Here is a 56,649-nt window from a genome sequence, read left to right as displayed (position 1 = left end):
CCATGTACCTGAGAGTTTCGCCCGCGTGCCACCCGACGTTCACGTCGGCAACCGGGGCTCCCCTTCGGTGGGCGCGCAAAGGCGCCGCTCTCCAGATGTTCCAGCGCGCACGGTCCTTTTGCCTGAGAGTTTCCGGGGCGGTTGCTCCGTCGGCGTCGTCGCGAGGACGAACTCTTCCGTGACGCTTTGTCGAACGCTTGCACAATACCGGTACGAAATGCGCATGGCAAGCCCCCGTCAGCACGTTGACAGATCGCCGCCCTCGCCCTCAGACTCCCGTCGTCCGTTATTCGCTGCTCAAAAGATGCCGTCTTCCCAGTTGTCCGTCTATTTTTTCGCCCAGGCCGCGGTGATCGTGCTCGCGAGCCAGCTCGTCGGCAGGCTCGCGCAGCGCGTCGGTCAGCCGCAAGTAGTCGGCGAGATGATCGCGGGCGTGCTGCTCGGCCCTTCGCTCTTCGGGATGCTGCTGCCGCACTGGCAGCAGGCGCTCTTTCCCAAGGCGACGATGGGCATGCTCTACGTCGCCGCGCAGCTCGGCGTCGGGCTCTACATGTTTCTCGTCGGCACGGAGTTTCGCGCGGACCATTTCCGCGCCCGCGCTAAAAGCGCGATGAGCGTGTCGATCGCGGGCATCGTCGCGCCGTTCGCGCTCGCGTTCGCGCTGACGCCGTGGCTGCACACGATCCCCGGTCTCTTCGCGGAGAAGGTGCGGCTTTACGAGGCGTCGCTCTTTCTCGGCGCGGCGATCGCGATCACCGCGTTTCCGATGCTCGCGCGCATCATCCACGAACGCGGGCTGACCGGCACGTCGCTCGGCACGCTCGCGCTCACCGCAGGCGCATTCGACGACGCCGCCGCGTGGTGCATCCTCGCGATCGTGCTCGCGAGCTTCGGCGGCTCGTGGATGGGCGCGTATGCGGCGATCGGCGGCGGCGCGGCTTTCGCGCTCTTCATGATCTTCGCCGGCGGCAAGTTGCTGCGCCGGCTCGCGGCCGGATTGAATCCGCACGCGCCGTTGCCCACGAGCGTGCTCGCCACCGTGCTGGCGCTGTTCTCGCTCTGCGCATTCGCGATGGACGCCATCGGCATTCATGCAGTCTTTGGCGGCTTTCTGCTCGGCGTCGCGCTGCCGCGCGGCCCGCTGACGGAAAAGCTGCGCGACATGCTGCAGCCCTTCGTCGTCGTGTTTCTGCTGCCGATGTTCTTCACCTACTCGGGCCTCAACACGCGGCTCGACATGCTGATGGACCCGGCCATCATGCTCGCGGCCGTGGCGATTCTGCTGGCGTCGTTCGGCGGCAAGGGCATCGCATGCTGGGCGGCCGCGCGCGCGAACGGCGAGCCTTCCGGCGACGCGATGGCCATCGGCGCGCTGATGAACGCGCGCGGGCTGATGGAGCTCATCATCATCAACATCGGCCTTGCGGCGGGCGTGATCCTGCCCGGACTGTTTTCGATCCTCGTGCTGATGGCCGTGCTCAGCACGCTGATGGCCACGCCGCTCTTCAACTGGATCGTGCGCCGCGATGCGGCGCTGCGCTCGGCCATCGCGCGTTAGCTGATGAAAGCGCGGGCTTAGAATAGCGGGATCCACACGTATCTCGTCTAGCCCATCATGCGCTCCTGGCGACTCGACCGCGTCTCCTCGAACGGGCAGCTGGATCTCAGCCGCGCGACGGAGCTTGTATCGTCGATCGGCAGCGAGGATTCCAACGCGCTCGCCGCCGAAGTGCTGAAGCTGCTCGGCGACGTCGCCGCGATTTCGCAATGCACGATCTTCGCGTATGAATTCGGCAACCGGCCGCGCACGGTGTCGGTGGCGGATCATCGCGGCGGACGTTTCCTGCGCGATGTCGCCGACACTTACGCGCGCCATTTCTACGCGCTCGACGGCAATCAGAAGATCGTTTCCTCGGCGCGCAACGAGAAGCCCGGCTCCATGCTCGTGCTGCATCGGCAGACGAGCGAGGATATCGCCAACGAGGCGTATCGCGCGGCGTGCTATCACCAGCCGAACGTATCGGACCGCGTGTCGCTGCTCGTGCAGCCGGGCGCGGATCTGTGGCTCTCCGTGAACCTGTATCGCGACACGCGCTTCGGCAATTACCACCCGCGCGAGATCGCGTTGATCGAAGCGATGGCGCCGCTCATCGCGCACGCGGCGAAGCATCATTACGCGATCTGCGGGCAGCGCGACATGCCGATCTCGCATCTCATGCTCGCGCGCGTGCGCGGCCTGTGCCCCGAACTCTCCAAGCGCGAACTCGACGTGCTGACCGGCGTGCTCGAAGGCCGCACCGCGCAGGAAATCGGCGATGCGATGGGCATCAAGGCGACGAGCGTCGTCACGTATCAGAAGCGCGCGTACCGCAGGCTCGGCATTTCGAGCCAGCGGCAACTGTTCGCGCTGTGCATCGGGCCGGGCAAGGTCTGACAACTCTTCGAACGTATCCGTGTTTTCCCCGATCCGCTGACGGCCTCGCGCTGTACCCAAATTGAGGACAGGCGGCCCGATCCCGCGCTTCATACTCCGACGCATCAGATGTCCGACAGAGCGACACGACCGGAGACGACAGCATGGAATCCACCCGCGCAAGCGGCGCATTGAACGCGACGCCCATACCCCGCACGCACGAACAACCGGTGATCGCGAAAGTCTCGCGGCATCTGCTGTGGTTCCTCTTCGTGCTGTTCTTCTTCTCGTTTCTGGACCGCATCAACATCGGCTTCGCGGGCCTGACGATGATGAAGGACCTCGGCCTCACGAGCACGCAATTCGGGCTCGCGACGACGCTCTTCTATGTCGCCTACATCGCGTTCGGCATTCCGAGCAACATCGTGCTCGCGCGCATCGGCGCACGCCGCTGGATCGGCACGATCATGATCGCGTGGGGCCTCGCTTCGACGGCCACGATGTTCGCGACGAGCCCCACGTCGCTCTATGTATTGCGCGTGCTGGTCGGCGTCACGGAGGCGGGTTTTCTGCCCGGCATCCTGCTCTACCTCACGTACTGGTTTCCCGGCGCATACCGTGCGCGCGCCAATGCGCTTTTCATGATCGCGATGCCCGTGACCGCGGCGGTCGGCTCGGCGCTTTCCGGCTTCATTCTCGGGCTCGACGGCACGCTCGGCCTGAAGGGCTGGCAATGGCTCTTTCTGCTGGAAGGCTTGCCGTCGGCGCTGCTCGGCCTCGTCGTGTATCGCTATCTCGACGACAGTCCCGCCACCGCGCGCTGGCTCGATGCCGACGAAAAACGCGCGCTCGCCGCCACGCTCGCATCGGAACATTCCGGCGACGCGAACACGCCGACGCAGCATGCACGAGGCGCGGGCATCGTCGCGGAACTGCTTTCGCCGACCGTGGTGAAGTTCGCGATCGCGTACTTCTGCCTCGTGAACACCCTCGCGATGGTCGCCGTATGGACGCCGCTCATCGTCAAGAGCTTCAGCGCCGATGCGAGCAACCGCACGATCGGCCTGCTCGCGGCGATTCCGCAGATCTGCACGATCGTCGCGATGATCGTCTGGGGCCGCCGCTCGGATCGCAAGCAGGAGCGCAAATGGCACCTGATGCTGCCGATGCTCTTCTCCGCCGCGGGCTGGCTCTGCACCGCATGTTCGACGAACCCAGCGTTGCGCATGCTCGGCGTGTGCCTCGCGTCGGCGGGCTCGTATACGGCGATGTCGATCTTCTGGACCACGCCCGATCACGCATTGAGCTTCAAAGCGCGCGCCATCGGCATCGCGGTGATCAATGCGACCGGCAACATCAGTTCGGCGCTCAATCCGCTGATCGTCGGCTGGCTGAAGGACGCGACGCACAGCTTCACGTCGGGGCTGATCTATTCGGCGATATTGCTCGCGCTCGGCGCGCTCGTCGTGACGATGTTGCCGATCACGCAAAACAAAGCACAAGCCGTCTAAGGAATCACGCAAGGAGCACTGGATGAACAAGCCATTCAAGCCGTATCCGTTCACGGCGAAAAAGTATGCGGCGCGCGTTCCGGCGCTGGAAAAAGGCGTCGATGTGAAACGTCATGACGTGACGATCGTCGGCGGCGGCCCGGTCGGGCTCGCGGTCGCGCTCGGCCTCGCGAATCATGGCGTGCGCTCGGTGCTGATCGAAGCGGACGATTCCGTGTGTCACGGCAGCCGCGCGATCTGCATCTCGCGGCGCAGCCTGGAGATCATCGAACGCCTGGGCGCGCTCGACGGTTTTCTGAAAACCGGCCTGCCGTGGACGGGTGGCCGAAGCTTCTATCGCGACACGGAAGTGCTGCATTTCACGATGCCGCAGGACGAAAACCAGAAGCTGCCGCCGATGGTCAACCTCGCGCAATATCACATCGAACAGTTTCTGCTCGATGCCGCCGAGAAGCGCGCCGAGCTCATCGATATTCGCTGGCAGACACGCGTGAAATCGATCGACGCGCGCGACGATGGCGCGACGCTGCAACTCACGACACCCGATGGCGATTACGCGCTGGAAACCGAGTGGGTCGTCGCGAGCGACGGCGGCCGCAGCACGATACGCGAAGCGCTCGGTCTTCAACTCAAGGGCACGAGTTATGAAGGCCGTTATGTGATCGTCGATATCGAACTCGAAAGCGAGCGGCCGACGGAGCGGCTCGCGTACTTCGATCCATCGTCGAATCCGGGCTCGACCGTGCTCGTGCACAAACAGCCCGACAACGTATGGCGCATCGACTATCAACTACGCGACGGCGAAGATGCCGACGAAGCCGTGAAGCCCGATAACGTCATCCCGCGCCTGCAAAGCCTGCTCGACATGATGGGCGAAACGGGCGCATGGTCGCCGATCTGGATCACGATCTACAAGGCCAATGCGCTGACGCTGGAACGCTATCGCCATCGGCGCGTGATGTTCGCGGGCGACGCTGCGCATCTCGTGCCGATCTTCGGCGTGCGCGGCGCGAACTCCGGTATCGACGATGCCGACAACATCGCGTGGAAGCTCGCGCTCGTCGTGAAGGGACTCGCGTCCGATACGCTGCTCGACAGCTATTCGGACGAGCGCGTCGCCGCCACGCACGAGAATCTGAGCTACGGCACGAAGAGCACGGAGTTCATGGCGCCGCCTTCGTTCGCATTCGATCTGATGCGCACGGCGGTGCTGAGTCTCGCGGCTAGGCATCCCGAAGTGCGCTCGCTGATCAATCCGCGGCAGACCTCGGCGATCACATATGCGACCTCGCCACTGAACATCGCCGATCGCGATGTGTTCGCATCGGGGCCCGTTCCCGGCGCGGTGCTGGCGGAGTATCCGGTGACGATCGTGGAGGCCGGGCATGGACGCGAAGCGCATCTGACCGATCTCGCCGGCCCGAGCTTTACCGCGCTGTGCTTTACAGATGATGGCGCTTTGCCCGCCGCATTCGCGACGCTCGCGCACGCGTTGCGCGCGAGCGGATTGCCGTTCAGGGCGGTGCCGTTGAGCGCGCATCTTCATCCGCGAGCGCAGGGCGTGCACGCATGGGATCACACGGGCCGCATCTTCGAGCGTTACGACGCGCGGCCCGGCACTGTGTATTTGCTGCGGCCCGATGGCCACGTGCTCGGCCGCTGGCGCGATGCGCAACCAGACGACATCGAAGCGGCGATCGCACGCGCGCTGTCCGCATCAACCGATTGAACGAGGGAGAAGATCATGAACGATGCAGAACTCGACGCCGTCTACACGCGCCTGTGCAAAACGATGACGCAACTCGGCGAAGCGAAGGCATCGCTTTTTCTCGCGCGCTTTGCCTTGCTTGCGATCGGCGAGATGAACGATCCGGACGCGTCGCTCAAGTTGATCGTAGAAGCGAGCGACGGGATCGCAGATTGATTCGCGAAGAAAGAGCGTCGTGCCGACCAGCCTCGACACGACGCTCGTACCAGACGGCCGTCAACGTCGCATGAGGCCCATCACCAGCGTCACGAGGAAGATGACGAGGAATATGAAGAATAGAATCTTCGCGATGCTCGCTGCGCCTGCCGCGATGCCGCCGAACCCGAGGGCGGCGGCGATGATCGCGATAATGAAAAAGACCAACGCGTAATACAACATGATGTTATGTCCCTCCGGTTCAGATCCGCCGCGCGCCCCATGTCGCGGACAGTGGACTAGCTTAAGCAAGCAGTATTCCTTACCGGATGGAGCATAGCTTTTTCCCGTGATATCCTTGCTCCGTCCTGCATACGCCATCAAACCTGCATCACGCCGCGAGCGCGGATCATCCGCTTTTTACACGGTCGTCAAGAAGACTCGTCACCTGCCGTTAATTAAAAAAAGGGACGTGAAAGCTGAAACGACGTGTTTGACGCTCGTTCGCGCGCTGTTCCGCGTTATCGAATGGTCATGCATTTTGGGCACCATTCCAGCGGAGCACTTCCCGATAAAAGGGCCATGCTCGCATGGTTGACGATCTGCGGTTCAAGGTCGATCGCTTCGCCATCTTGAGGATCAAGACATCGCGCGGGCATCCCACCACCGGAGCACGAACAGAGACACGTTCGGATGCCATTTCTTCCGACGATAGATTGACGGGCGCCGCCCTCGCGGTCCCACTGGGAAAGAATTGATGAAACCGGCAAGGAATTCGCTGCGGTCACGTGTTGGCCGATATATCGCGTATGGTGTGATCGCAGCCACGCTCGTGGCGGGCGTGGGCTTCCTGCATTGGCGCCATGAGTTGCGTGCCGCGCAATCGCAGTCCACCGCGCTCGCAGGTGTCGCCAATCAGATGCGCCATGACGCATCGGCGTGGACGCATCGGGAAAAGGACGCATCGGAAATGCTGACCGATATCCGCGACAGAAACGTCGCGACGATCGGCGTAAGTCCGGATGCGATTCTCGTGTCCACGATGAAGGGCGAGAAGTACTACGTCGCCGACCATAACGGCGCGTTCTCCAATGCGCTGCTGCTCGGCGATATGAAGCCCGGCGCGAGCTCGCCTTATCAACTCGTCTGGCTGCCCGACGCCGACGTGCGAACGGGCGTGGCGCGCTGGAGCGAAATGTTCGATCGTTCGCGCGACATCCTGAGCCTTCTGCTGCCGCTCTTGATGCTCGGCGGCATTCTCTGGTTCATGCGTCGCGAGATGCGGGGCGGCGCGCAGTTGCTCGGCGAGTCGCCGACGCTGCGTTTCGACGACGTCATCGGCGCGGGCGAAGCGAAAGCCGCGCTCACGGATGTGCGCGCGTGGTTGACCGAGCCCGCACAATTTACCGGCATGGGCGTGCGCGCACCGTGCGGCATTCTGATGACGGGTGGCCCAGGCGTCGGCAAGACGCGCCTCGCGCAAGCGCTCGCGGGCGAATGCGGCGCGAACTTCATCGCGATCACGGGCAGCTATTTCAGCGCGAAGTATTACGGCGTCGGCATCCAGAAGGTGAAGCATCTGTTCGAACTCGCGCGCAAGAACGCGCCGACCGTGATCTTCATCGATGAAGCCGATGGCCTCGGCAAGCGCACCGATACCGGCGGCGGCCCCGTCGAAGCGGAGAGCAACCGCATCATCAATCAACTGCTCGCGGAGATGGACGGCTTCGCATCGAACGAAGGCGTGATCATCGTCGCTGCTACGAATCATCCGGACAATCTCGACGAAGCAATGCGGCGCCCTGGCCGTTTCGACCGCACGGTGCAGGTGCGTCTGCCGAGTCTCGATGATCGCGCCGAGATCCTGCGTTTCTATGCGGCCAATCTGAAGAAGAAAAACGAAGATATCGACTTCGATCAGCTCGCACGTCTTACTACGGGTCTGTCGCCGGCGACGCTTTCGATGATCGTCAATCAGGCGGGCCTCGTCGCGCGCAAGGCGGGCGAACGTGAAGTGTCCGCGAAGCATTTCCTCGAAGCGATCAAGATCGCGCGTATCGGGGATGTCAACGGCGCGGAGCGCGCCTTGTCCGACGACGAACGCACGCGCATCGCGGTGCATGAAGCGGGTCACGGACTCGTCGCGGCGCTGCTCGACACGGGCGTGCTCGAAGAAGTGACGATCCTGCCGCGCGGCGGCGCGTTGGGCGTAGCGCTCATCACGAAGATGCAGGACAAGCATCTGTATCGCGAGACCGAACTGCGCAACGAGATTCAGGTGCTGCTCGGCGGGCGCAATGCGGAACTGCTGATGTTCGACGAAGCATCGAGCGGCGCGGCGTCGGATCTTCAGGAAGCGTCGCGTATCAGCCTCGACATGGTGTCGAAATTCGGCTTCAACGAGGACGGCAATCTGTTCAGTCTTGCCGCCCTGCCGCAGCAGTATGCGGGCTTGCAACTGAAGAATTCGATCGGACACGCGAACGCGTTGCTGCACGATCTGAGCGATGAATGCTTCGCGCTACTGCAGGCGAACGAGCCGGTGTTGCGTGCGATCGCCGATCAGTTGCTCGAATCGGAGACCGTGCCGGGCGAGACCGTGTATCGGCTGATTCGCGAGCACGCGGCGGCAGTGGAGAATGCGCAAGCGGCGGTCAACGAAGTGCTTGCCGCCTGAGGCCTTCTGCTATCGCGGGAGACGTATCGGGACGCGAAGGCCGCGTTCCGCTGGCTCGAAACCGCGTTCGGTTTCGAGCAGCTGTTTTTCATCCTCGATGCCGACGGCAATCACAACGCATCGCCGTTTTTCCGCTTCGACCGGTATTCCGTCGGCGACATCAGAAACTGCTTTCTGAATACCTTCGAAAATCTCTCTCCATTGGTCAATCCCGTCCTGCGCGCGATCTTGTCGATCGGCAAATCGCTTTTGACAAGCAGTTCACAACTCAGATCGAGGCGCGCACGCAGAAGATATTGCGACGGCGTGAGCCCCATCTCACGTTTGAACAGACGCAGGAAGTTGCGCTCACTCATCGCGACGGTGCGGGCCGCATCGCCGACCGAGATGGGACGTCCGCAATTGCGTTCGAGCCAGCGTGCGGATTCCTGCGCCTTTTCGGCCAGCGTGGTCGTGCCGATCGTGCTCAGCATGATCGGCAGATGCTGATCGCTCGACGAAGAGAGACGGTCAGCCACCGCGGTCGCGATGTCGTAGCCGAGATCGCGCTTCACGAGCGCGAGCGAGTTGATCAGCGCGTCGTTGCGTTCTGTCGAGGCCGCACTCTTCGACGTCCCGGTATGCCATACGCCACGGCCTACCGACGCCCAGTCGCGCCGTGAAATACCCGCGGCCGCAAGCATCACGTCGCCATTGCCGAGCGAACTGACCACGCCGCTTTGAGAACAGGCGATCCTCAATGAATCGATGAGGCTTTCATCCGCGGCCGCACGCGTCACGCCGGATCCGCCCGCGACATACAGCGCATCGAAGCCCTGAAACCGCTGGCCGCCCAATCGCTCCGTCCATACGCATACCGACGACGAACAGGCTACCGCGCCGCCGCGCGCGGAGACCAGACGAACGCTATAAGTCACGCCATTGCTCAGGCCGGACGACTGCGTTTCGTTGGCGATATGAAGTGCCTCGGCGAGCGTTCCTGCACCGAGAAGAGAGAATCCGTCGTAAAGCAAAATTCCTATGAGCTTTGTCACTCTCTCTTCAGATGAGTGATAAAGACTGCTGATCTCTGCATCGCCGAAGGCCGTAACGTGAGACATGGCGTTAGCTCCCTATGTTTCGGTTGCAGATATATGGGGTAGTTTGCGTATGATTCCGGCAGGTTAGTCTTCTATTCGGTACATCCTTTCCGCCGTGGCGGGCAAGAGCATGATCTTGGCCGAGAATGCCGCATCGATCCGACAAGCGCCCACGGCCTTCGACTTCGCCCACGTTTCTTCGCGTAATCAGCGATAGCATTCGGACTACCAATCTATTTGCAAGCTTACGAAACGCATGCCCTTCGAATGGCGCAACGAGGGAAAGCGCAAACGTTTTCTTTTTCTATTTCCCGGGATCGAAAGATTCAGTCCGAATGAAAGTTATCTCATTCGAATTGCAGTTCGATGTATTGGTTTGTCCACGTCGAAAACGGCGCTTTCCAAAAGCTATCGGCTACCCGGCCAACACCTTGCCGAATTCCGTCACGCGTACAGCCGTGAACCGCGCGGTGGCTACCCTCTGTCGTGAATGAGTACATCTCGAGGACTTGTTTTCGTTTCGGAGCCGCCTCTCATGAGCTTCAGTCAGCGCTACTCGCAATACTATGATCTTTTCTATCATGAGAAAAACTACAAGGCAGAAGCCGAGTTCGTGGCCAACCTTCTAGGACGATATGGAATAGTCGGCGGCAATCTGATGGACCTCGGTTGTCGAACCGGCCGCCACGCGGCGGAACTGGCAACGACAGGATTCAGCGTGGCCGGCATCGACACCAGTGCGGACATGCTCGCCCGCGCGGATGCAAGGCGCATCACACTGCCGGGCTCGGTCGCCAGGCGGCTGAAGTTCCAGCAAGGCGATGCACGCACCGTCCGAACGGACGAACTCTATGACGCCGTCGTCTCGCTGTTCCATGTCGCGAGCTATCAGACGACCAACGCCGACTTCATGGCCATGTGCCACACGGCGGCTACGCATCTGCCGCGCTCCGGGCTGTTCCTGTTCGATTGCTGGTACGGCCCGGCGGTGCTTGCCGATCCGCCAAAAGTGCGTATCAAGCGCGCATGCAGCGAAGATACAGGGCTGATACGAATCGCCGAGCCGATGATGCGTCCGCACGATAATACGGTAGCTGTCAAATACACGATTCTCATGACGGACTGGAAAACGCAAAGCGTCGAGACAGTTCTCGAGACACACGTCATGCGCTATATGTTCAGGCCCGAAGTCGAGCTCATGCTGGATCTCAGTGGCTTCGAAGTACTCGATAGCGTGAGATGGATGGGCGGCGAACTCGGCGCCGCGGATCTGTCAGCGACGTTCGTCGCGAGAAAAAGATGATACGCGCGTGTCGCATGCATGCCCGCGCGATACGACCGGATCAATAAGCGTTGATACTGCGCAGCCCCTTGAACACCGTCGCGGCGATGATGCGCATATCCAGTGAGAAAGACCAGTTCCCCAGATAGTACAAATCATGCGCCACGCGCGCTTCCATTTTCTCTATCCGGTCCGTCTCCCCACGAAAGCCATTGACCTGCGCCCAGCCGGTGATTCCCGGCTTTATCCGATATCGATGGATATAACCTTGCACGACTTTCTGATACAGATCGTCATGTTCGAGCGCATGCGGACGCGGTCCCACGACGGACATATCCCCACGCAATACATTGAAGAATTGCGGCAGTTCGTCGAGGCTCGTGCGACGCAGGAAGGCGCCGACGCGCGTCACTCGCGGATCGTTACGCGTAGCTTGCCGGAGGACGCCGGCCTTCTGGGCATGCAGGCGCATCGAGCGGAACTTGTAGATGGTGAACTCCCGTCCATCCGCGCCCTTGCGGCGCTGCCTGAAAAATACGGGCCCTGGCGAACTCACCTTGACCGCAATGGCGATGACGATCAAAAGCGGTGCAATTGCGACGAGCGCCGCGAGCGCGAATAGCCGATCGAAAACGTCTTTCTGCAGCAATGCTCTCTGCGAAATCGGAGAAGCCATGAGATTGATCGCGGCCACCCCCAGCAAGTCCGTCACGCCGCTTTCGAAGAGCGCGAGACTGCGCACGTCGGGAATGAACCGCACATTGACGAGATCGTCGCGGAATTCATTTACGAAGCGCAGGATGGTTCGATCTTGCGATAGCGGCAGCGCAAGCCACACTTCGTCCACCCGCTCCTCGCGGACATGCCTGACGAACGCATCGAAATCGTCGAATACGGGCACGCTCGAAGTTATCGGCAATTCGGCGGATGCGTTGAATACGGCGATCGTGCGAAAACCCGAATGGCTCGCGCGCTCGATTCTTCTCATGATCGATTCGCAATGCCGCCCACAACCGACGACAGCCACCCGATGAAAGTTCATTCCGGCGTGACGCATGCGCGCAAGCACCGCATGCGTGGCAAGACGTCCCATGATCATCAGCGCACCCGACATCGCGGTCCAGTATGCAAACCAGAGCCGGGAGACATCGTCGATTCGATGCAACGAGAACATCAGAACGAGTACGCATGCCTGCACGACGAGCCACGCGAGCGAAACATGACTCGCCAGCACGAGCTTGCTGCGCCCGCGCCACGACTCGTACACGCCGAAACCCGGGAACAGCACGAGCGAAAACGCCGCTGCAAAGGCAACGAAAGGCATGTAGTAGCCCGGCTCGGCAATACTGTCGAACCGGATTCGCGATGCTACGGTGGCGCCACCGACCACCATGACGACATCGAAAAGCCGCGCCAGCAATCCCTGAAAATCGCGCATGTCATACCTCGGTTTCGAGAGCGCTGTCGATAAGATCAGATGCGGCCGTAGCAATCGTCCAGACGCACGATGTCGTCTTCGCCGAGATAAGAGCCCGATTGAACTTCGATGATTTCGAGCTGCACCTTGCCCGGGTTTTCCAGACGATGCCGCACGCCAAGCGGAATATACGTCGATTCGTTTTCCGAGAGCAGAAACTGGTCATCGCCTCGCGTGACGAGCGCCGTGCCGCGAACGACGACCCAATGCTCTGCACGATGATGATGCATCTGCAGCGAGAGCCGCGCGCCCGGCGCCACCACGATATGCTTGACCTGAAAACGCTCGCCGCGTTCAATCGAATCGTAAAAGCCCCAGGGACGACGCACCTTGCGGTGCATTTCCGCCTCGGGCGCATGCTGCTCGCGGATGCGCGCGACGAGGCGCTTGATATCCTGCGCATGCGAACGGTCCGCGACGAGCACGGCATCATCGGTATCGATTACGACGACGTTGGCCGTCCCGACGCACGCGACCAGACGGCCACCCTCGGATCGCGCATAGCTCGAAGTCGCGCCTTCGAAGACCACACGTCCGCTCGATACGTTACCGAGTCCGTCCTTCTCCATCGCTTCCCACACCGCGTCCCACGAGCCGAGATCCGACCACCCCGCCGTCAGCGGCACGACTACGCCCTTGCAAGGCGAGATGGAGTCGCCGATATGCTCCATCACCGCGTAATCGATCGAGTCGGAAGGAACGCGCCCGAACTGATCCGGACACGGACGAATGAAGCGGCCGTCCACCTTGCCGTCCTTGAGCGCGGCGATGCATGTCGCGTGCATCTCGCCATTGAGGTGATGAAGCGCATCGAGCCACACGCTCGCCCGAACGACGAAGATACCACTGTTCCACCAATAACTTTGCGCGGCCACGTATTGCGCGGCGAGTTCGGCCGCCGGCTTTTCGACGAAGCGGTCGATAAGATGCGCACCGTTATCGAGCGCTTCACCCAGGCGTATATAACCGAAGCCGGTGTCGGGCCGTGTCGGCGGAATGCCCAAGGTCACGATCATGCCGCGTTCCGCATGATCCGCGGCGATGGCGATTGCGCCATGCAAAGCAGGGATGTCCGAAATGGAATGATCCGACGGCATCGCCACGAGAATCGCGTCCTCGCCGCGATCGATGGCCGCAAGCGCCGCGAGCGTGAGCGCGGGCGCCGTATCGCGGCGTGCGGGCTCGACGATGATCTTCGCATCCACACCGCAGAGGCGCACCTGCTCTTCCGTGGTGAAGCGATGTTCTTCGCCGCATACGATGATCGGCTGCGCATCGACGTCGAAGTCGCCCGCGAACCCGTCCATTCTTATGACGGTAGCCTGCAGGAGCGAGTCCCGTCCGACCACGCCGATGAGTTGCTTCGGAAACTGCTCGCGCGACATCGGCCACAGACGTGTGCCCGATCCGCCCGCAAGTATGACCGGGACGATGCGACGGCAGGAACGGATGCCCGGCGTCTGCTCGCGCGCCATTGTCACCACGCCTTCAGAACTCGTTGCGCTTTCCATGGCTGCACTCCGTGAGTGGTCACGATGAACCTTTGAGGGGAACGCTGCGCCCGACTGACTCGCCTAAAGAAATGTGGCCAGCATATTTCGAACCGCGGCCACCGACTGATCCTGCTGCGCCTCGGTAAGCGCAAGGCCGCTCGGCAGATAGAATCCGCGCCGGCTCATGCGTTCGGCGACCGGATAACGCTCTCCCTCGAAGAGGCCTTGTTTGAGGAAGACCGGTTGCTCGTGCATGGGCCAGAAAAAAGGCCTCGCGCTCACGCCTGCTTCGGCCAGCATGGCGCGCGCTTCGTCCGCGTCGATGGGCACACTTTCATCCAGCACCAGACCGAATACCCAATAGATGTTATCGGCATATGCGCACGCCACCGGTGCAAGTTCGATTCCCCGGACACCGCGCAAAAGCGATTCATAGCGACGCCCCAGTTCCCGCTTTCTCGCGATGTGCGCATCGAGCTTTTCGAACTGCGCAAGCCCTACCGCCGCCTGAAGGTTACTCATTCGATAATTCCAGCCGAGCTCTTCATGCACGAAACGCCTTTCGGGTTTGAAGCACAGATTTCGCAGGCTTCGTGCCCGCGCGGCCAGCGCGTCGTCGTCGCAGAGGATCATGCCGCCTTCGCCCGTCGCGATATGCTTGTTCGCGTAAAAACTGAAGCAGGAGATCTCACCGAAGCTACCGCACTGACGCCCTTCGTAGGTCTGACCAATGGCCTGCGCCGCATCTTCGATGACCGTGAGCCCGTGCTTCCGCGCTAGATCCAGCACAGGCGTCATGTCCACGGGCAAACCGAAAGTGTGCACGGGCATGATCGCACGCGTTCGGCTCGTGATGGCCTCTTCGATCTTCGCGACGTCCATGTTCCATGTATCTGCGCGCGAATCGACCAGTCGCAGCTTCGCGCCCGTACGAACGATCGCGGATGCGCAGGAAATGATCGTATGTGTCGGGATGATTACTTCGTCGTCGGGACCAAGCCCGAGCGCCGCAGCGGCGACGTCCAGCGCCGCGCTTCCGTTTGCCACTGCGATGGCATGCTTGCGGCCCACATATTGCGCCATTGCCTGTTCGAAGCGCTCGACGAATGCGCCATCCGACGATATCCAGCCGGTCTCGATGCACTGGTTCAGGTAGATCTTTTCATTTCCATCGAGCAGGGGTTCATTGACGGGAATCATCGGGGTCCTCTTTCGGTTTCGAGTTCCTTGAAGCGCACTTTCTCCTGCTCACCAATATACGGTCCTTGCTTCACTTCGATGAAAGATGCGTCATCGAGTACTTCGAAGCCGTGTCCGCCCGCCGCCAGCAGGATGACATCGCCGGGCAGCAGCACGCGACTCGTCACAGGTTCTCGATCCGCGGTATAGAGCCTGACCAGCATACGGCCACGCTTCATAAAGAGGACTTCCTGCGTCCACTCGATCCGACGCGGAACACATGTATGCACGTGCGCGTCGATCAATTTTCCTGCTGGATGTTCCATGTAGGCGAGCTGCTGAGGAAACTCTCTTGGCGTCAGAAAGTTGACCCCTTCTTTCGAGTACGAGTCGCGGACGATGATGGCAAGCGTGACGCCCGCAACCGAGATGACTTCGAGATTCGGATTCTGAACGACCTCAGTGTTTCCTTCTGCCGATAAAGATTCCATGTTTATCCCCGACGAGAGCCTGCCGCATCCTTCCGGCACTGCAAACGTTCCGGAAGCCCGCTCGAGGCAAATCACGAGCCCGTGAACGGCCTCCGCACGCCCACGAAGCTTAGGACCGGCACACGGATGAGCGGACTCGAATGGCCGAATTAACCATGACGTTGGCCGAAGCGGATCTCGCGGTACGTGATGGTTCATGCACGCTCTTATCGACGATGTTGTCGACCGAGGGAAAGCTCAGCTAGCGACAATATCTTGGCACCGTCCGCCACAACCCAAACCTTGTTTATATGCATGGCTAACCTGACAATCGCACGTCAAGCTCGCACGTCAAGCCTCTCGGAATCCAGTGTCTGCGGGAAATCACGTTCCGATCAACGCACCTCAATGGACGATTGAGCATCAACATGAACAAAGGTTCTCGGATCTATGTCGCCGGACATCAAGGCATGGTCGGCTCAGCCCTTCTACGGTGTCTCGCCAGTCGCGGGTATCGCGATGTGATCACGCGATCACGACAGCAACTGGACTTGCTGGATCAGCGTGCCGTGACGGAATTCTTCGCCAGGGAGAACATCGACGTCGTGCTCCTCGCCGCGGCCAAGGTGGGCGGAATACATGCGAACTCGTCCCAGCCCGCCTCGTTTCTCTACGAGAATCTCGTCATTGAAACCAATGTTATCCATGCAGCATTTGCGCATGGCACGCCCGAGCTGGTCTTCTTCGGTTCGTCCTGCATCTATCCGAAGTACTGCCCACAGCCTATCCGCGAAGACTATCTGCTCACGAGCGGCTTCGAGCAGACCAATGAGGCCTATGCCATCGCCAAAATCGCCGGGCTCAAGCTCTGTGAAGCCTATAGCCGGCAGCACGGAATGCGCTACATATCGGTGATGCCCACGAATCTATATGGCCCGAACGATAACTATGATCTGCAGAACGGGCATGTTCTGGCAGCGCTCATACGCAAGACACATGAGGCGAAGCTCAACGAGATGGACTCGCTCTCCGTGTGGGGCTCCGGATCGCCCAGACGGGAATTCCTGCACGTCGACGATCTCGCGTCCGCCGTGCTCGCCCTGCTGGACAGCGCGCACGCCGAGGGCGTGTTCAATATCGGGTATGGCAGAGACATCGCGATTGCGGACCTCGCGCGCCTGATCTGCGATGTCGTCGGCTTTTCCGGATCGCTGAAGTTCGACTTGTCGAAGCCGGATGGAACGCCGAGAAAACTGCTCGACGTGTCGAAGCTGGTCGCGCTGGGCTGGTCGCCCACGATAACGCTAAGGGACGGCATTGCGGCGACGTATGCCGACTTTACGGCGAACGTGCAGAGAAACGGATACGCCAACGCCTAGCCCGCGCGCGCCACTCACAACGATTCGGAGAACCCCATGGCAAGCTTGCCGCTGAACGCAGATTCGACCTTCGACGACGGGCAAATCCAGGACGCCGCACACAATGCGCCGGCTTATGCCGACCTGTCCGCCCGTGAGACAGAACAAGCGCTCTTTACCCCCGAGTTCCTCTCCGTCGATGTCGGGCACGTGGTAGACGAGCTGAATCAGAAAGGATACTTTGCGTTTCCTTCGGCGCTATCGCCCGAGGCCATAGAGACCATAGAACGCGATGCGACCGAAACGAAGCATAAGTTGAACGTCAACAAGGTCAGCGGCGTATTCTCGGAGCGGCAATACTATCTGACGAACCTGCTCGCGATTTCCAGGACTTTCTACGAGTTCTCGACCTCACCGTTCGTCTTCGGGGTGTGCGAAGGATATCTTGGCGATCAGTTCCGCCTCAAGGCGTTGCGATACTACGAAACCTATGGCGGCCACCATATGCAGTGGCATACCGACAACAAGACCGACCGGGAGTTCGCCCATATCCCCGGCATCATCTTTATCTTCTATGTTTCGGATGTCGAAGACGGCGAGTTTCAGTACGTCGAAGGCTCGCATTTGTGGTCCGGAGAAAAGGCATACAGCGACTATACGGACGAGTTCATTGCCGATAACTTTTCGTCCTCCGTCAAATCCTTCAAGATGCCGCGTGGATCGCTCGTCATTTACAATACATATGGCATTCACCGGGCGAGACCGGTAGCGGACAAGAACTTTGTCAGGAAGAGCGTCTTCTTTCAGGTCGACAGTGAAATCAATAAATCCGAGCCCATCATCGTCAATACCGAATTCATTTCGAGACTCGATGATCGAATCTCGACATTCCTCGGTTTCGGTCGTCCCTCGAACTATGAGGTCTTTCCCAATACGTCGCTCAATTCGCTTCCGCTCGACGGGACCATGATGTCCGTCATGGGAAAGTACATGTTGTACCGGATGGCGCGCACGGCGTTCGCGAGCATTCCCCAGGCTCTCAAGCCCACGCTAAGGAAGATGATCGGGCGATGACTTTCGGCAATCGACGATGCACCGATAACGCCTACCGCGTTGCGCGTTCGGCCAGGATCGAAGACAGCGTGCGTCTGAAGGCGCCTTGTGTCAGCAGGCCCGAAGTCGCGGCTATTGCCTGCTCGATCTTCGTTCGCTTGCGCAGATAGATCTCCTCGGCGCTTCCGAGCGCATCGACGATCGACGCCGCTTCCGGCTTCGCAAAGCATATGGCTTCGTGAATCTCCTTTACGCTGATAGCCGGAAGGTCCGTGGATATGACCAGTCTTCCGGACGCGACATACTCGATAACCTTGAACGGAAATACGCCATTGCTCATCTTTTCGATCGAAGCGTGCAGATTGACCAGCACATCACAGTCCGAAATCAGTGAGAGCAAAGTCCCTTCATCGACACGTCCGTGAAAATGCACCGAGTGATTCTCGGCCGAAAGCGCCGCGAATTCCGATGCAAGCGGACCCGTTCCGCACACATGGAAGGTGAAGCGTCCGTTGGATAATCGGATCAGATCGAGAACGACATCGGCGCCTTTCTCGGCACTCAACCCGCCAAAATATCCGATGACGGTCCGCTCACCTTTCGCGCGTGAGAACGGCAGTCGCCGCCCGCATGTTTCGAGCAGGCCGTCGGACACCACGCCCGGACACAACACGACGGGGCAGCCGCTACGTCGATGCTCACGTATCGATAGATATTCATTCACCGCAAGGCATAGCGTCGGGGCCGGCAGAAGGAAACGCCATGCAATGAAGTCGAGCATGGGCTTGGGATGCCAGCGTCGTCGCGAGAAAAGCCAGTCTTCGAACTCGAGAACGAGACGCGCTCCTGAGCGTCTCGTGAGCACGCGAGCCAGCATCGATTCGAATACGTACGGGTTATAGATCCATACGACATCCGGATTTCCAAACTTAAAGATTTCACGACTCACGGCCGCCACTTCGAATAGATTCAACATCTTCCCGACCGGTCTTGCGGGATATCGGCGCAGCGTAATCTCACGGATATGCGCATCGCCGACGCGCGCATCGCGAACTTCTCTGGGCAAATACGCTTCTTCTTCGTGCGCCGTATTTACCAACACGACATCACGCGTCAGTTGTGTGGCCAGAGTGAGAAAGAACTCCAGTTTGCGAGCGGCGCCGAGGTCTCTGTTCGACTCGCGATTGGCTGCGCTATAGGGCGCGATAAACACCAGCATGTCCACTCCGCAGCACGTGTTCGAATGGGCGATTCCGGGCTACGTCGCCCGATGGCAGGCGCTCGCCAAAGTTCACGCGAGGCGCCCGGCTCGGGCTAAGCCGTTCCTCACTCGTGATGCTCCAGCGCCCGGTATCCGGCGAGCGTGATCAGCGCATCCCGTTTCGCTATCTGATAGTCGGAGAGCACCATCTCCTTCACGAGCGCATCGAAGGTCACTGTCGGCGACCATCCCAGTTTTGCATGGGCTTTCGACGGGTCTCCCAGCAACGTTTCGACTTCTGTTGGCCTGAAATAGCGAGGATCGACCCGAACGATAACCGTGCCCGGCGGAACGCGGCACTCCTTGCTCGTGACTGCCTCGACGATGCCGACTTCATCGACACCGCTTCCCTCGAAGCGAAGCTTGACGCCGAGTTCCGACGCCGCCTTCTGAACGAATTCCCTCACGCTGTACTGCACGCCCGATGCGATGACGAAGTCTTCCGGCTCCGGTTGCTGAAGCATGAGCCACTGCATCTGAACGTAATCGCGTGCATGTCCCCAGTCGCGCAACGCCCCGAGATTGCCGAGATACAGACAGTCCTGCGATCCGATCGCGATGCGGGCGATGGCTCGCGTGATCTTGCGCGTCACGAATGTCTCTCCACGGACGGGCGATTCGTGATTGAACAGAATCCCGTTGCACGCGTAAATGCCATAAGCCTCGCGATAGTTGACCGTGATCCAGTACGCATATAACTTTGCCACGGCATAAGGGCTTCGCGGATAGAACGGCGTGGACTCCCGCTGAGGCACTTCCCTGACCAGGCCGTATAACTCAGATGTCGATGCCTGATAGAAGCGCGCGCGCTTCTCGAGACCCAATATACGGATTGCTTCCAGTATCCGAAGAGCGCCCAGTCCGTCAGCGTTGGCTGTGTATTCGGGCTCCTCGAAGGACACGGCGACGTGGCTCTGCGCGGCCAGATTGTAGATCTCGTCCGGCTGAACACGTTGAATGATGCGCAGAATGCTGGTCGAGTCGGTCAGATCGCCGTGGTGCAAATGGAAGCGGCGCTGCGCCACATGATCGTCCTCATACAGATGGTCGATCCGGTCGGTGTTGAAGAGCGATGAACGGCGTTTTACCCCATGCACCTCATAGCCCTTGTCCAGCAGGAATTGTGCGAGATAGGAACCGTCCTGACCGGTGATCCCGGTAACCAGCGCGACCTTGTTCGGCATCGTTTCTTCTCCTCATGTGCGTACGCCACGTTCAAAATTCATTCAGGCGGTCTTGATGCTGGTCTCGCCTCGTCCGCTGCCATATCCGTACGAGGCACCGTATCCCGAGCCGTATGTGGATCTGTCGGCGGGAACATCGGTGAAAAGCACGCCGCTCACGCTGACGCCGCCCTTCTGCAAACGGCTCAACGCCTCGTGAACTTCGGCGACGGAATGTCTCCCGTGCCGCACCACGAAGAGGGTCGTCCCTGCCTGGCGTCCGATCAGCGTCGCGTCGGTGACGGCGAGCACGGGCGGCGTATCGATTACGACGCAGTCGTAACGCATGGAAACCGCGTGGATCAATTCACTCAGGCGTCCGCTCATGAGAATGTCCGCGGGATTGAGCGAGTCGCCGCCGCGCGAGATCAGATCGACGCCGTCCATGACTTCGCGCCGCACCACATCGTCGAATGCGTCTCCGTTCAGCAGCTCGCGCAATCCAGGACCGGCGGACGGCGCGAAAGACGCGTGCATGTTGCCCATGCGCATGTCGGCGTCGATAAGAAGGACTCGCTTTCCGCCAGCCGCCTGAACAGCCGCGAGATTGGCCGATAGAAACGACTTGCCGGCGCCGGGCGTCGAGCTTGTGATCATGATCACGTTGTTGCGCGGCGTGGCGCTGATCGACTGCAACGCCGTACGGAGACTTCGCACGCCTTCCACCGCCACGTCGCATGGTGAGCGCGCCGCCAGCACGTGAACGCCGGGATGTCTGCGGCGTATGTCGTCCTGCAATCGAACCTGCAGCTCGCTATGCGGCACGACAGCGCAAACGGGAATGCCAAGAGCCCGCTCGATCTCGACGCTTCGCTCCACGCCGCCGATCATCGCTCTGCGCAGGAATGCCGCAGCGATTCCGAGGACGATGCCCAGCACCGCGGACAGCGACAGAAGCACGCGCCAATTTGGTTTTACCGCCCTTTCCGGCGTCATGGCGCGATCGACGATGCGCACATTGCCGACGTTACCCGCCTTGATGACGCGAAGCTGTTGCGCGCTATTCAGGAGACTCGTATATAGCTCGGTGTCGACACGCACGTCGCGCATGAGACGAAGCGCCGTCTGCTCGGTATCCGGTAAGGTCGCGACGCGTCTGCTCAGAGCTTCGCGGTCCTGTTGCAAGCGGGCTATCTTGGCATTGATCCCCGTGAGCGTCGGATAGCCCGGCTGATAGTGCTGGGCGACGTCGTCGCGCTGCTGCGTGAGTGAGCGCATGGCCGTATCGAGATCGACCACTTGTTGCAGCAACAGCCGGCTTTCGGTGCTGAGATCGATCGTTCCTTTGCTGTTTCGAAAAGCGTTGTATTGCTCTTCCGCGTGCTGCAGTTCCTCCCGGAGTTTCGGTAGCTGACTCTCCAGGAAAAGAAGCGAATGCTCGGCTTCTGAAGATCGTCTCGCGAGGTCTTGCGCAAGGTATTCCTGAGCGACCGTATTGACGATATCGGCCACGCGCAATGGATCTGCGCCCTCGAGCGCAATGCCGATCATGCCCGACTGAGCCTTGCGTTCCGATATCGATAAGGCATTCTGGAGTGCAAGAATAGCCGCCTGTGCCGAGTTCGCCGTCAGGGTGAATTCGCAGCCGGCGGGCGCGTCGAGGTCGGCGACGAGCACGCGGACTTCTCCATTGCCATAAGGCGTCGTCAATTGCTTTCCCACCGTTCCCTGTCCGAGAACGATTCCATCCGGCGCGATCAGTTCGAACGACTTGTCCTTTCCAGCCTTGACGAGAAACTGTTGGCCGATTGCCGAGCGCGGCACGTCGAACGCCGAGACTTCGATTGCCTCGTCACCCCATGCGAAACGCCGCAAACCGAAAGGCAGTTCCGAGCCACTCCATCCTCCACCGCCTAGCGTCGCGATCCAGCGACCGATAAGCGGAAAATAGCGCGGATGCGCAGCAACTTCGAGGTGCAATTGGCGCACCGTCTCGCCTACCACGAGCCGCGAACGAATCAGCTCCATCTCGGTATCGGCGTCCGCCTTCACCTTCGAATCGAATATTGCGGAAAGCCGGCCCAGCGCTTCGGTGTCCGATGAACTCGACGTCTGCGTGCCGATTTGCACGAGCGCATCCGCTCGATACATCGGCTGATTCAACGCTCCGTAGAACGCTCCCAGCGCGAAAGTGCCGAGCGCGACCGCGCATACGAGACGTCGGCTGTCGAAGACGACCCGGAAGTACTCCGATATCGACACGTTGTCCCCGTGCATCGAATCTCCCCGCGTGCTCTGCTTCATCGAGACCATATTTATGCCGATCGGGTTCGTTGCGTCCCGAAAGCAAGGCACGCCCGGGAGACGCGATTGTGTGAAGAACGACGCGTCGAGTGTGCGTTCGTCCGGACAGTTACCCTGGTTCTCGTCAACGAAGAAACGAAGCAGCACGGGATCATGGAACGATAGGTCCACGAGGTTCCCTGTCTCCGCCACGATGAGAACTCTACATATATCTGCGCCGCACGTTTCGCTTGCCGACTGAAATCGCCAAGATGTTGTCGGCAACGGCAATAGTGCCGGTAATAACCGGACCGTCGTACGGATGGGTGGCGTGCTTCGGCAAGGCTTTGTCGGCTGGCGCGAACAAGCGTCTTGTACCATCCGACGGATAACTGATATCAAGCTTCACATATTCGCCGCGCGAAACCCATTGACGAATGTTCATTCAATTCCAAATTCTAATTAGGTACCCGAATGAAAATCCTGATGATTTCGCTGAACTATGCCCCCGAGGTCTCTGGCATCGGGAAGTATTCGTCAGAGCTTGCAGAATGGTTCGCAAAGCGGGGGCATACAGTACGCGTGATCACGGCGTCACCATACTATCCAGGCTGGCGGGTACAGGAAGGGTATAGCGCACGCAGGTACTCGACAGAAGCGCTCAACGACGTATCGGTGATGCGCGTGCCGTTCTGGTGTCCCCGGCGGCCCTCCGGAATAAAACGCCTGATTCACCTGATGAGTTTCGCCATTGCCGCCGTACCCCGGGCGCTTGCTCAGATACGCTGGCGCCCCGATCTCGTGTGGTTCGTCGAGCCGCCCTTGTTCGCGAGCCCGCTCGCATTGCTGACCGCGCGCGCAAGCGGCGCGCTTTGCTGGCTTCATATCCAGGACTATGAGATCGATGCGGCATTCAACCTCGGCATGCTCAAAGGTGACGGATTGCAAAGGCTCTGCCTGAAGGTCGAGCGAGCGCTTCTTACACGCGTGGACGGCGTTTCAACCCCTTCGGCAGCGATGACGCAACGCGCCGCCTCGAAGGGCGTAGCCGATGACAAGCTATGTCTCGTGCCAAACTGGGTCGACACCGCGAACATTCGGCCACTTGGGCGAACAAGTGCTTACCGTGGCCGGCTCGGTATCGACGAAAACGCGATCGTGGTGCTGTATGCCGGGAATCTGGGCGCCAAGCAAGGCCTCGAACTGCTTCCTGAAGCCGCCCAATTGCTGCTGCATCGGCGTGACATCGTCTTCGTCATATGCGGCAATGGTCCGGCGCGAGAGCATCTGAAGGCGCAAGCGGCGGGGCTTCCGAATATCAAGCTTATCGGCTTGCAATCGAACAAGCGTTTCAATGAATTGATGGGCCTTGCGGATATCCACGTTCTCCCTCAACGTGCCGACGCGGCCGATCTCGTGATGCCGTCCAAGCTCGGCGCGATGCTCTCGAGCGAACGGCCGGTTGTCGCAACTGCCGCCGAACATACGGAGTTATGGAACATCGTTCATGCGGTGGGCATCGTAACCGAGCCTGGCTCCGCGGCCGCAATGTCGCAGGCGATTGCCCGCCTCGCCGACGATCCGGCATTGCGAGAACGCCTCGGCGCGCTCGGGCGAGGTTATGCGACGACCCATCTTTCCCGAGAAAAGATCCTCACTGCGTTCGAGAGCCGAGTCGTGATCGACCTCCGGAAGAAGCGCGGAATCCCGGATCGCGTCATTACTTGAGTCGGTGCCGCGTGTACGCGGCAATCCGGCATTTCGACTCACACAACGTGCGCAAGAATGCGCCTTCTAAATAGCCCGATATACACGGCATAGTCCGCCACTACGCTGGCAATGATGGTTGCCCAGATCGCCCAATCGACCGTGCCGAACTTCCTGAGCAGGTATATCTTGAGCGGAATGGAAATCAGGCAAAAGACCAATACCGTAAGCAACTGCGGTCGCAGTTCATTCACACCGTTGAGAAAGATCGCGAAGGAATTGCCCGTCGCTTCGACCACGGCGGACACGGCCACGGCGCACCGGAGTTCAAACGGCACATCGAGTTGATCGCCGGTCCAGACCTTCATAAGCCAGGACGACAACGCGAGGATCGTCATGCTCATCAGCAACGCGGTTCCCGTGGTCACGCACATGGACAGCTTCAGCGTGTTTCTGATGAATACCTTTTCGCCTCGTGATCGCGCGTCCGCATAGAGACCCCACAGCGGGACCGACAGCATCCCGATCGTCACGGCGATCGCCTGGAATAGCCGTTGGGCGACCGCGAGTCTCGCCACTTCCTTGACACCGAGAACGTTCGATACGATCAACGGGTCGCAGGCGCTGCCGCATATCATTCCGATCTGGAGGATGAAGAATATGCTCCCCGTCTTCATCAGCACCGTGCTGTCGCGCCAGCCAGGACCGGCCCAGATGCGGCGGCAGAGTGAAAATATCCGCTCGCGATGAAGACGCACCAGAAGGATCAAGGCGCTCGCGACTTGCACGCCGTACGTGCACACGACGAGATATGGCATGGGCGCATGCGAGCGCGCACAGAGATAGAGCAGCGGCAACGAGCAAAAATATCCGATCGCCGCAACGGTATGAGGCTCCCATGCCCGCTGCAAACCGAAGAACACCTTTCTCACGCCACCCAGCGGAATGTTCACGCAAAACAGCGCGATGAAGGTAAGCGTCGACAACACAGCCTCCCGCGCGACCTCCGCCGACCCGATCTTGAGCACCCGCTGAAAGTCGATCAACATCACGGCGCAGATCAATACGCCTCCGACCGCCAGACCGATTACGGTGAGCAGTAATACCCCGCGCGTTACGATCGTCTGCACGGCGTCGTCATCGTCGGCCGCTTTGGCATCGGCAACGAGATTGACGAGTCCGTTCGCGACGCCCAGATCCAGAACCTGCAGCATGACCGCGAGACTCGATATCGTCATCCAGATGCCGAAACGCTCTTGTCCGAGATAGGGAAGCGTAAAGGATACCGACAGCACCACCACCGCAAAGCCCAGCGCCGCACTTACCGCGTTGCAGCCGACCGAGCGCGCGGCGCGAGCATAGCGCTCCCTGTCGCGCCCTTCGGAAGCGCCGACACCGAAAGGCAAACGACGAAAGCATAACCGTAGGATGGAAGCCGGTGCGCGCGCGAAAGAACGATCTGAAAGCGCCATGAGGTCGTCTCATCTATGACGCTTCTCTTCCGCTCGACGATAACCCAGGGAAAGAACAGCGACGGTTAAACGGAACATCGGCATCGACAACTTCGGACGGGCGCGCAAGCACGCCAAAGTTCACGCAATCCGGCCGCTCATCAAAGCGATATAGTTTTGAGCTACGCGGGAAACGTGGAAGCGATCTTCGAAGCATTGCTTCGCCGCGACTCTCATTGCAGTCTTGGTGTCTTCCGGCAAACGCGTCCATTGCATTAGGAGGCGAGTGATGCCCTGCTGCGTGTCTTCGTCCGCGAGTCCGGCGCCATCGCCGACGACCTCTTGCCAGATTCCGACCTTATCGGTCAAAAGCACCGGCACTCCGCATGCGAGTGCTTCAACCACTACCACGCCGAAGTTCTCCTGATGCGATGGCAGGATCATGACGTCCGCCGCTTGCAACAGGGACCATTTATCGGTTCCCTTCACCATGTCGAGCCAGGTGATGCGCCCGGAAAGTCCGAGTTGCTCCGCTTCGCGACGCAGTTTCACTGCGAGTCCGTCGTTGTCCGGCCCTGCGATGACGAGCCGATAATCGGCGGCGGCGTCCTTTATTTCGTGAAACGATCGGATCAGCAAGTCGCAACCCTTCTTTTCATGAATCCGCCCGAGAAAAAGAATGAGTTTCTTGTTTCCCGACTCGCCGGGAGAACGCCATCTTTCGATCTCTGTCATCCCGATCGAAGGTGGTGGCGCGGTGCCGATCGTCATCGTCGTTTCCCTGGCTCTGTACAACGGAAAGGCCTTGCGTGCCAGTTCGCGCTCGCTTTCCGTCGTGAATAGAACGCCTTTTGCGCCATTGACCACGTGTCGTTCCACGAACAGCCAATAGATCAGCTTCTTTGCGTACTTGAGCGGCTTACCGACGTTGAACCACGGATCGAGCATGCCATGCGGCATGACGAAATAGGGGATGTTTCCAGGACGCAGCGAAAACACCGCCGCCGCGCTGTGAAATTGCCAGATTCCGTCTACGACAATCCCATCGTATTGCCTGCCGTGTTGTTTGAGCCATCGAATCAGACGCAGACTCAAGGCGTATTTGCCAGCATAGTGCCCAAGGCGGACCACGCGATCGAATGCGCCATCGTCCGTCTTGTCGGCATGCACCGAAGAGTCGAGACAAACGATGTCGACCGTGTGTCCGCTAAGGCGCAGTTCTGTCGCGAGCCTCTTGAGAGCCTCGGCTGGGCCGCCATAGCGCGCTTCCAGAGACGGAATGATGTGAAGCGTTTTCAAAGACGTCCTCCGATGATTCGTGATCCGCGCGAGCCACCATAAGATGAATGGACTGTCGTGCTGTCGCATCCGCTTGCCGAGGCCACCATGAACTGCATTCGCTCCGGATAGCCATCGTAGTGGCTGGTCCGCCTGAAAAACGCCATTGGCGGAAATCATCAAGCTTTTGGCCGCTGTCCTCGCACGCGGATCATGGTCGGAGCGCGCACGACTGCCTCAATCGGTCAGCCAACGTCTTGTTGAGATCAGTCAGAACACGGTCCGCCCATACACGACCGGCTACCGTTGAGAGTGCATGAATCAGCGGTCCGATCAACGAGCGCCCTACTGCGCCGCACGCATCCTATTCCGAGGGATTGAAGATATGCTGTCCAAGAGAGCTGCATCGAATGCGCTATACGATGGTGATCTGGCAGTTCCCCGCATTACCCTTGCACACGCCGATTATCTCGAACACCCAGACGCCGCGGATCCGCCGCCCAAGAAATTTCATGTCCGCCCCATCCGATTGGTTGTTATCTTCGAGCAGGACAATTCGATGGGTGGAGGATTTCAACAGGCGATCAACGCCGCGCTTCTGACCAAACGTCTGCCGCCTGAACTCTGCACCGTGACGCTAGTCACGACACGTCAGTCGACGATCGAAGAATTACATGGTATTGGTATCGACGCTATTTACCTTCCCAGTGGGCGTTTGCAGCGGTTGCTCGCGCGCTTTCATGTGATGTGGCGACAGCTGAATCCATCCCCATTGCTTAAGCAGAAGAATCACTTCAATTGGCTGGATAGAGCTCTGCGGGACATCGGCACGGACCTGGTCTATTTCACATGTCCGTCTTTCCTGGCACTGGTTACCACGCAGTTCAGTTATCTCTTTACTGTCTGGGACCTTTCGCACAGAGACGAAGTCGACTTCCCCGAGGTGCGGTCAGGTGGCGAGTTCGAGCGTCGTGAGCAGATCTATCAACAGGCGTTGAAGAAGGCGACCGGCATCATCGTGGACTCGGACGCGGGTCACGACAACGTGGTCCGACGATACGGCATCGATACAGATCGAGTGCATGTGATTCCGTTCTCTCCCGGCGTTGCAACCCAGCTACCCGAGCACGAGCTCGATCATCCGGATCGCTTCGTCGATATCAAGGCCAAATATGGCCTGAATTGCGACTACATCTACTATCCCGCGCAATTCTGGCCGCATAAGAACCATGTCTATTTGCTAAGGGGATTACGCAGTCTGGAAGATCGTTTCGGCATCAAGATGGGTGCTGTTTTCTCGGGGCGGGACTTCGGAAATCTTGCTTACGTACGATCCGTCGCGGCCGAGCTCAGGCTGACCGACCGAGTCCGCTTCGCCGGATACGTGCCCGATCACGAGCTGCCCTGCCTCTACCGACAGGCGACCGCGTTGGTGATGCCCACGTATTTCGGACCCACGAACCTGCCGCCCTACGAAGCATTTCAACTAGGGGTTCCGGTGCTGTATTCGGATCTCAAGGATTTGCGCGATCAGGTCGGTGACGCGGGTCTTCTTATCGATCTCTGCAATCCGGACAGTATGGCCGACTCGCTTCGAAAGCTCATGATCGATCCCGGCCTGCGGCAGACTCTCGTCGAACGAGGAAGGCAACGGATAGCGTCGCTCACGGATGACCGGCGCCTTTCGGTGCTTCAGCGCGCGCTGGAGGCTTTCCAGGCTCGACGTATGTGTTGGGAGCCTTGCCCGCCGACTCCTCATAATGAAGATGGGTACTCGCTCCAGGCCAACAGAACCCGCAAAGTCTGAGAACCCGTGTCTTGTGCAATGACTGCAGCAAGGGGAATCCAAATGGCATCAGAGCTCGGCTACGAACAAACGTCAGCCCCGGAGGTTCCTTTGGAGGAGGCGAACGATGACTATCCAATGGGCGGCGTGATCGACCTTAGCCGTGCCGGAAAGGGTAACTTCGTGAAGATGCGCTCGCCGCTCGTCGAAGCGCTCTGGTTCATCGTCGAAGCGAGCATCATCAATAACAAGCTCGTTCCTTTCTCCGGCCTGCGCGTTGCGCTGTTACGGCTATTTGGCGCCAGGATCGGCGTGGGCTGCCGCTTCCTGCATCCCGTTCGCGTGAAAGCGCCCTGGAATCTCGTGGTCGGCGATCATTGCTGGTTCGGCTTCGATACCTGGATCTACAATCAGGCGCCCATTCGTATCGGCTCGCACGTTTGCATCTCGCAGAGCACGTTCCTCACGACCGGATCGCATGCCATGGGCACGACGATGAACCTGCGCGTCGCGCCGATCGTCATCGAAGATGGTGTGTGGATCACGGCGAACTGTGTTGTGCAAATGGGCGTGACGATCGGCCGTTCAGCAGTGGTCACGCCGATGTCCGTCGTACATCGTTCACTTGCGCCCGAGGGTGTGTATGGCGGCAACCCGTGCCGCTTCATTCGCAAGCGTTTCGATTGATTGTCGATGGCCGATGCATATCCTGCGCGGAGCATAGCATCGGTTATCTGACGACAACATCAAAGCCGTTTCCGCGACCGTCCACGGAATTCCGTCGGAGACATCGAGAATTCCTTGCGGAACAGCTTGGAAAGCCTTTCGCCATTACTGAGCCCTGTTCGACGAGCGATCTTGTCGACCGGAAGATCGCTACTCTCGAGCAATTTGCAGGTGAGTTCGAGCCTCGCGCGCAGCAGGTACTTCGAAGGCGTGAGCCCTATCTCGCGTTTGAACAAGCGCAGGAAGTTGCGCTCACTCATCGAGAACATTCGCGCAGCATCGACGACGGATATCGGTTTCGAGCAGTTCTGCGCAAGCCAACGTGCCGATGCGCGCGCTTTCTCCGCAAGCGTCTGGTCGCACATCTCCTCGAACGAACCCGCTAAAGATATTTCCCCGGCAGAGCCGAGCCGGTCCGCTACGCGCACAGCCAGTTCAGCACCCAGATCCCTTCTGAGTAACGCGAGCGAGGACATCAGCGCCTGGTCGCGCTCATGCTCCGGAACGCTCGGCGGTGATTCGGCACGTATGCCCTGCTTGATCGATGGCCAGTCGCGCTTCCCCAAACCAGCGGCCGACAAGAGCATCTGAGCATTGCCGATCGCGGTGATGGTGACACTCTTTGCACTGACCCGTCGCAATAGATCGATGAGGCCATCATCGGCAGACGCGCGTGCGACACCGCTTCCGCCGGTGACGAAGAGGTTATCGAGGCTATCGAATTCCCTGCCTGCCAACTGTTCTGTCCAGACCGACATCGAAGAAGAGCACGAAACCGTGCCACCGCGAACCGATAAGAGGTTGACGCGATAGGTCAATGACCGGCTCTGAGCTTCGAATTGCAACTCGTTTGCCACGTGAAGCGCCTCGGCAAGCGTACCGGCGGCAAGCAAAGAGAATCCATCGTATATGACAATGCCGACATGCTTGACCGCCGCAGAATCCTTTACGGGACGAGTGCGATTGTTATTGCACGCTATCGCGTCGAACACGTGGGATGAGGTTGACATGACGGAGCCCCTAGGTCGTTGCGTTAGTGTTCTTCGTACTAAATGGGCAGATCGACTACCGGGCTTCATCGAAACGTGCGATTCGACGAGCTCACGAGAGCAGGTTACAGGCAAGAAAAAATTACGTCGAGACTTCGACAAAAATAGCTTTCCATATGAAAAAAATTCAACATCGATCATACGGATGAATGGTTACGGACGTTCGTATAGACGTGATGCATGAATCACGTCATATCAAAGTTAACGAGCTGCTTTTAATTCATATGCTATGAAGAGACTTTCATTGTGATCTAGAGGCAAATGCAAGCTTCGGCAGATGGATTGGGTGGGGCCCGACAAGGTGTTGGCGATTTCCGTCTGACCTTCATCCGCTCTTTCGTAACGGCGTACATTTCCTGAACGCGACGTCTGACAGTCCACTTCTCGATTTAGCTCGCGCTCACTGAGTGACATTGCCGACCTATGCGTACTTCGAGCACACATTTCGATGATGTGACGCCACTGCCGACTACCCTACCGGCGGAAGCAAGCTGGATCGTGATCGCAGCGGGAATGGCGTGCGTGATTTCGATCCAGTTTGGCTATACCGTTCACCTGTCGATAGGAAGCGCTTGCTTCGCCCTCGCCTGCATCTACACGATCAAAAGGCTGACGCCCCTTTGGCTCGGTGTGGGGCTTCTCGGTGTCGTGCTCGTCGTCATTCCACATCTTTTTTCACCGGACGATTTCGCCGTCGATGCGTTGTATCGGTCTCTCCGCGAAGCGGCCTGCTTCTTTGTTCTCGTCGTCCTCAAGACAGTAACGTTGAACTTCAGCTTCGAGAGCCAGGCGAGAATCGCAAGAGCAATCTGGATACTCATGATCGCGCTGCTGGTTATGAGTGCGCTGCAGGCCATCGATCTCAAATACAGTCGAAGCGAACTATTCTTTGTCCCCTACGCTTTTTTTGCTCCGCCAAGCACGCCGGGCGGGTGCTGGACGATCGCGGCCTGCTGGCTTCAATTCGAGCAAGCGCACGGCATCCTGACCGTGATACGGCCATCCGCTACGTACTCGGAGCCTTCGTACCTCGGGTTTATCGTGCTATGCCTCGTTTTCGTGAGCCAGAATGTTCTCAAGGGACGCCACGGTGGCGGGAAGATGGCCTTCATCGCCGCCGCGATGGCGACCGTCTTGCTGGCTCAGACGACGAGCGGAATCATCTCCATCGTCATCATGCTTCTCTTCGCGACCAGACCGTCCCCCGCGAAGACGGCGGGGATCATACTCGCCGCTCTTCTCTTCGCGACTGGCGCCGGCGTCGTGATGAGCGACCGAGTCTCCGACATCTTGCGGGGAACGGACATGTCGTTCCTCGCACGATTCACCTACCCCTTCCAGGCGGTGAGTCAGGTTCTTGAAAAAGGTTACGTGCTCGGCGTCCCGTCCGAATCCCTGGCGAAGCTGGTATCGAATGAGGTTTTAGCCGCAACGGATTTGAGCGCCGGTGCAAGTGACAATGGGCTTATCAACATGTTTCTCCTATACGGGATATGCGGAGGCATTGCCTTGTTGGCGATCCTCTTTCTGCGCTGCACCTTTCCCGAGATTGTCTTTCTCGTTCTTTCGATGCAATTCAATGGCAGTATCTTTACTTACGACAAGGCGACCCTGATTTCCTTATCCCTGATACTCTTCAAGGCGCGCTTCGACGCAAATAGCGGACGGCGTAGCTTGTCGTTAGAGGATGAGCCTGTGGATCGCCTTCCTTATCTCAGAGCCTTACCGTCCCGGCTCGCGAAGCCAATCAAAGATGTCGCTGCTACACCATGAAACCGAAATTCCGGTCATGCACGAGATGGCTGATGCTCGCACTTTTCCTGTTGAGTGTCAGACACGGCTACGGTACGACGTTGTATGTCGCGGAGCACGGGAACAATAAGTCTTCGGGCCTAAGCACCGCACTTGGTACTTCAAGCGGCCCGCTCGCGGATATCGGAGAAGCGATAAAAAGAGCAAGCCAGTATTACAACTCCAAAGCGCCAGCGACTGTGTCCATTGCGGTCATGGACGGCGTATATCGGATTGCAGCGCCCATCCGGATCGCACAGAACGCCTCGGGACCGCCGCTCCCTCCTTTGCGAATCTATGCCATCAATGCTGGTGCGGTACGAATCAGCGGCGGTAAAGAGATTACTCAATCACGCTCTCTGAAGTCGGGCGAGGTAACGGACGTTCCGGCTGCTGCAAGGTCGGCTATTCGTGTCTTCGATTTCTCGGCAAGCCCTTCCGGACTTCATGATCTGGAGGCGCATGGCTGGAACAATCCTGCCACCGTGGCGAACACAGACCTCTACTTCAAGGGCACGCGGATGCGCCTGGCGCGCTGGCCGCGGATTGACTATGCCACCATCACTTCCGCGAATGCCGGTGAGCCTGACACGGTCTATGTCACGCCCACACCTCCCGGTCGATTCACAAGTGAGATAACCCTATTTGCGGCAGGCTACCTTTCCTATGATTGGGCCATGGAGGCACTGCCGGTGGTTGCGGCAAACAGCAGCGGGAGCCGTATCGTGCTCGGCGCGGCTCCGTCTCTTCCAGTCCAGATCGGCGGACGATTTTTCCTGGAAAATGTTCCTTCCCAACTGACGGCTCCGGGTGATTGGGTCCTGGATGTCAAGGGCCGGCGTATTCTTTTCTGGCCGCCCTCCAACGATATGTCGGGCACTGAGATATCGAATGCCGAATCATTGATGACACTGGACGGCGCAAGCGACGTTGAACTGAACGGCCTCAGTTTCGAATTGTCTCGTGGCCCGGCGATCGTGATCACGAACTCGGATAACATCCGCGTGATCAACTCGACGATTCACAACATCGGTGGACGCGCCATCGACGCCTCAGGAAACCGGATCCAGGTTAAGAATTGCAGCATCCACGATGTGGGCGACGGCGGGGTGTACATAACAGCGGGAGATCGGACGAGTCTGGCACCGGGCGAATCAACCGTCTCCGGTAACGACATCTACAACTACAGCCTTTGGAACTATACCTATCGCCCCGGAATTCAATTGTCGGGCGTTGGAAACATAGCGACCGGAAACCGCATTCACGATGCGCCGCATATGGCCGTCAAACTAGAGGGCAACGACCATACGCTCGCATCCAATGAAATCTACAACGTGGTTCAGGACTCGAGCGACGCCGGTGCAGTCTACATGGGTCAGGACTGGACTCAGCGCGGCAATGTTATACGCGATAACCATCTCCATGACATCGGAACACCTTCCCGGGATGTGCGGGGCGTCTATCTCGACGATCAAATCAGCGGAACGTATGTTTTGGCGAACGAGTTCGTTCGCGTTACCCACGCAGTCTTTGTGGGCGGTGGTAGAGACAACGTCGTTTCCGACAATGTATTCATCGACAGCAATCCGGCAATCGAGATAGATGACCGGGGTCTCACCTGGCAGGCAGCTGCGGTCCGCGATCCCGACGGGCCCTTTATGCGCGGGTTGGAGGCCGTCCCGTATACCGGAAGTGTTTATAGCAAGTATCTGCATCTCAAAGACATACTGATCGACAACGTGGGAGCGCCGAAATACAACGTTTTTCAAAATAACACGATGGTGCGCAGCGGCTGCCCTGAATTCGCCAGCGGCAACACATGCACCAATTGAAGTAAAACCGACAAACCAGGGAAAGACGATGAACCGTGCGCAGTCACTCATGGCAGCGATCGCCGCCGGTCTTTTGCTGAACGCTTGCGGCGGCGGATCTTCTTCATCAGACGTTGCACAGGCCGTCAAGGCGCCCACGACGTCTTCACCGAATCTGGTTGCTATCGGCGATAGCCTGACGGAGGGAGTCGGATCGAGTAATGGTGGATATCCTGCTTTGCTTTCTGGAATGTTGAATGACAGGCCCTATGCCAATCTCGGCATTGGGGGTCAGACATCGACGCAAATAGCGTCTCGGATCGGTGCGCTGCCGTCGGCAATGACACTCGACGGAAACGCTGTCCCGGCGAGCGTGACTGCAGTCAGTGTCACCAGCTTGTCTATCGATCTGTTATCGACACCCGCCGACGACACCGCGCGCAGCAAGTCCGGAAGCCTCTGTTCGGCTCACGGGGTGCTGCAACGTACGGCCGTCGGTGGTCCACCTTCCACGAGCGAGATCTACACATTCACTCGTGACGCACCCGGCCAGGCAGTCTCGTGTTCTCCCGCTTCCGCGTTCCTCGCCGATTCGGACGGCTATGATGCATGGACTGCCATCATATGGGTCGGTCGAAACAACTACGACGACGTTGCAACCGTCGTCGCCGATGTCAAAGCTATCGTGCAGTGGCTCAAGCCTTCCAGCGCGCATTTTGCCGTACTGTCGGTCATAAAAGGCGAGTTCAGCTATGAGTATGCCGGCGCCCTTGGCGCTCAACACATCGACCAGATCAATGCCGAGTTGAAAGCGGCATATCCCGGCAATTTCGTCGACATTGAGACTGTTCTGGTCAATTCGTACGATCCGAACCTTCCTCAGGATGTCATGGACCATATGAACAATATCCCGCCGACTTCCTTGCGCTCGGATACGGTCCATCTCAACGATGCCGGATACGGCATCGTCGCCGCACAGTTGAAGTCCTTCATTTCGGCCAGGAACTGGTAGTACCCGGCCTACCGCATACACTTTCGCCGCGATCACTCATCCGCCAGCGGCGCATTGGAAGTCTCGCGGCTTGCGAGCATCGCAACGAGCGCGACGCCCGATGCCGCCACGAGATACCACGCCGGCGCCAGCCTGTTGCCCGTGACGCCGATGAGCCATGTCGCGACGAGCGGCGCCGTGCCGCCAAAGAGCGCATTCGCCGCATTGAAGCAAAATGCGAAGCCGCTATAACGCACGCGAGTCGGGAAGATCTCCGACAAAAAACACGGCAGCGTGCCGTCGTTCATCGTGAGCAGCGCGCCGAACGCAATCTGGATCGCGACAATCATCGCGAAGCTCGCGCCCGCCAAGCCCTTGAAAAGCGGCACCGTCAATACGGCGAACAGAATCGATGCGCCGATAAGCATCGACTTGCGTCCCACGCGATCGGATATCGCGCCCATCACGAAGATCAGGCCGATATACGTCGCAAGGGAAATGGTCGCCGCCATGAACGAGGCCGTCTCGCTCATCCCCATCTCGGTAGAGAGATACGTGGGCATATAGCTCAGCACCAGATAAAACGCCACTGCATTGAGGCAGGTCACGCCGAAAGCAATCAGCATCCGCCCACGATGTTTCGACAGCAATTCTGCTATCGGCGTCTGCGCGCCATGATGATTCCGTTCCATAGCCTTGAAGCGCGGCGTGTCTTCCAGCTTGACGCGGATATACCGCCCGATCAGGCCAAATGGCGCGGCCAGCAGAAACGGCAGACGCCAGCCGAAAGAGTGCAATTGTTCGCTTGTGAGCGCGGCATGCATGAGCGCGACGAGAATCGAACCGAACAAAAGACCCGCAGCCGTGCTCGCTGGAACAATGCTCGTATAAAAGCCGCGCCGCTTGTCCGGCGCGTACTCGGCGAGGAATGCGGCCGCGCCCGCATATTCACCCGAAGCAGAGAAGCCCTGCACCACGCGCACCAGAAGCAGCAGGACCGGCGCGAGCATGCCGACCTGCGCATAGGTCGGCAACAGCGCGATCACGAAAGTCGAACACGACATGATGAGAATCGACAAGGACAATGAAGTGCGCCTGCCTATCCTGTCGCCGACGTGGCCCCACACGATGCCGCCGATCGGCCGCACGATGAACGAGATCGCGAACACGCCGTAGGCGGCGAGCAAACCCGTCGCGCCGTCGGTCTTCGGGAAGAACACGACGGCGATGATCGTCGCCAGATAGCCATAAGATGCGTAGTCGAACCACTCGACGAAATTGCCGATGAAGCTCGCGCAGGCGGCACGCTTCAATAGCTTCGGATCGACTTGCGTGCTTTCCTTATCCAACACCTCGGGCAACGCAACCTGCGCGGTTACCGCTCTTTCCGTGTTCATCGAATGTCTCCGGACGTGATGATGCGATTGCTTCGTGCGCTCCGGCGACGACACCGTCGCCGGTTCGTGCAGTGCCCGCTCAGGCAGCGATGATGTTGTGCTCGGGTCCGTAAGGGAAGCCCGTGATGTTGGTCGCGCCCTTCTCGCCGACGACGAGGATGTCGTGTTCGCGATAACCGCCCGCACCGGGGAGGCCTTGCGGCAGCATGATCATGGGCTCCATCGAGACGACCATGTTCGGTTCGAGCACAGTGTCGATGTCCTCGCGCAGTTCGAGCCCCGCTTCGCGCCCGTAGTAATGCGAAAGCACGCCAAACGAGTGACCGTATCCGAACGTGCGGTATTGCAGCACGCCGTATTCGGCGTAAATCTTGTTGAGCTCGTTTGCGATATCGCAGCATCGCGCGCCCGGCTTGATGAGTTCGAGCCCCGCCTCATGGACCTCGACGTTGATCTTCCACAGGCGCAGATGAGCGTCGGAGCAGTGATCGAAGAACATCGTGCGTTCGAGCGCCGTGTAATATCCCGCGATCATCGAGAAGCAATTGAGGCTGAGGATGTCGCCTTTTTCGACCTTGCGCGTGGTGACGGGATTGTGCGCGCCGTCGGTGTTGATACCGGATTGAAACCAGGTCCAGGTATCCATGAGTTCCGAATCGGGAAAGCGGCGGGCGATCTCGCGCACCATCGCCTGCGTCGATGCAAGCGCCACTTCGTGCTCGGGCACGCCTTCGTGAACGGCCTGTGCGAGCGCCGCGCCGCCGGCATCGCACACATTCGCGCCGTGCTTGATGACATCGATTTCTTCCGCCGACTTGATCATGCGCATGCGCATCGTCTGCACGCCGATATCGACGAATTCGACCGATGGCAGCGCGGCCTTGAGCTTCGATAACATCTCGACCGGAAGCTGATCGAACTCGGCGCCCACGCGTCCCTTGTTTTCGATTTCTCCTTGCACGGCGCGGAAAAAGTTATCGCGTTGCCAGTCGGTATAGACGACGTTGTAGTCGCCCACGGTGCGGCGCCACGGCTGGCCACCGTCGATGTTCGCTGAAATCGACACGGCCTTCTTCGGCGTCACGACGAGACCGTATTTGCGCCCGAACGAGCAATACAGGAAGTCAGCGTAGTAGTTGATGTTGTGGTACGACGTGAACAGGACAGCGTCGATGTTTTCCCGGGCCATCAGTTCGCGCAGCCTGCCGTAGCGATTCGCGTATTCGGCGTCGGAGAACGTGTGCTTCGCTTTATCGCCGTTCTCGATGCGGATGAGGTTCTCCATTTTCATGCACTCAGCTCCTGGGTGAAAAGTTCGTCGGTGTGAGTGAATGGTAGGAGCGTGGTGGTTTCGAATATTTCCTGATTCGACGTCAAAATTCTCATTTTCGACATCGAGGGTTAACCACGAACGGCGCGTGCGCACGCCGCTTTTAGAGGGACTTTTGATATCGCCGGCGATCGGCTATCGGCGAGATGCCGAACTGAGCCTTGTAGCGCGTAGAGAAATGAGTGAGCGATGTGAAGCCGGTGCGCGTGCAAACTTCTTCAAGCGTGCGCGCGGTTCTATAAAGCAATTGACGCGCGCGCAGAAGGCGTATTTCGAGGTAAGCCTGTGCCGGTGTCTTGTCGAAGCGCTCCTGAAACCATCGCTCGAGTTGACGTTGGGAGACCTTCACGAATGCCGCGATTTCCGCGATGCTGAGCGTCTCCTCGATATTGCTTTCCATGACCTGCAATGCTTCGTCGAGTTTCGCGTGCGCATCGCCGATGTATTGCCTGAGCGACGTCACCTGCCGCTCTTCATGACCGCGCCTCTCTGCGACGAGCAACTCGAGCACGCGCGCCGCGAGCGCGGGACTGCCCGGCGGAAGCGCGAGCAAATGCACCATCAGATCGAGCGGCGCGACGCCGCCGCTGCATGTGTATCGATCACGATCCACCTCGTAGAGCCGATTCGACACGGTGAGCTTCGGAAACTGCTCCAGCAGCGTGTCCTGATCCTCCCAGTGAATCGTGCAGCGATATCCATTGAGCAGCCCCGCGCGCGCGAGAAAATAGCTGCCCGTGTCGAGACCCCCGAGCGCGCTGCCGCGACGTGCCTGCAAGCGGAGCCAGTCCATGATCGCGCCCACGCCCTTGCGTGGAATCGGATTCGGTCCGACGACGAACACCGCGTCGAAGTCACCCGCCTCCGGCATCGAGACATCGGGGATCACGCGGATGCCGTCGCTCGAACGCACGACGTCACCGTTCGCGCCGATCAGCGTGTACTCGTAGACCACACGCTCGACGAGCATATTGGCAATGCGCAACGGATCGACAGCCGTGCCGAGCGCAATCAGCGAGAAGTTTTCCAGAAGCAGAAAGCCGATTCGCATGACACGCATGTCGTGCATGCCAGGATGCGGTTGCCTTGTCGTTCCAGCGGAATTGGTCGTGGATGGCATCAGAGGCATTACTTATCGCGTGACTCAATATCGCTCCATTTTATAGAAGGCTATTCGCATGGGATAAGATCAGAGGCTCAAACGCTACCCCTCATAGCGGGAAACGAAGCGCAACTTGAAAATGATCTGGCTTGCCAACGCGATTCTCGTGCTGCACGCGCTGATCGTGCTTTTCATCGTCGGCGGATTGATCGCTATCTGGGTGGGCGCTGCGACGAATTGCAAGTGGGTTCGAAACCGCGTGTTTCGAAGGGCGCACATCGCGGCTATCGGTATCGTCGCGACGCTCGCCGTTGTCGGACTTCCCTGCCCGCTCACCGTTCTGGAAGATCAGTTGCGCGCCGGAGAGCCGGGCGCGCAAGGCTTCGTGCAGCGCTGGGTCGGCGCCTGCCTGTATTTCGATTTGCCGGTCTGGGTGTTCACGCTCGCCTACGTCGTGTTCTTCCTCGCCGTGGCGATGACGTGGCGCCGCATTCCGCCAGGCTCGTGACGGATCGCGATTCAGGCCGTCGTGCGCGGAAGATAGCCGTCCGGTTTGCCCTGGAGCTTGCGGCTCACCTTGAGGGCGAGCAATACCGGCTTCGTGATATGCGGACGCAGGATCGCATGCTTGCGCACATACCTGGGAACGTGCCACTCGGAGCGCGTACCCGCGTAGAACAACGCTGCGTGCCCCGCGCGCAATGTACGCGGTTCTTGGCCTTCAGCGGTGATGATGACTTCGCCTTCGATCACATAGATCGTCTCGTCTTCTTCGAAGTACCAGTTGAAGCGGCCGGCGGTGCAGTCCCAGACCCACGAAGTTGTCGTGGTGTCGAGGCTTTGAGACCACCTGCCGCTGCGCGCGACAGGATTTCCTTCGAGGATCCATGCCGGGTCGATCGGATCTGGTTCGAGCAATACGTCATCCAGACGCACGGACTCGAAAACGGGCGTTGTCATGAAGGCTCCTTTACGGTTGCTGATGATCGGTCATGAACCAAGCGAGAAGCTGCTGTGCCTTGCGTATTCACCAGTGCTTCGCATCGCCTGATGTGTCGTCTATGTGCAGACAAATTCGCAAGAAATTCGTTCAGCGATCACATTACATTCTGTAATGTTTATTGATCATACCGCGTCTCGGGCAATCGCAAACGGAAAAGGTGTTCCTTGTATGACAAAAGCAGGCGCGCGTTCTCAGTGATGATCGAAGAGCGCGATCTGATTTGCCTTGACCATCGAACGGACCTTCGACATGAACTTCGTCTTGGGATCCAGCTTGCACGCTTCCGCAACTGTCGCGCCCACCGGCTGAGCCGTATCGATCACGGTGGTCTCCGTTTCCTTCACGCCGAGCTTGTCGACGCCGGCTACCCAGTAGACGAGCGCGGGTTGATACGCTTCATCGACCTGCACGAAATCCGCACACGTCATTTTCGCGGGGGCGACTTTTATTTCCTTCGCGCTGGCGGCACCGGCGGCGCAAACACAGATCAGGGCAAGCAGAATTTTGGCAGGCTTCATAAGACATTCCTTGTATGGATGATCGGGGTTTCTTCAAACTGCAAGCACATCTTAGTAATGCAGAGTTAGCAGGGAATTATTCAGGCGGCCTGCGCTGCGCGTACATGGCCAGAGCCCAGCAGCGTCCAGCCGATACCGCGCACATTGCGAATCAGTGCGCGCCCGAAGCGCTTGCGCATCGAGTGGATCAGCACGTCGAGCGCATTGCTTTCCACTTCGTTGCCCCAGCCATAGATGCGTTCTTCGAGTTGCGCGCGGGAAAGGATCGCCTCGGGCCGTTCGAGAAGCGCATGCATCAAGGCGAATTCCCGTGCGGACAAGGGCGACGCGACGCCCTCGCGCCAGAGCGTGCGGCGGTCGAGATCGAGGCTCAGTTCTTCATCGCCGATGCACGACGTCGCATAACCGGCCTGACGACGCAGAACCGCGCGAATTCGCGCGAGCACCTCGCGCACATCGAAGGGTTTGAGCACACAATCGTCCGCGCCGACATCGAGACTGCGCACGCGCGTTTCCGGGTCGCTGCATGCGGTGAAGGTCAGCATCGGCACCCTGTTGCCCGATTCCCGCGATGCCCTCAGCAACTCGAGACCGCCGCCGCATAAAAGGCCGAGGTCGAGCAATACGACCGCGTAATAGGCCGCGTCGATGGCAAGACGGCCCGCTCGCGCCTCGCGGACCCAGTCGACCCGGTAGCCATCGTCCTTCAAAGCCCGGAACAGGGCCTGCCCCATTTGCAGATCATCTTCAACCAGTAACACGCGCATGATGTCCCTTCTTGTGGAAATTGTTCGTCGCAGTTCGTTGAAAAATGCAGGCACACCGTCACTGACTTTTATTACGGATTCCGAATCGATATGGATGGTGTTCCGGCGGTTCATTCCGACTGATTCCGGTCAACGATGATCAGTCGAGCAAGTGCAGTTTAGAGTCCAGGCGATCGCATGTCTGTCCTCACGAAACAGGACAACAATCATTCGCCCGCTAGCCGAGCAAGGCAGTCAGTGCAACGAGTTCGCGCTGCGTGCCGATGCCGAGCTTCGCCAGCGCCCGCTGCTTGTAGGTAATGACGCTCGCCGGAGAAAGCGCGAGCATCGCGCCCACGGTTTTCGCTGTCTCGCCCTGCCCCAGAAGTTTCGCGACGGACCGCTCGCGCTCCGACAGCGCCGTGTGCCATTTGATCGAGACTTCGCGCGGCACGTTCGGCGTCGCGCTCAGTCTCGTGTGTGTCGAGGCGAGCGCGGCGAGAAAGTCCGCAAAGGCAGCAACGCAGGCTTTATCGCGGTCCGTGAAGCACCCCATCGCCGTAGACCGATAGACGCTGAGAAACGCCGTGTAACCGGGTCCGGGCGCGATCACTGAGAGCTTGTCTGCAATGCCGGGTTCGATAAAGAACCGCTCGTAGTATTCGGCATTCGATTCGCGATTCAACATCATCGAACGCACCGCGGGCATGACCGGATGTGTCGCGGCCATCGCTTCGGCGCAAGCGAACTCACGCACCAGCGGATCCTCACGATAGCGCCCGCCTACATAAGCTTCGGTCAGGCGCGCGGCGATACCACGGGAGTGCCGGCTCGCAAGCGCCGATATCTCCGCGTGACGCGGCTTGACGTTGACGATCACGCAATGCTCGATCTCGACGATCCCGGCCAGCGCGTTGATCAGGCTATCGCCGAAATCGTCGGTGCCTGCCGCGCGTACACAGTTGGAGAAAGGAAGGACATCTGCAAAGTCTCGCGGATTCATACGGATGCTCATGCCTTGAAAACGATGCTCGGATCGCGCTCAAGAAGCCAGGAGCAAGGTTGCCTTCTGAGCGCTGGAAGGCACCAGGCGCGAACATTTTTGGGCGATGATTCACCGCTGATTTACGTCGTGTCGTTCGCGCGATCGAATGAATATTCAGGTGCAAGCTTGTAAGCCCACTTGAATACCAGTGATTCGAGTGGCGCTATGTTAGGAAGCTCGACGTAGGTCGTCTTGTCGTTTTGGCCCGTGGTTCACGACGATTTCGGCACAATTTCTTGATTCGAAACCAAACGATCATGCGTGTTGTGACGCACTGCGAAAAAGTCGAACGAACGTTCAGTATGGCATGTCGCTTTTGATCTAATACGCGTCGCGCGATATAAAGCAGCGAGCCCTCCGATGCATTGCACATCGGGTCGCGCAGAGTTAGCGAACGACTGGTCTCAGCGGTGACCATGTCCCTTTACGAAATTCATCAAGGCAGCGAAGGCGGGAGGAATGGATGGATCCGCTGCCTGGAGCCGCAGTGCGTCGCCGCCCTCGATGTTGATTCGATACGTGCGTCCGTCCGGCACCGGCTTCGCGGCGCGCGGACCGGGCGCGCTTGCCTCGTCACGCGCGGCGGCGACGAGGCGAGCGAATTCGGCGCTGTCTTCCGGCGACAGATCGTGTTCGTCCAGAACGACCGGCCGTGCAAGTCCCGGAATCGCTGCGAATCCGCCATCGGTCGTCAGTTCCGCATGCATCGAAGGCTCCCGTGACGATTGATGCAAGGCGCAGCCCATGCAGAGCAGCATTGCGCAGATATAGAGTCCCGCAAGCAGACGGACCCGTGCACACGTCACAATACACCGACTTCGGTCCATCCTTTCTTCACCGCCGCCGACTCCGCGCTGCTCGCGCCATAAAGCCTGCTCGCGGTCGACAGCGTCAGCTTAGCGAACGTCTTGAAGGTCGCCGTCGGCTTGAGATGCGAGTCGGTCAGGGTCTCATACCAGATTCGTCCCGCCTTCTCCCACGCATGTCCGCCGATTTCGAGCGCAGCCACACAGAACGCCTTGTTTGGAATGCCCGAATTGATATGCACGCCGCCGTTGTCCTGCGTCGTGCGAACGTAGTGGCTCATGTTATCCGGCTGCGGATCCTTGCCGAGCCGCGGATCGTCGTAGGCAGTGCCGGGATCTTTCATCGAGCGCAGCGCGACGCCTTTTACGCCCTTGGCGAGCAATCCTGCTCCGATAAGCCAGTCGGCCTTGTCGGCCGTCTGTTTGAGCGCATATTGCTTGATAAGCGAGCCGAATACATCCGACACCGACTCGTTCAACGCACCCGCCTGCGTCATGTAGTTAAGGCCGGCCGTGTGCTCCGTCACGCCATGCGTCAATTCATGACCGATGACATCCAGCGCAATCGTAAAGCGGTTAAAGAGTTCACCGTCGCCATCGCCGAAGACCATCTGCTGTGAATTCCAGAACGCATTGTCGTAGTCGGTTCCGAAATGAACCGTGCCGATGAGCGGTAAGCCGGCATCGTCGATCGAATTGCGATGGAACACTTCGAGATAAAACTCGAAGGTCGCGCCGAGTCCGTCGTAGGCCTCGTCGACGGCCTCGTCTTTCACGGGCTTGCCGCCTTCGGCGCGAACAACCGTGCCTGGCAGCGTCTCCGTATGGTTAGCCGTGTAGATGGTCCTGTTTGCCGAAGGTGTCGCTGCCGTGGGCATCGGCGCGGCGCGTCGCGGTGCGAGCGCCGCCTGTACCGCACGGAAATGCCGCATCGTGTGGTCCTTCGACAAGGTGTCGATGGCAATCTCGCGCTGTTTCGCATCACCATGTTTTGCAATGTTCTCCAGCATATGCGGCGGCAGAATGCAGTAGATCGAATGAGGACGTCCCGGCTTCAGTTGATTGCACATGATCCTGTCCTTGTTAAAAACGAGTTGGATTGGTGACGCGGCTACGACGAAAAATCTAGACGATGACACCGAATAGTCAATGCGGGCGCTTTTACCGAACGCGTTCTCGTGAACCGCTTCATGCGCGTTAAGCGAATCGAATATAGGCGTACTAAGGTTTCGATTGAAAGCGATTGAAGTGTCAATCCTCCCGTTCGGGCCATCGAGAACGGCACCCGGCGGCCGAACGCGCTGTGTCCACTAAAGGTTTACCCAAATCATCAATTTGTTGGCCACCGCACCGAACTGAAGAATGGAAAGGATGTTAAATCCTTGCAAAACGTGCAATGAGAAACTCAAGAAAATGCGCGACCTTACTAAAGAATTAAGCGGCCCAGGGATGCGTGACGTTGCCGGAGTCGCGTTTTACCGAAAGATGCATGCGTGCGTCGGTAATTTCGAAAGCGGAGGCGACGCATGACGCCGATCGTTTTCGGAGGCCGTTTCGGGTGGCTTCATGTCGGTCAGGGAAGCCACGGCGTCGTGCTGTGCAATCCCTTCGGACACGAAGAGGCGTGGGGACACAAGGCCATGCGCTATCTCGCCGAGGAGCTTTCCCGACGGGATATTCCGGTCCTGCGTTTCGACTATCTCGCAACGGGCGATTCAGTCGGCATCGATCACGAAAGCGATCGGCTCGACGACTTTGTCGCGGATATCGGCGCGGCGATCGAACGTTTGCGGCACGACGCCGGCGTGACCAAAGTCACGTTGTGCGGCTTGCGTCTCGGTGGGACACTGGCGGCGCTGGCATCGCAACATCCGCTGGTGGATTCGCTCGCGCTGCTCGCACCCGTGATCAACGGGCGTCACTATCTGCGCGAATTGACGGCTTTGCGAAAGACGTGGGTCGAGAATCTTCCCATGGACGTGCGAGCCGGACAGATCGATTCGCCCTTTCATGTGCTCGGGCAAGTCTATAGCGAAGCGTTCCGCAGCCGCCTTGGCACGCTCGATCTCGGCAAGTCCATAAGCCGGCATCGCGCGATGCCCAAGCGCGTGTTCGTGGCCGATCTACGGCCCGGCGCAAGCCAGTCGCTATGCACTGCATTGCTCGATCGAGGCGTCGAAGTGCAAGCGGAAAGCTTCGACGACTACTTCGAATTCATGCAGGAGACAGCATCGTCTACCTTGCCGGAAAAGACGCTCAAGCGGACCGCGCAATGGATAGCGCAAAGCATGGCCGAAGACGAACTCGGCGATTCCATGCCGGACCGCATGAGAAAGGCGTCGCGGCCGAGCATGAGCGACGATGCGATCATCGAAACGCCGGAAGCCATCGAGCGCCCGGTGATCTTCGGCGCGGCCGGACTCTTCGGCATCTTGTGCGAGCCGCGCGACAGGCTCGCGGGTGGACCCGTGATCGTCATCACCAATACGGCGGGGAGCGTGCATCAAGGCGACAGCCGTTTGTCCGTGCGCATCGCGCGGGAGATGGCGCAACGCGGCATTGCATCGTTGCGCTTCGACGCGCGCGGCATCGGCGATAGCCCCGCGCGCTCGCCGGATGGAACGCTGGACACGACCGCGTCGATCCATGCGGAAAGCACGATCGAAGATGTCGCGACGGCGGGCGCATGGCTCAAGCGCAAGGGCTACGATAACGTCGTCGCGTTCGGAATCTGCTCGGGCGCGTATAGCGCGTTGCGCGCTTCGCTCGTCGAGCCTGCTATCGCGGCTGTGATCGCCGTGAATCTGCAGCGCTTCTACATCCCCGAGCGGCTGACGCTGCAAGAACTGAGGAACCAGCGGCGCAACACGATGGCGCGTCTCGGGCCGGCCATTCTGAAGCCGAAGAAATGGTGGCTCGTGCTGAGCGGTCAACGCAGGCTCAAGCCGATTGTGAAGGCGTTTGCATCGAATGCTGCAGCGCGGCTGCAATCGCAGATGCTCGGTGTGACCCGCAAGAAAGAGGCGCATACCGGCGGCAATCACTCGCTGACCGATCCGCACAGCGTCGTTCACGCGCTCGAACGCAAGGGCGTGCGCACGCTGCTCGTGTACGGCGCAGGTGACGAAGGGCTCGACCAGCTCAACGCCCATTTCGGCAGGCACGGGAAGAAGCTCTCGCGAACGACGAGAGTGAAGGCCGCTGTTTGCAGGGATGTCGATCACGCGCTCTACGACACGCGCGCGCTGGCCAGCGTGATTGCGTTGTCCGAGACCTTCATTCGCGATCTGCAGCCGGCCAGCGCGCCGGTGATGGAAGCCATTGCGCCGCTCGGCGTATCTCAGCAACTTTGAGTTGATCCCTACGTCGTTTTCGATACGGAACGCGGCCCGCTTTTGCGGGGCGCGGGTCCGTATCGAAGACAAGACGCCTCGGTTCGCGACGATGTTCGTCCGACACCAACACACATCCCCGATCTGTTTTTAGACCGCCGACACGTCGACACCGAATCTCCGGTGCCGAATCGATGCGAAGTCGCGTCGGCGTATAAATTTCTATAGCTTTATCAGCCGGTTAGATTAACCGAACAGATCTTCTAGCCCCTCCTGGCACAGCCCTCGCATATGTAGCTGCGAGCGCAACGATTAATGCTCAACCAACCTACCCAGTCCAGGAGAACCATCATGTTGAAGATCGAAAACCTCGCAGTCAGCAAAGAACTCGGCCGCGCTGAAATGGGCGCTATCGTCGGCGGCGCAAGCATCTTCCAGAACAACGGCATCAACGCCAACTCCATCAGCGGCTTCGCTTTCGCCAGCCCGCAAACCAACGTCGCTCCCGTGACGCAAGTCGATGCATCGCAACACACGGACGTCGACGTGAAGAACATCACCAAGTCGCTTTCCTCGATCGGCAGCCTGCTCGGCGGCGTCGCGGTCTGAAAACTCATTTCATCCCAAACCACACACTCATTCGGAGAACCATCATGTTGAAACTCGACAACCTCGCAGTCAGCAAAGAACTCGACCGTGCCGAAATGGGCGCTATCGTCGGCGGCGCGAGTATCTTCCAGAACAACGGCATCAACGCCAACTCGATCAGCGGCTTCGCCTTCGCCAGCCCGCAAACCAACGTCGCGCCGGTGACGCAGGTCGATGCTTCGACGCACACGAACGTCGATCTGACCAACGTCACGAAGTCGCTCGACGCGGTCGGCAGCCTGCTCGGCGGCGTGAAGGTCTAAAGCCACTCAATCATTCATTCAAGTTATCAGGAGAGACATCATGTTGAAGATCGACAACCTCGCAGTGAGCAAAGAACTCGGCCGCGCTGAAATGGGCGCTATCGTGGGCGGCGCAAGCATCTTCCAGAACAACGGCGTCAACTACAACTCGGTGAGCGGCTTCGCCTTCGCCAGCCCGCAAACCAACGTCGCGCCGGTGACGCAAGTGGATGCATCGACGCACACGAACGTCGATCTGACCAACGTCACGAAGTCGCTCGACGCGGTCGGCAGCCTGCTCGGCGGCGTGAAGGTGTAAGCATCGACCCTCGAAGGGAGAAGGAACCACGACGTTTCCTTCTCCCTCTCTTCGCATTTCCGCTTCGTCATCGATTTACAGGCCCTCGCGCGCAACGCGCGGATTCACGCGGCCGCCTTCGCTCCACATCTCGTCCTTAGGGCAATCGCCTGGAAGCACGCGCACGCGCACGCGATGCTGCGTTTCCGCGACTACACGCGCCAGAACATGACCGAGTAGAGATCGAGTTGTCAGTCCCACGCCGACACGTTCCGGCGGTGTGTCTTGCGCTATCCGACGAATCGATCGAGCCGATACTTCGCCAATCGCCCGCGCATTGCTCATCGAGCATTTATTTTCCTTCATCTTCAACGAGTTGGATTAACCGAACAGATCTTCCATATCTCGCTGGCACGGCCCTCGCATATAGAGATGCGAGCGCAACGATTGGTGCTCTCAACCAACCACACAGTCCCAGGAGACACATCATGCTGAAGATCGAAAACCTCGCAGTTAGCAAAGAACTCGGCCGCGCTGAAATGGGCGCCATCGTCGGCGGCGCGAGCATCTTCCAGAACAACGGCGTCAACTACAACTCGGTGAGCGGCTTCGCGTTCGCCAGCCCGCAAACCAATGTCGCCCCGGTGACGCAAGTGGATGCCTCGACGCACACGAACGTCGATCTGACCAACGTCACGAAGTCGCTGTCGTCGGTCGGCAGCCTGCTCGAAGGCGTGAAGGTGTAAGACAGACAGCTTCATTCAAGGGAGAAGGAACGATTTCCTTCTCCCTTTTCTCGTTTCTGCTCCCCTGCGACGCTCTACGCGAGTGTCCGCATCACGTTATAAATAATTCGGATGCCGAATTATTATCCCGCGCTGTCGATTTCGACGAAAACATCTCTTGCAGCTTGCGCGCTCATCCGGTCGCTCTATGCACCGCGGTTCGGCTTTATAGCGCCTGTTCGCTACACACCGACTGATCGTGCCTAACTGTTTTTCTGCGACCGACAGCTAGTCCCGAGCCGTCGAGTCTAATTCACCTCGCAAATCGGATTTGAAATTATTTTTCTCATAAAAATCAAAGCATTAGCGCGATATGGTCGAGCTTCCAACTCCGCCTGGCACAGCCCTCGCATATGTAGCTGCGAGCGCAACGATTAATGCTCAACCAACCCACCCAGTCCAGGAGAACCATCATGTTGAAGATCGAAAACCTCGCAGTCAGCAAAGAACTCGGCCGTGCTGAAATGGGCGCCATCGTCGGCGGCGCAAGCATCTTCCAGAACAACGGCATCAACGCCAACTCCATCAGCGGCTTCGCCTTCGCCAGCCCGCAAACCAACGTCGCTCCCGTGACGCAGGTCGATGCCTCGCAACACACCGACGTCGACGTGAAGAACATCACCAAGTCGCTTTCGTCGATCGGCAGCCTGCTCGGCGGCGTCGCGGTCTGATAACTCTCTCATCCCAAACCACACACTCATTCGGAGAACCATCATGTTGAAGATCGAAAACCTCGCAGTCAGCAAAGAACTCGGCCGCGCTGAAATGGGCGCCATCGTCGGCGGCGCGAGCATCTTCCAGAACAACGGCATCAACGCCAACTCCATTAGCGGCTTCGCTTTCGCCAGCCCGCAGACCAACGTCGCTCCGGTGACGCAGGTCGATGCCTCGCAACACACCGACGTCGACGTGAAGAACATCACCAAGTCGCTGTCGTCGGTCGGCAGCCTGCTCGGCGGCGTCGCGGTCTGATAACTCGTCTCATCCCAAACCACACACTCATCCGGAGAACCATCATGTTGAAACTCGACAACCTCGCTGTCAGCAAAGAACTCGACCGTGCCGAAATGGGCGCCATCGTCGGCGGCGCGAGCATCTTCCAGAACAACGGCATCAACGCCAACTCGATCAGCGGCTTCGCGTTCGCCAGCCCGCAAACCAATGTCGCCCCGGTGACGCAAGTGGATGCCTCGACGCACACGAACGTCGATCTGACCAACGTCACGAAGTCGCTGTCGTCGGTCGGCAGCCTGCTCGAAGGCGTGAAGGTGTAAGACAAACCGCTTCATTCAAGGGAGAAGGAACAGTTTCCTTCTCCCTTTTTCTCGTTTCTTCCCCACTGCGACGCTCTGCTCGAGTGTCCGCATCGCATTTCAACTAATTCGGTTTCCGAATTATCATCCCGTGCCGTCGATTCGTACGAAAGCGAGTTCACGCTTTCATCGGATCCCTGTACGCGCCGCGGTTTGCCTTCCTCCGTGCCTGTTCGCCTAACACCGACAGATCATGTCCTTATGTTTTTCTTCGACCAACATCTAGTCCGGCGTCGTCGGCGCGAAGTCGCCTCACAAGGTAAAAATCAAATTATTTTTGTGTTAAAAATCAATGCATTAGCGCGATGCAGTCGATCTTCCAACTTCGCCTGGCACAGCCCTCGCATATGTAGCTGCGAGCGCAACGATTAATGCTCAACCAACCCACCCAATCCAGGAGAACCACCATGTTGAAGATCGAAAACCTCGCAGTCAGCAAAGAACTCGGCCGTGCTGAAATGGGCGCTATCGTCGGCGGTGCAAGCATCTTCCAGAACAACGGCATCAACGCCAACTCCATCAGCGGCTTCGCTTTCGCCAGCCCGCAAAGCAACGTCGCGCCGGTGACGCAAGTCGATGCCTCGCAACACACCGACGTCGACGTGAAGAACATCACCAAGTCGCTTTCCTCGGTCGGCAGCCTGCTCGGCGGCGTCGCGGTCTGATAACTCGTCGCATCCCAAACCACACACTCATCCGGAGAACCATCATGTTGAAGATCGACAACCTCGCAGTCAGCAAAGAACTCGGCCGCGCTGAAATGGGCGCTATCGTCGGCGGCGCGAGCATCTTCCAGAACAACGGCATCAACGCCAACTCCATCAGCGGCTTCGCCTTCGCCAGCCCGCAGATCAACGTGGCGCCGGTGACGCAGGTCGACGCGTCGCAATACACCAACGTCGATCTGAAGAACATCACGAAGTCGCTGGACTCGATCGGCAGCCTTCTGCACGGCGTGAAGGTCTGAAGCAGCACCGTCGACAGGAGAAGGAACAAACGTGCTTCCTTCTCCTCTCTTCACGCTTCGGTGCCGGCGCGAAGAGATCATCGGCAAGCAAATAGCCTGAAAGACACCGATTCCCGCGCAAATCACCTCGGCGCAGAGACCACTTCCAGCGCCACCAGATTCGACACGTAGCGCCCCGCCTTGCTGTCAGCCGGGATCACGAGCCGGGCAAAGCCGGTTCCGGGCAACGCCGCACCGTTCATCGCATAGGCGACGATATCCGGCTGATTGCCGAAATCCGGCGATAACTCCGCAAGCGAAATCACCACGCGATAACCATCGCTGCCAGTCGCGATGACATAGAAGCCCAGCAGGTCGTTCTTGGCCGTCGCACTGGTCTGAACGCCCGCCGCGTCGATCAGATTCCACAAACTCACACCCGTATAGGTATTCGCGCCGATGGTCCGCGTGACGGCAGGCAGCGCCTGCAGCGCGGCCATGTCGAAGGTTGCCGGATGCGCCACCGCGCCGCTCAACTGGAATTGCGTGGTGGCTCCGCCGCCGCTCGCCGTGACCTGAGAAACCGCCGTGCCGACCTGCAGCTTCACGAGATTGGAAACGTAGCGTCCGCCCTTGACGTCGCCCGGCGCGGTCACACGCAGCGGACCATCCGTCGATGTAAGCGCGGCGCTGACGCCGTTCACCGTCTCGGCGTAGACCACCTGATTGCCGCGATTGCCGAAGTCCGGGCTCAACTCGCCCATCGCGAACAGCGCGCGGTAGTTGTCGCTGCCGGTCGCCACCACGTATTTCGCGAGCACGTCGTTGTGCACGGCCGGGTTGGTCACGATGCCGACCTGGTTCAGCAAGGTCCACAGACTCGCGCCGGTATAGACGTGGATTTGCTGACCGGTGCCACTGCCGAACGAAACCGTCTGCGTGCTGGCCGGCAGCGCCTGGACCTGTGCAAGCGTGAAATTCGTCGATGCCGTCACATCGCCCGACACCGACAAAACCGTCTGCGACGACGTGCCGTTGTCGTCGCCGCCACCACACGAGGTTGCCGCAATCGGCAGCAATGCCAGCGAGCACAGCAGCGCGGCCAGACGCTTTACGTTACGTGGAAATCCCATCGGTCAGCTCCCTGAAATATCAGACTCGTTATATCGGTGCGAATACAGCGAGCGACGTTCGCAGAATTTCAGGCAATTGGCAATGCGTGGTAGCGACTAGGGGCACGTTGCGCCCTGTCATGCGGCCTCCCCCGGTCGCGCGCCGATTTCAGCGCACGGTTATCATCGGCTTCGTCATCCTCCCGAGCGTGAAGCCATGAGCACTCTTCCTTACCGCAGCGCCCTCATCATCGGTGCCGGAAGCGGCATCAGCGGTTCTCTCACCCGGCGTCTGCGCGCCGAGAATATTCCGGTCGTCATCGCGGCGCGCAACGTCGACAAGCTGTCGGCGCTCGTCGATGAAACCGGCGCAATCGCGCTGCCCGTCGATGCATCCGATGCCGGACAGACGGCAGCGCTCTTCGCCGAAACCGATGCGCGCATCGGCGCGCCGGAAATCGTGATCTACAACGCGAGCGGGCGCGTTCGCGGGCCCATCGCGGAACTCGACGCCGCGGCGGTCGAACAGGCGGTCGCCGTCTCGGCGTTCGGCGCGTTCCACGCGGTGCAGCAGGCGGCGCGGCGCATGATCCCGGCGGCCAAAGGCGCGATCCTGCTGACGGGCGCGACCGCGGGCGTCAAGGGATTCGCGCTGTCCGCGCCGTTCGCGATGGGCAAGTTCGCGTTGCGCGGCCTCGCGCAGAGCGCCGCGCGGGAACTCGCGCCGAAGGGGATTCACGTCGCGCATTTCGTTATCGATGGCGGCGTGCGCTCCGATCAACGCGCCGATCCGCCCGACGCGCCGGACAGCACGCTCGACCCCGACGCCATCGCGCAGACCTATATCGATGTGCTGCGCCAGCAACGCAGCGCGTGGGCCTGGGAAATCGAGCTGCGGCCGTGGGTGGAAAAGTTCTGAGCGCCTCAGGTCTCGTCAGCGCCACCCGCCCGTATCTGCTTCACCCCGCGCCCGAGCCGCCGCCGCAACAGCGTGCGCAACGTCGCGCCGTCTACATAGCCGACCTCGGCGGCGATAGCCTCGATATCGAGCCGGCTCGAACGCAGCAGATGCACCGCCCGCTCCACGCGAAGATCCTGGAAATACGACAGCGGCGACTTGCCGAGCACCGCCTCGATGCGCCGCTGCAAGGTGCGCGTACTCGTCGCGAGCGCGTGGGCGGCGGCGTCGAGCGAAAAGCCCTGCGCGAGCCGCCCGCGCGCCCAGCGCTCGAAGCGTTCGACCATCGGGTCGGCACGCGCCAGATGATCCGGAATCATGTAAGGCGCCTGCGACGGACGCGCGTCCACGATCAGGTAACGCGCCACCGTCGCGGCCAGCGCGGGACTCGCCTGATTCATCAGCCAGAGCGCGAGATCGAGATGGCCCATCGCGGCGCCCGCCGTCGCGAATTCGCCCGATGGCACCACCATGCGTCCACTGTCGAGGCGCACGTCGGGATAACGCTGTCGGAACAACGGCGCGAGCCACCAGCTCGTGGTGGCCTCGTGACCGTCGAGCAAGCCGGATTCCGCCAGCACGAACGTGCCGATACACGCCGCCGCGATCTTCACGCCGTCCGCGTGATTTTCCGCGAGCAACTGCATGGCGTCTTTCACGTCGCGGCGGGCGAGCGCCGGCAGCAGTTGAGCGGGCATCTTGGTCGCGGGCGCAGGCACGATCAGCCAGTCGGGGCGCGCCATCGCGCTCGCGGATTTGACCGGCACGCGCATGCCGAGCGCGGTGCGCACGTCGCGCCGCATGCCGATCAGCTCGATCTCGAAGCGCGGGCCGACGCCCGGCTCCAGCATGTCCGCCAGCTCGTTCGCGGTGGTGAAGGCGTCGAGCACGGCGGACAGCGCCGTATCGAATACGCCGTCGAGGGCGAGAACTGTCGTGCGCATGGCGTAAATGATTCTAAAAGCGTCATTTCCGACAATAGCCGTGACGCACCGATCTGTCTAGAGTGACGGTTATCCGATTCATTACACGGAGCAGACATGAGCCTTCCGACGCAAACAGCACTCGACCGCCCGATCTGGACCGCGCTGACGACGAGACAGACGCATCTCGGCCTGGGCGACACGCTCGCGCGGCGTTTTCATCCGGACGTCGCGCCTTTCGCGGCGGTCGCGTCGGAAACGCCGGACGCGTGGCGCGCGCTGCACGCGCTGTTGCAGCCCGGCGAGCAGGTCGCCATTCTGTCGGCGGATACGGTCGCGGCAATCGATACCTTGCAGGCGAAGCGCGTCGGCACGATTCATCAGATGGTCGCGACACAGCGCTTCACGCAAAGCCTCGACGACAGCGACGTGATCGACCTCGGCCCCGCCGATGTCGACGACATGCTCGCGCTCGTACAACGCACCAAACCGGGTCCGTTCGGCAAGCGCACGCGTGAGATGGGTCACTACATCGGGATTCGCGAGCAGGGAGAACTCATCGCGATGGCGGGCGAACGCATGGCCATCGAAGGTCATGTCGAGATCAGCGCGGTTTGTGTCGACGAACGCTGTCGCGGACGCGGTCTCGCCGGCCGGCTGATGAACATCCTGCGCAGGGAAATCGGGCTACGCGGCGAAACGCCGTTCCTCCACGTGTTCAGTCACAACGAGAGCGCCATCGCCCTGTATGAACGGCTCGGCTTCGAATTGCGCCATGCGTTCGCGCTCACGCAGATCAGTCACGCCGAATCCGGAAACAGGTGTTGATGCAGGAAGTCGACGAACACGCGCACCTTCGGCGGCGTCATGCGCCCTGACGGCCAGAGCGCGCGAAAGGGGATGCGGTCCGCCGTGAAATCGCGCAGGACGGCGACGAGCGAGCCATCCGCGAGTTGCGCGCGCACGGCATAGTCAGGCACGCTGGTGAGACCCAGGCCCTGCTCCGCCAGCGCGATGAGCGGCTCGACCGCGCTCGCGATGGCCGTCGACGGAAGCTCCACGTCGAAGGGCGCGCCATCGCGCACGAAAGTCCAGCGCCTGAGACGTCCCGTGCGCGAGAAGCGATGCTGAAGGCACGCGTGCGCGCCGAGCATTTCGGGCGTCGCGGGCACGCCGCGCGCTTCGAGATAATCCGGCGAGCCGACGATCAGATGCGTGTAGTGCCCGAGCGTGCGCATCGTGAGTTGCGAATCGATTGCGTCGCCGGTGCGCAGGACGACATCGAAACCATCGTCGATGACATCGACTAGACGATCGCTGAAATCGATATCGAGCTGCACTTCGGGATACGCGTGCATGAACGCCGAGAGCACCGGCATCAGCAGCGTGCCGACGAGCGGAATGCTCACGCGCAGGCGGCCCATCGGCTTCGCGCGCGATATCGCCAGTTCGGACTCGGCCTCTTCGATCTCGCCGAGAATGCGCTGGCAACGCGCGAGAAATAGTTCGCCTTCGGGCGTGAGACGCACGCTGCGCGTGCTGCGATGAAAGAGCCGCACGCCGACGCGCGTTTCCAGCCGCGCGACAGCCTTGCCGATCGCCGATGCCGAAAGCCCGAGTTGCCGCCCCGCTTCCGCGAAGCTCAGCGTTTCCGCCGCGCGCGTGAAGACGACCATGCCGCTCATGTGGTCCAGCGCGCCGGGCGCGCGCGCGGCGGCCGCGCTGGTCGCGCTTGCGGCTGGCGTCTCGTTCATCGCAAGGCTCTCCGTCATTCTGACGATCCGATCCCCATGAATCGACGCGACGCATACGATGCCTGCGCGCGATCGATCAGTTCGTGCATCCGCACGGCATCGGCGAAAGTGGGCGCGTCATGCGTGCCGTTCGCCACGTCGTGCGCAAAGGCCCAGTACAGCTCGGCCAGTTCCAGCACGGCGGAAGGCAGGCCCGATTCCGGCAACCGATGATAACGCTCCGGCACATCGAGCGGCGCGAGCGGCGCCTTGTCGCCATGCGCGCCGACGATGCGGTAATCGTCGCCGACATCGCCGAACGCCGACGTATTCGTGATGCGCAAGTCGCCTTCCGTTCCGGTGATGTCGATCTGCACGCCCGACCCGTTGCGCTTGCCGCCCTCGATATGCACCGACAACACCGCATCGCCGTTCAGCATGCCCGCGAGCACGAGTTGATCGGGCGCGCTCGTTTGCATCGACACGCCGCTCTCCCTGATCGTGACGAGCGGAAACTGATTCGGCGTGAGCGCCGCGATCGACACGGGCCAATCCGTCGCGTGGAGCAGCATGTCGAGAAAATGGCCGCCGTAAATCGACACGATCGACGAGAAGTTCTCGGGCGGCACGGTCCATTCGAGCGCGCGCGAGCGCATCGCCTGGAAGTAATTCACGCTGACGTGCATGCGCACGGAGCGCAGTTCGCCGACATAGCCTTGCCCGATCAGATCGCGCACATAACGATTGTGCGACGCGAGCCGCCGCTGCAAGCCGACGACATGCCGCACACCGCGCGCTTCGGTCAACGCGAGCAGTTCCTGCGATTGCGCGAGCGTGGTCGTCAGCGGCCATTCGCAGTAGACGTCCTTGCCGGCGGCAATCACGCGCTTCACCGTGTCCGCATGCTGCGGCGCCGTGTTGAGCACGACGACGAGATCGATATCGTCGCTTTCGACGAGTTCATCGATCGATGCCGCCACGCGCTCTATCCGGTACTCGCGCGCCGCCTCTTCCGCAGCCTCGCGCCGATGGCTGTACACGGCCTGCAGCGTGAAGTGCGGCAGCAGATCGAGCACCCGCAGATGCCCATGCCGCGCCCAGTTGCCGACGCCGATCACGCCCACGCGCAACGGAGCGATGTGTGTTGTTTCCATGATGTTTCCAATGTCCGAAAGGTGGCGTGGATTATCGGAACGGCAGTCGGGCTGATAAATGCCGCA

55 protein-coding genes and 2 riboswitches (1 of these 57 running past the window's edge) are annotated in these 56,649 nt (G+C 59.7%); of the genes, 28 read left to right on the top strand and 27 right to left on the bottom strand.

Annotated elements, in window-relative coordinates:
• A riboswitch (glycine riboswitch) is annotated at nt 1-98 on the bottom strand (it extends 7 nt beyond the left edge of the window).
• Nucleotides 99-100: 2 nt separating this feature from the next.
• A riboswitch (glycine riboswitch) is annotated at nt 101-189 on the bottom strand.
• Between the two features lie 115 nt (nt 190-304).
• From PQR08_RS11365 to PQR08_RS11345, 5 genes are all read left to right on the top strand, one after another.
• On the top strand, nt 305-1,558 hold the full coding sequence (locus PQR08_RS11365) for a cation:proton antiporter (RefSeq protein ID WP_250486522.1): 1,254 nt from the start codon (nt 305-307) through the stop codon (nt 1,556-1,558).
• 57 nt (nt 1,559-1,615) lie between these two features.
• Entirely contained in the window at nt 1,616-2,434 is an 819-nt protein-coding gene (locus tag PQR08_RS11360) for a helix-turn-helix transcriptional regulator (protein WP_187606850.1), read from the top strand.
• A gap of 143 nt (nt 2,435-2,577) precedes the next feature.
• The gene (locus PQR08_RS11355; protein ID WP_250486521.1) at nt 2,578-3,924 is read left to right on the top strand and encodes an MFS transporter; all 1,347 of its coding nucleotides are present in this window, start codon (nt 2,578-2,580) and stop codon (nt 3,922-3,924) included.
• Nucleotides 3,925-3,946: 22 nt separating this feature from the next.
• On the top strand, nt 3,947-5,653 hold the full coding sequence (locus tag PQR08_RS11350; RefSeq protein WP_408161288.1) for an FAD-dependent oxidoreductase: 1,707 nt from the start codon (nt 3,947-3,949) through the stop codon (nt 5,651-5,653).
• Between the two features lie 15 nt (nt 5,654-5,668).
• A complete protein-coding gene (locus PQR08_RS11345) occupies nt 5,669-5,848 on the top strand; it encodes a hypothetical protein (protein ID WP_238212312.1) in 180 nt (59 codons plus the stop codon).
• A 60-nt stretch (nt 5,849-5,908) separates the two neighbouring features.
• On the opposite strand, the gene PQR08_RS11340 is transcribed toward PQR08_RS11345, so the two are convergent.
• Nucleotides 5,909-6,070, bottom strand: coding sequence for a DUF1328 family protein (locus tag PQR08_RS11340; RefSeq protein ID WP_035508907.1), 162 nt, complete (start codon nt 6,068-6,070; stop codon nt 5,909-5,911).
• 514 nt (nt 6,071-6,584) lie between these two features.
• On the opposite strand from PQR08_RS11340, the gene PQR08_RS11335 reads away from it, so the two are divergent.
• Nucleotides 6,585-8,504, top strand: coding sequence for an AAA family ATPase (locus PQR08_RS11335; protein WP_250486519.1), 1,920 nt, complete (start codon nt 6,585-6,587; stop codon nt 8,502-8,504).
• 110 nt (nt 8,505-8,614) lie between these two features.
• On the opposite strand, the gene PQR08_RS11330 is transcribed toward PQR08_RS11335, so the two are convergent.
• A complete protein-coding gene (locus tag PQR08_RS11330) occupies nt 8,615-9,604 on the bottom strand; it encodes a GlxA family transcriptional regulator (protein WP_284509162.1) in 990 nt (329 codons plus the stop codon).
• 514 nt (nt 9,605-10,118) lie between these two features.
• Here PQR08_RS11330 and PQR08_RS11325 point away from each other — a divergent pair.
• Nucleotides 10,119-10,886, top strand: coding sequence for a class I SAM-dependent DNA methyltransferase (locus PQR08_RS11325; protein ID WP_238212316.1), 768 nt, complete (start codon nt 10,119-10,121; stop codon nt 10,884-10,886).
• 40 nt (nt 10,887-10,926) lie between these two features.
• On the opposite strand, the gene PQR08_RS11320 is transcribed toward PQR08_RS11325, so the two are convergent.
• The 4 genes from PQR08_RS11320 to PQR08_RS11305 form a co-directional block, all read right to left on the bottom strand.
• Nucleotides 10,927-12,303, bottom strand: a complete 1,377-nt coding sequence (locus tag PQR08_RS11320) for an undecaprenyl-phosphate glucose phosphotransferase (RefSeq protein ID WP_250486517.1) — start codon at nt 12,301-12,303, stop codon at nt 10,927-10,929.
• 35 nt (nt 12,304-12,338) lie between these two features.
• Nucleotides 12,339-13,817 (bottom strand): mannose-1-phosphate guanylyltransferase/mannose-6-phosphate isomerase, encoded by a 1,479-nt coding sequence (locus PQR08_RS11315; protein WP_250486530.1) that lies wholly within the window; start codon nt 13,815-13,817, stop codon nt 12,339-12,341.
• A 99-nt stretch (nt 13,818-13,916) separates the two neighbouring features.
• Nucleotides 13,917-15,035 carry a DegT/DnrJ/EryC1/StrS family aminotransferase gene (locus PQR08_RS11310; protein WP_250486516.1) on the bottom strand — a complete coding sequence of 373 codons (1,119 nt, stop codon included), beginning with the start codon at nt 15,033-15,035 and terminating at the stop codon, nt 13,917-13,919.
• Nucleotides 15,032-15,505: a cupin domain-containing protein gene (locus tag PQR08_RS11305; RefSeq protein ID WP_250486515.1), complete on the bottom strand. Its 474-nt coding sequence runs from the start codon at nt 15,503-15,505 to the stop codon at nt 15,032-15,034. The genes PQR08_RS11310 and PQR08_RS11305 overlap by 4 nt, the downstream gene beginning before the upstream one ends.
• Before the next feature lie 407 nt (nt 15,506-15,912).
• Here PQR08_RS11305 and PQR08_RS11300 point away from each other — a divergent pair, with 407 nt between their 5' ends.
• Together PQR08_RS11300 and PQR08_RS11295 are read left to right on the top strand one after the other, a co-directional pair.
• Nucleotides 15,913-16,863 (top strand): GDP-L-fucose synthase family protein, encoded by a 951-nt coding sequence (locus tag PQR08_RS11300; RefSeq protein WP_187606860.1) that lies wholly within the window; start codon nt 15,913-15,915, stop codon nt 16,861-16,863.
• A gap of 36 nt (nt 16,864-16,899) precedes the next feature.
• Nucleotides 16,900-17,916 carry a phytanoyl-CoA dioxygenase family protein gene (locus PQR08_RS11295; RefSeq protein WP_250486514.1) on the top strand — a complete coding sequence of 339 codons (1,017 nt, stop codon included), beginning with the start codon at nt 16,900-16,902 and terminating at the stop codon, nt 17,914-17,916.
• Between the two features lie 31 nt (nt 17,917-17,947).
• On the opposite strand, the gene PQR08_RS11290 is transcribed toward PQR08_RS11295, so the two are convergent.
• The 4 genes from PQR08_RS11290 to PQR08_RS11275 all read right to left on the bottom strand — a co-directional run bounded on the left by PQR08_RS11290 (nt 17,948) and on the right by PQR08_RS11275 (nt 23,047).
• Nucleotides 17,948-19,114 (bottom strand): glycosyltransferase, encoded by a 1,167-nt coding sequence (locus PQR08_RS11290; protein WP_250486513.1) that lies wholly within the window; start codon nt 19,112-19,114, stop codon nt 17,948-17,950.
• A gap of 107 nt (nt 19,115-19,221) precedes the next feature.
• Complete coding sequence (gene gmd, locus PQR08_RS11285) at nt 19,222-20,340, bottom strand: GDP-mannose 4,6-dehydratase (protein WP_250486512.1); 1,119 nt, start codon at nt 20,338-20,340, stop codon at nt 19,222-19,224.
• Between the two features lie 42 nt (nt 20,341-20,382).
• A complete protein-coding gene (locus PQR08_RS11280; protein WP_408161287.1) occupies nt 20,383-22,596 on the bottom strand; it encodes a polysaccharide biosynthesis tyrosine autokinase in 2,214 nt (737 codons plus the stop codon).
• Nucleotides 22,597-22,825: 229 nt separating this feature from the next.
• Nucleotides 22,826-23,047, bottom strand: coding sequence for a hypothetical protein (locus tag PQR08_RS11275; RefSeq protein ID WP_250486510.1), 222 nt, complete (start codon nt 23,045-23,047; stop codon nt 22,826-22,828).
• Between the two features lie 29 nt (nt 23,048-23,076).
• Between PQR08_RS11275 and PQR08_RS11270 the strand changes: the two genes are divergently transcribed.
• Nucleotides 23,077-24,330 (top strand): glycosyltransferase WbuB, encoded by a 1,254-nt coding sequence (locus PQR08_RS11270; RefSeq protein WP_250486509.1) that lies wholly within the window; start codon nt 23,077-23,079, stop codon nt 24,328-24,330.
• A gap of 38 nt (nt 24,331-24,368) precedes the next feature.
• Here the strand turns inward: PQR08_RS11270 and PQR08_RS11265 are convergent, their stop codons facing one another.
• Complete coding sequence (locus PQR08_RS11265; protein WP_250486508.1) at nt 24,369-25,781, bottom strand: lipopolysaccharide biosynthesis protein; 1,413 nt, start codon at nt 25,779-25,781, stop codon at nt 24,369-24,371.
• A 120-nt stretch (nt 25,782-25,901) separates the two neighbouring features.
• Nucleotides 25,902-27,059 carry a glycosyltransferase gene (locus PQR08_RS11260; protein WP_250486507.1) on the bottom strand — a complete coding sequence of 386 codons (1,158 nt, stop codon included), beginning with the start codon at nt 27,057-27,059 and terminating at the stop codon, nt 25,902-25,904.
• 364 nt (nt 27,060-27,423) lie between these two features.
• Between PQR08_RS11260 and PQR08_RS11255 the strand changes: the two genes are divergently transcribed.
• Together PQR08_RS11255 and PQR08_RS11250 are read left to right on the top strand one after the other, a co-directional pair.
• Nucleotides 27,424-28,845, top strand: a complete 1,422-nt coding sequence (locus PQR08_RS11255) for a glycosyltransferase family 4 protein (RefSeq protein ID WP_250486506.1) — start codon at nt 27,424-27,426, stop codon at nt 28,843-28,845.
• A 117-nt stretch (nt 28,846-28,962) separates the two neighbouring features.
• On the top strand, nt 28,963-29,511 hold the full coding sequence (locus PQR08_RS11250) for an LbetaH domain-containing protein (protein ID WP_250486529.1): 549 nt from the start codon (nt 28,963-28,965) through the stop codon (nt 29,509-29,511).
• Between the two features lie 59 nt (nt 29,512-29,570).
• On the opposite strand, the gene PQR08_RS11245 is transcribed toward PQR08_RS11250, so the two are convergent.
• Nucleotides 29,571-30,560 (bottom strand): GlxA family transcriptional regulator, encoded by a 990-nt coding sequence (locus PQR08_RS11245; protein WP_250486505.1) that lies wholly within the window; start codon nt 30,558-30,560, stop codon nt 29,571-29,573.
• Nucleotides 30,561-31,022: 462 nt separating this feature from the next.
• On the opposite strand from PQR08_RS11245, the gene PQR08_RS11240 reads away from it, so the two are divergent.
• Genes PQR08_RS11240 through PQR08_RS11230 form a run of 3 tightly spaced genes read left to right on the top strand, consistent with a single transcriptional unit; the run spans nt 31,023 to nt 35,213 of the window.
• Nucleotides 31,023-32,372 carry a hypothetical protein gene (locus PQR08_RS11240; protein ID WP_250486504.1) on the top strand — a complete coding sequence of 450 codons (1,350 nt, stop codon included), beginning with the start codon at nt 31,023-31,025 and terminating at the stop codon, nt 32,370-32,372.
• A 32-nt stretch (nt 32,373-32,404) separates the two neighbouring features.
• Nucleotides 32,405-34,222: a right-handed parallel beta-helix repeat-containing protein gene (locus tag PQR08_RS11235; RefSeq protein ID WP_250486503.1), complete on the top strand. Its 1,818-nt coding sequence runs from the start codon at nt 32,405-32,407 to the stop codon at nt 34,220-34,222.
• Nucleotides 34,223-34,271: 49 nt separating this feature from the next.
• On the top strand, nt 34,272-35,213 hold the full coding sequence (locus PQR08_RS11230; protein WP_250486502.1) for an SGNH/GDSL hydrolase family protein: 942 nt from the start codon (nt 34,272-34,274) through the stop codon (nt 35,211-35,213).
• Between the two features lie 32 nt (nt 35,214-35,245).
• Here the strand turns inward: PQR08_RS11230 and PQR08_RS11225 are convergent, their stop codons facing one another.
• The 3 genes from PQR08_RS11225 to PQR08_RS11215 all read right to left on the bottom strand — a co-directional run bounded on the left by PQR08_RS11225 (nt 35,246) and on the right by PQR08_RS11215 (nt 38,988).
• Complete coding sequence (locus PQR08_RS11225; RefSeq protein WP_238294926.1) at nt 35,246-36,589, bottom strand: MFS transporter; 1,344 nt, start codon at nt 36,587-36,589, stop codon at nt 35,246-35,248.
• A gap of 79 nt (nt 36,590-36,668) precedes the next feature.
• Nucleotides 36,669-37,880 carry a M24 family metallopeptidase gene (locus PQR08_RS11220; protein ID WP_250486501.1) on the bottom strand — a complete coding sequence of 404 codons (1,212 nt, stop codon included), beginning with the start codon at nt 37,878-37,880 and terminating at the stop codon, nt 36,669-36,671.
• 142 nt (nt 37,881-38,022) lie between these two features.
• A complete protein-coding gene (locus PQR08_RS11215; protein ID WP_187606874.1) occupies nt 38,023-38,988 on the bottom strand; it encodes a GlxA family transcriptional regulator in 966 nt (321 codons plus the stop codon).
• Between the two features lie 172 nt (nt 38,989-39,160).
• Here PQR08_RS11215 and PQR08_RS11210 point away from each other — a divergent pair, with 172 nt between their 5' ends.
• Nucleotides 39,161-39,529, top strand: coding sequence for a DUF2784 domain-containing protein (locus tag PQR08_RS11210; RefSeq protein WP_250486528.1), 369 nt, complete (start codon nt 39,161-39,163; stop codon nt 39,527-39,529).
• A gap of 11 nt (nt 39,530-39,540) precedes the next feature.
• On the opposite strand, the gene PQR08_RS11205 is transcribed toward PQR08_RS11210, so the two are convergent.
• From PQR08_RS11205 to PQR08_RS11180, 6 genes are all read right to left on the bottom strand, one after another.
• Nucleotides 39,541-39,981, bottom strand: coding sequence for a cupin domain-containing protein (locus PQR08_RS11205; RefSeq protein WP_250486500.1), 441 nt, complete (start codon nt 39,979-39,981; stop codon nt 39,541-39,543).
• A 234-nt stretch (nt 39,982-40,215) separates the two neighbouring features.
• Entirely contained in the window at nt 40,216-40,542 is a 327-nt protein-coding gene (locus PQR08_RS11200) for an HdeA/HdeB family chaperone (protein ID WP_187606875.1), read from the bottom strand.
• An 80-nt stretch (nt 40,543-40,622) separates the two neighbouring features.
• Nucleotides 40,623-41,309, bottom strand: coding sequence for a response regulator (locus tag PQR08_RS11195; protein WP_250486499.1), 687 nt, complete (start codon nt 41,307-41,309; stop codon nt 40,623-40,625).
• Nucleotides 41,310-41,526: 217 nt separating this feature from the next.
• Nucleotides 41,527-42,291, bottom strand: a complete 765-nt coding sequence (locus PQR08_RS11190; RefSeq protein WP_250486498.1) for a helix-turn-helix transcriptional regulator — start codon at nt 42,289-42,291, stop codon at nt 41,527-41,529.
• Nucleotides 42,292-42,737: 446 nt separating this feature from the next.
• The gene (locus tag PQR08_RS11185; RefSeq protein WP_238212342.1) at nt 42,738-43,040 is read right to left on the bottom strand and encodes a protealysin inhibitor emfourin; all 303 of its coding nucleotides are present in this window, start codon (nt 43,038-43,040) and stop codon (nt 42,738-42,740) included.
• Nucleotides 43,041-43,135: 95 nt separating this feature from the next.
• Nucleotides 43,136-44,209, bottom strand: coding sequence for a M4 family metallopeptidase (locus tag PQR08_RS11180; RefSeq protein WP_187606879.1), 1,074 nt, complete (start codon nt 44,207-44,209; stop codon nt 43,136-43,138).
• A 456-nt stretch (nt 44,210-44,665) separates the two neighbouring features.
• On the opposite strand from PQR08_RS11180, the gene PQR08_RS11175 reads away from it, so the two are divergent.
• The 4 genes from PQR08_RS11175 (at nt 44,666) to PQR08_RS11160 (ending at nt 47,680) form a co-directional block, all read left to right on the top strand.
• Nucleotides 44,666-46,492 carry an alpha/beta fold hydrolase gene (locus PQR08_RS11175; protein WP_250486497.1) on the top strand — a complete coding sequence of 609 codons (1,827 nt, stop codon included), beginning with the start codon at nt 44,666-44,668 and terminating at the stop codon, nt 46,490-46,492.
• A 330-nt stretch (nt 46,493-46,822) separates the two neighbouring features.
• The gene (locus tag PQR08_RS11170) at nt 46,823-47,080 is read left to right on the top strand and encodes a hypothetical protein (protein WP_035511911.1); all 258 of its coding nucleotides are present in this window, start codon (nt 46,823-46,825) and stop codon (nt 47,078-47,080) included.
• A 44-nt stretch (nt 47,081-47,124) separates the two neighbouring features.
• Nucleotides 47,125-47,382 carry a hypothetical protein gene (locus tag PQR08_RS11165; RefSeq protein ID WP_187606881.1) on the top strand — a complete coding sequence of 86 codons (258 nt, stop codon included), beginning with the start codon at nt 47,125-47,127 and terminating at the stop codon, nt 47,380-47,382.
• Nucleotides 47,383-47,422: 40 nt separating this feature from the next.
• The gene (locus PQR08_RS11160) at nt 47,423-47,680 is read left to right on the top strand and encodes a hypothetical protein (RefSeq protein WP_187606882.1); all 258 of its coding nucleotides are present in this window, start codon (nt 47,423-47,425) and stop codon (nt 47,678-47,680) included.
• 75 nt (nt 47,681-47,755) lie between these two features.
• On the opposite strand, the gene PQR08_RS11155 is transcribed toward PQR08_RS11160, so the two are convergent.
• Entirely contained in the window at nt 47,756-47,920 is a 165-nt protein-coding gene (locus PQR08_RS11155) for a hypothetical protein (RefSeq protein ID WP_408161286.1), read from the bottom strand.
• 227 nt (nt 47,921-48,147) lie between these two features.
• Between PQR08_RS11155 and PQR08_RS11150 the strand changes: the two genes are divergently transcribed.
• The 6 genes from PQR08_RS11150 to PQR08_RS11125 all read left to right on the top strand — a co-directional run bounded on the left by PQR08_RS11150 (nt 48,148) and on the right by PQR08_RS11125 (nt 50,724).
• Complete coding sequence (locus tag PQR08_RS11150) at nt 48,148-48,405, top strand: hypothetical protein (RefSeq protein ID WP_187606883.1); 258 nt, start codon at nt 48,148-48,150, stop codon at nt 48,403-48,405.
• Between the two features lie 452 nt (nt 48,406-48,857).
• Nucleotides 48,858-49,115, top strand: a complete 258-nt coding sequence (locus PQR08_RS11145) for a hypothetical protein (protein ID WP_035511911.1) — start codon at nt 48,858-48,860, stop codon at nt 49,113-49,115.
• Between the two features lie 43 nt (nt 49,116-49,158).
• Nucleotides 49,159-49,416: a hypothetical protein gene (locus PQR08_RS11140; protein ID WP_250486490.1), complete on the top strand. Its 258-nt coding sequence runs from the start codon at nt 49,159-49,161 to the stop codon at nt 49,414-49,416.
• 44 nt (nt 49,417-49,460) lie between these two features.
• Entirely contained in the window at nt 49,461-49,718 is a 258-nt protein-coding gene (locus PQR08_RS11135; protein WP_238212351.1) for a hypothetical protein, read from the top strand.
• Nucleotides 49,719-50,164: 446 nt separating this feature from the next.
• On the top strand, nt 50,165-50,422 hold the full coding sequence (locus PQR08_RS11130; RefSeq protein ID WP_250486489.1) for a hypothetical protein: 258 nt from the start codon (nt 50,165-50,167) through the stop codon (nt 50,420-50,422).
• A 44-nt stretch (nt 50,423-50,466) separates the two neighbouring features.
• Nucleotides 50,467-50,724, top strand: a complete 258-nt coding sequence (locus PQR08_RS11125; protein WP_035511437.1) for a hypothetical protein — start codon at nt 50,467-50,469, stop codon at nt 50,722-50,724.
• A 122-nt stretch (nt 50,725-50,846) separates the two neighbouring features.
• Here PQR08_RS11125 and PQR08_RS11120 read toward each other — a convergent pair whose 3' ends face one another.
• On the bottom strand, nt 50,847-51,836 hold the full coding sequence (locus PQR08_RS11120; protein WP_250486488.1) for a molybdopterin-dependent oxidoreductase: 990 nt from the start codon (nt 51,834-51,836) through the stop codon (nt 50,847-50,849).
• A gap of 196 nt (nt 51,837-52,032) precedes the next feature.
• Here PQR08_RS11120 and PQR08_RS11115 point away from each other — a divergent pair, with 196 nt between their 5' ends.
• Nucleotides 52,033-52,734, top strand: coding sequence for an SDR family NAD(P)-dependent oxidoreductase (locus tag PQR08_RS11115; RefSeq protein ID WP_250486487.1), 702 nt, complete (start codon nt 52,033-52,035; stop codon nt 52,732-52,734).
• Nucleotides 52,735-52,739: 5 nt separating this feature from the next.
• Here PQR08_RS11115 and PQR08_RS11110 read toward each other — a convergent pair whose 3' ends face one another.
• Complete coding sequence (locus PQR08_RS11110; protein WP_250486486.1) at nt 52,740-53,717, bottom strand: GlxA family transcriptional regulator; 978 nt, start codon at nt 53,715-53,717, stop codon at nt 52,740-52,742.
• A gap of 96 nt (nt 53,718-53,813) precedes the next feature.
• Here PQR08_RS11110 and PQR08_RS11105 point away from each other — a divergent pair, with 96 nt between their 5' ends.
• Nucleotides 53,814-54,524, top strand: a complete 711-nt coding sequence (locus tag PQR08_RS11105) for a GNAT family N-acetyltransferase (RefSeq protein ID WP_250486485.1) — start codon at nt 53,814-53,816, stop codon at nt 54,522-54,524.
• Here the strand turns inward: PQR08_RS11105 and PQR08_RS11100 are convergent.
• The gene (locus PQR08_RS11100; RefSeq protein WP_222946624.1) at nt 54,497-55,390 is read right to left on the bottom strand and encodes a LysR family transcriptional regulator; all 894 of its coding nucleotides are present in this window, start codon (nt 55,388-55,390) and stop codon (nt 54,497-54,499) included. The two genes, PQR08_RS11105 and PQR08_RS11100, sit on opposite strands and share 28 nt — an antisense overlap.
• 74 nt (nt 55,391-55,464) lie before the next feature.
• Nucleotides 55,465-56,583, bottom strand: a complete 1,119-nt coding sequence (locus PQR08_RS11095; RefSeq protein ID WP_250486484.1) for a Gfo/Idh/MocA family protein — start codon at nt 56,581-56,583, stop codon at nt 55,465-55,467.
• Nucleotides 56,584-56,649 lie beyond the last annotated feature (66 nt).

The sequence above is a fragment of the Caballeronia jiangsuensis genome, assembly GCF_046030135.1.
GTDB classification, from domain to species: Bacteria; Pseudomonadota; Gammaproteobacteria; order Burkholderiales; family Burkholderiaceae; genus Caballeronia; species Caballeronia jiangsuensis.
This window is presented reverse-complemented; position numbering and strand designations above follow the sequence as displayed.

Coding starts and splice junctions, on each gene's coding strand:
- PQR08_RS11365 (WP_250486522.1), top strand. CDS start 305: ATGCCGTCTTCCCAGTTGTCCGTCTATTTTTTCGCCCAGGCCGCGGTG.
- PQR08_RS11360 (WP_187606850.1), top strand. CDS start 1,616: ATGCGCTCCTGGCGACTCGACCGCGTCTCCTCGAACGGGCAGCTGGAT.
- PQR08_RS11355 (WP_250486521.1), top strand. CDS start 2,578: ATGGAATCCACCCGCGCAAGCGGCGCATTGAACGCGACGCCCATACCC.
- PQR08_RS11350 (WP_408161288.1), top strand. CDS start 3,947: ATGAACAAGCCATTCAAGCCGTATCCGTTCACGGCGAAAAAGTATGCG.
- PQR08_RS11345 (WP_238212312.1), top strand. CDS start 5,669: ATGAACGATGCAGAACTCGACGCCGTCTACACGCGCCTGTGCAAAACG.
- PQR08_RS11340 (WP_035508907.1), bottom strand. CDS start 6,070: ATGTTGTATTACGCGTTGGTCTTTTTCATTATCGCGATCATCGCCGCC.
- PQR08_RS11335 (WP_250486519.1), top strand. CDS start 6,585: ATGAAACCGGCAAGGAATTCGCTGCGGTCACGTGTTGGCCGATATATC.
- PQR08_RS11330 (WP_284509162.1), bottom strand. CDS start 9,604: ATGTCTCACGTTACGGCCTTCGGCGATGCAGAGATCAGCAGTCTTTAT.
- PQR08_RS11325 (WP_238212316.1), top strand. CDS start 10,119: ATGAGCTTCAGTCAGCGCTACTCGCAATACTATGATCTTTTCTATCAT.
- PQR08_RS11320 (WP_250486517.1), bottom strand. CDS start 12,303: ATGCGCGATTTTCAGGGATTGCTGGCGCGGCTTTTCGATGTCGTCATG.
- PQR08_RS11315 (WP_250486530.1), bottom strand. CDS start 13,817: ATGGCGCGCGAGCAGACGCCGGGCATCCGTTCCTGCCGTCGCATCGTC.
- PQR08_RS11310 (WP_250486516.1), bottom strand. CDS start 15,035: ATGATTCCCGTCAATGAACCCCTGCTCGATGGAAATGAAAAGATCTAC.
- PQR08_RS11305 (WP_250486515.1), bottom strand. CDS start 15,505: ATGGAATCTTTATCGGCAGAAGGAAACACTGAGGTCGTTCAGAATCCG.
- PQR08_RS11300 (WP_187606860.1), top strand. CDS start 15,913: ATGAACAAAGGTTCTCGGATCTATGTCGCCGGACATCAAGGCATGGTC.
- PQR08_RS11295 (WP_250486514.1), top strand. CDS start 16,900: ATGGCAAGCTTGCCGCTGAACGCAGATTCGACCTTCGACGACGGGCAA.
- PQR08_RS11290 (WP_250486513.1), bottom strand. CDS start 19,114: ATGCTGGTGTTTATCGCGCCCTATAGCGCAGCCAATCGCGAGTCGAAC.
- gmd (WP_250486512.1), bottom strand. CDS start 20,340: ATGCCGAACAAGGTCGCGCTGGTTACCGGGATCACCGGTCAGGACGGT.
- PQR08_RS11280 (WP_408161287.1), bottom strand. CDS start 22,596: ATGCACGGGGACAACGTGTCGATATCGGAGTACTTCCGGGTCGTCTTC.
- PQR08_RS11275 (WP_250486510.1), bottom strand. CDS start 23,047: ATGAACATTCGTCAATGGGTTTCGCGCGGCGAATATGTGAAGCTTGAT.
- PQR08_RS11270 (WP_250486509.1), top strand. CDS start 23,077: ATGAAAATCCTGATGATTTCGCTGAACTATGCCCCCGAGGTCTCTGGC.
- PQR08_RS11265 (WP_250486508.1), bottom strand. CDS start 25,781: ATGGCGCTTTCAGATCGTTCTTTCGCGCGCGCACCGGCTTCCATCCTA.
- PQR08_RS11255 (WP_250486506.1), top strand. CDS start 27,424: ATGCTGTCCAAGAGAGCTGCATCGAATGCGCTATACGATGGTGATCTG.
- PQR08_RS11250 (WP_250486529.1), top strand. CDS start 28,963: ATGGGCGGCGTGATCGACCTTAGCCGTGCCGGAAAGGGTAACTTCGTG.
- PQR08_RS11245 (WP_250486505.1), bottom strand. CDS start 30,560: ATGTCAACCTCATCCCACGTGTTCGACGCGATAGCGTGCAATAACAAT.
- PQR08_RS11240 (WP_250486504.1), top strand. CDS start 31,023: ATGCGTACTTCGAGCACACATTTCGATGATGTGACGCCACTGCCGACT.
- PQR08_RS11235 (WP_250486503.1), top strand. CDS start 32,405: ATGCTCGCACTTTTCCTGTTGAGTGTCAGACACGGCTACGGTACGACG.
- PQR08_RS11230 (WP_250486502.1), top strand. CDS start 34,272: ATGGCAGCGATCGCCGCCGGTCTTTTGCTGAACGCTTGCGGCGGCGGA.
- PQR08_RS11225 (WP_238294926.1), bottom strand. CDS start 36,589: ATGAACACGGAAAGAGCGGTAACCGCGCAGGTTGCGTTGCCCGAGGTG.
- PQR08_RS11220 (WP_250486501.1), bottom strand. CDS start 37,880: ATGAAAATGGAGAACCTCATCCGCATCGAGAACGGCGATAAAGCGAAG.
- PQR08_RS11215 (WP_187606874.1), bottom strand. CDS start 38,988: ATGCACGACATGCGTGTCATGCGAATCGGCTTTCTGCTTCTGGAAAAC.
- PQR08_RS11210 (WP_250486528.1), top strand. CDS start 39,161: ATGATCTGGCTTGCCAACGCGATTCTCGTGCTGCACGCGCTGATCGTG.
- PQR08_RS11205 (WP_250486500.1), bottom strand. CDS start 39,981: ATGACAACGCCCGTTTTCGAGTCCGTGCGTCTGGATGACGTATTGCTC.
- PQR08_RS11200 (WP_187606875.1), bottom strand. CDS start 40,542: ATGAAGCCTGCCAAAATTCTGCTTGCCCTGATCTGTGTTTGCGCCGCC.
- PQR08_RS11195 (WP_250486499.1), bottom strand. CDS start 41,309: ATGCGCGTGTTACTGGTTGAAGATGATCTGCAAATGGGGCAGGCCCTG.
- PQR08_RS11190 (WP_250486498.1), bottom strand. CDS start 42,291: ATGAATCCGCGAGACTTTGCAGATGTCCTTCCTTTCTCCAACTGTGTA.
- PQR08_RS11185 (WP_238212342.1), bottom strand. CDS start 43,040: ATGCATGCGGAACTGACGACCGATGGCGGATTCGCAGCGATTCCGGGA.
- PQR08_RS11180 (WP_187606879.1), bottom strand. CDS start 44,209: ATGTGCAATCAACTGAAGCCGGGACGTCCTCATTCGATCTACTGCATT.
- PQR08_RS11175 (WP_250486497.1), top strand. CDS start 44,666: ATGACGCCGATCGTTTTCGGAGGCCGTTTCGGGTGGCTTCATGTCGGT.
- PQR08_RS11170 (WP_035511911.1), top strand. CDS start 46,823: ATGTTGAAGATCGAAAACCTCGCAGTCAGCAAAGAACTCGGCCGCGCT.
- PQR08_RS11165 (WP_187606881.1), top strand. CDS start 47,125: ATGTTGAAACTCGACAACCTCGCAGTCAGCAAAGAACTCGACCGTGCC.
- PQR08_RS11160 (WP_187606882.1), top strand. CDS start 47,423: ATGTTGAAGATCGACAACCTCGCAGTGAGCAAAGAACTCGGCCGCGCT.
- PQR08_RS11150 (WP_187606883.1), top strand. CDS start 48,148: ATGCTGAAGATCGAAAACCTCGCAGTTAGCAAAGAACTCGGCCGCGCT.
- PQR08_RS11145 (WP_035511911.1), top strand. CDS start 48,858: ATGTTGAAGATCGAAAACCTCGCAGTCAGCAAAGAACTCGGCCGTGCT.
- PQR08_RS11140 (WP_250486490.1), top strand. CDS start 49,159: ATGTTGAAGATCGAAAACCTCGCAGTCAGCAAAGAACTCGGCCGCGCT.
- PQR08_RS11135 (WP_238212351.1), top strand. CDS start 49,461: ATGTTGAAACTCGACAACCTCGCTGTCAGCAAAGAACTCGACCGTGCC.
- PQR08_RS11130 (WP_250486489.1), top strand. CDS start 50,165: ATGTTGAAGATCGAAAACCTCGCAGTCAGCAAAGAACTCGGCCGTGCT.
- PQR08_RS11125 (WP_035511437.1), top strand. CDS start 50,467: ATGTTGAAGATCGACAACCTCGCAGTCAGCAAAGAACTCGGCCGCGCT.
- PQR08_RS11120 (WP_250486488.1), bottom strand. CDS start 51,836: ATGGGATTTCCACGTAACGTAAAGCGTCTGGCCGCGCTGCTGTGCTCG.
- PQR08_RS11115 (WP_250486487.1), top strand. CDS start 52,033: ATGAGCACTCTTCCTTACCGCAGCGCCCTCATCATCGGTGCCGGAAGC.
- PQR08_RS11110 (WP_250486486.1), bottom strand. CDS start 53,717: ATGCGCACGACAGTTCTCGCCCTCGACGGCGTATTCGATACGGCGCTG.
- PQR08_RS11105 (WP_250486485.1), top strand. CDS start 53,814: ATGAGCCTTCCGACGCAAACAGCACTCGACCGCCCGATCTGGACCGCG.
- PQR08_RS11095 (WP_250486484.1), bottom strand. CDS start 56,583: ATGGAAACAACACACATCGCTCCGTTGCGCGTGGGCGTGATCGGCGTC.